Raw genomic sequence first — 49959 nt, 5'->3', positions numbered from 1 at the left:
GTCACTCCGAAGCCCTCGTGCCATGAGTCCTCCGCAAGGAGCAAGGCACGCGACAGCTCGGCAAGGTCGCCCTTGCTTGCCAGCTCCCCTATGTAGTCAACTCGCGCAGCTGACTCCCACGGTGACGTCACCAATTCCATGGCTGGAGCGTAAGGGCAGCCACCGACAACGCAAGGGAACGCGATTCGAAGGACTTCCCTCCCCCGCGCCTACCGATGATCTCTGGGCGGAGTGGTTGGCGAGATCAAAGCATTGATGCTGTTCCGGCAGCTGAGAAGGGCGACATCACGCGAAGAATCTCAGTCGAACCAGTCCCGCTTTGCGTGATGCTAATGGCCAAGTCCCGGCACAAGAAGCCGGAGAACGTCCGCCGGTACTTCAAGCCGTCCCCCGAGGCGATCTCTGAGCTGACCAGCCTGCTCGCCCCCGGCGACGCGCGCCGCTGACCCTGCTGTGCATGAAGTCGGCGTGCGGCTGTACGCCTGATTGTGCCGACGCAACCCTTGAATTGCATCCTTGGATTCATTCCTTGACTTCAATCCAAGGATCGTACCTTGGGTTCATGTCAAGCAGTGAGAAGCCTCGCCTCATCCCGACCGGCAAGTGCTGGTGCGGCTGTGGGAAGGACGTCGGCCTGGGCAAGTTCTTCGCCGCCGGCCACGACAAAATCGCCGAAGCAGCGCTCATGGCCCTCAAGTACGACGGGTCCGTCGCTCAACTGCTCCACGCCCACGGCTTCGGCTCGCACCATTCCGTCCGCCACGCCGCCGTCACCGATCCGGACTGCTCGTGGGAGAAGTGCGCCGACTGCAACTACAGCGGTGCCCCTGCCAGCATCGCTAACCACCGCAAGAAGGATCATCCCGACCGGCATGTCCTCGCCCAGGCGATTCGCGCCCTGGGCGGCACCTGGGATCCGCAGCGCGCCATCAAGACTCTCGGCGCCCACGGTCACACGTGGGAAGATCAACGGGCAGCGGAGAAACGGGTTCGGCAGATCCTGCGCGACCTGTGCGCGGACGGCCTCATCGTCAAAACCGACCCTCAACGGGCTGTCTACGACCTCGTTCAGGAGTAGAGCCGAGGACGGTTCAGCCCTCGGGGACGGGGGTGCCCTGGTGGTAGTAGAGCCGCCATCCGGCGTCGCCGTCGCCCCTGCGCCACAGGGAGCTGCGGCGGGCCCGGCGGCCGGCGATGACGCTCTCGTACGTCAGGTGCACGAGGTCCGGGGCGAGGAGCACCCCGCGCATGCCGGAGGCCTCGATGTGCGGCCTGTCCGCTTCGCCGTGCAGGGTGGGCAGGGCCGCCACCATCTCCTCGTACGTCCAGCGCCGCCCGGAGGCACCGACCTCGACGAAATCTGGGTCGAACAGCCGGACACCGACTGCGGAGGCGCGGACGGCGGGGTCATGCAGGCGCAGTTCACCGTCCTTCGCCGCAGCGATTGCGACCTGTTCCTCGGGGTTCTCATCCGTGTCGATCATCGACGCATCCTCTCTCGCCCCGGAGCCCTCGGCAAAGGTTCTTCGGGTCCTTGTCCGTTGACCAAAGTGGAGAACATGGCATTCCGGGGCCGCGGCGTGCCTGGTCGCCTCTACAGTTGCGTCATGGAGTTCAACCGGGGTGACTGGGTCTGGGAACTGATGCTGACGAGGCGTCCCTCCGACACACGCTTCTCGAAGTCAAGCACTCCGGGCGGAGAGAGCCCGCTTGCGCGGGATGACGACAACACGCTCGTCACGCACGCCGTGCTGTTCGACGGGACCAAGACGGCCTTGGTGATCCTCGGCACGGGCGCCGCACTGGGGGCCGCCGCGATGAAGGCCGCGCCGCACGTCAAGAGCGGGCTGATCAGCCTTAAGTCAAAGCTGCGCCGCCGGGCGGAGGACACTGCCGACGCCGAGACCCCCGTTCCTCTCACGGTTGTTGCGGAGGTCGAGCCGGAGCAGCCTGACCCCCCTCGACTGCGCGCTGTCTGACCGTCAGACCAGGCGTCGGCGCGGGCCCGGATAGATCCGCATCACGGACTATCCAGCACCCTTGCCGCGGGTGCTCAGCCGAGACCGGGCGCTCACCCCAGCCCCGGCAGGCTCCGCAGCTCGCTGATCTTCAAGATTCGTGCGAGCAGCACGAACACCAGGAGCATCGTGAGGCCTCCCGCGGTGAGGCCCAGAGCGGGTGCCCAGGTGGTCGAGGTGACGGTGCTGGAGCATGAGCGGGCCACGAACCAGCCCAGCGTTCCCGCCGCGAGGGCAGAAGCCGTCAGCTTGCCGTAGGTGCGGCACAGCCTCTTGCCGTCCAGGCGGCCTTCGAGGCGTCGTCGCAACAGCATCGCGGTGATGAGCAGGCCGATGGCGTACGAGGCGGCGTAGGCGCCGGCCAGGCCGGTGACGGCCCATCGCGGGGGCATCAGCAGATGGCAGGCGGTGGCCAGCGCGATGTTTGCGGTACTGATCCACACGGCCATCCAGAACGGCGTCCGGGTGTCCTCGAAGGCGTAGAAGCCGCGCAGCAGCATGTACTGCGCCGAGAATGGGATCAGGCCGAGTCCGAAAGCCTGGAGCATCTGGCCCAGCGGCACGATGGATGCCGGGTGGGCTGCTCCGTGAGCGAAGACTACCTGCGCCATTTGCGGGCCGAGGGCGACGAAGAAGAATGCGGCGGGAACGATGACGACGCCGCTGATCCGCAGGGCTCGGGAGAGGTCGCCGCGCATGTCGTCGAGGCGGTGTTCGGCGACGGCCTGGCTCATTCGCGGCAGCAGGGCGGTGACCAGCGAGACGGTGATGACGGACTGCGGCAGTGACCAGATGGTCTGCGCGTAGGTGTAGGCGGAAAAGCCCACGCCGCCATTGGGCAGTGCCGTGTCTGCGGCGGAGGCGTAACGGGTCACCACCGTGCTGGCCACGAGGTTGGTGAGGACGAACAGCAGAGTCCAACGGGCCGCGCTGATGCTCTTGCCGAGCCCTGCGCCGCGCCAGTCGAAACGTGGGCGGAAGCGGAAGTCGGCGGCCCTGGCGAAGGGGATCAGGGCGAGCGCCTGGATCGCGAGGGCGAGTGTGGTGCCCGCGCCGAGGAGCGTGACCTGGGTCTGGGTGATGTCCTGGACTGAGTCCGGGACGGTCACCATGCCGAGGTATACGCCGAACATGGTGATCAGGACGACGTTGTTGAGGACGGGAGTCCACATCATCGCGCCGAACTTGTTCCGGGCGTTGAGCACTTGGCCCAGGATGCTGAACAGTCCGTAGAAGAAGATCTGCGGGAGCAGGAACCGCGCGAAGACCACCGTCAGCTGAAACGCTTCGTGGTTGGCCGGTGAGTCGCTCTGATAGAGGCTGATGATCTGCGGCGCCGCCCAGACGGCCAGCAGCGTGCCGATTCCCAGCACGGACATCGTGAGGGTGACCAGACGCTGCTCGAAGGCACGTCCGCCATCGGGCTGCTCCATCCTGGCTCTCACGAGCTGCGGAACCAGTACGGAGTTCAGCGCGCCTCCGATGAGCAGGAAGTACAGGCTCGCCGGCACCACGTTGGCCTGGTTGTACGTCGTAGCGAGCAGTCCCGTTCCGAGTGCCCCGGCCTGTAGGACTGTTCTCAGCAGGCCCGTTGCCCGGGACACCACCGTCCCTGCTGCCATCAGCATGGACGAGCGCATCAGCCCGCTCTTTGACGCGCCGGACTTCGTGGCGGCGTGCCGCCCTCGTTTCTGCTTCCCCGGTAACCGCGTTCTCGCCGTGCCCGGCGTCCCCTCCACCATGTGCCTAATCTACGGTGTAGAGATCATCATCATGGGCACTGCCCCGGGTTCGCCGGTCGGCCCGCAGTCCCCAGTCGATGCATTGCGGCGAATGGAAACTCCGGGCCGTGGGGTCATGCAGTACGCAGGTGCGTCAGGCCGGGACGGTCCTCACTGCTCGCTGGCATCCGGATCGCGTAGGGGCCGCAGTCCGCCGGGCAGGTCAGGAAGCTGGAAGGAGTACCGGCCCAGCATGTTGATGTGCTGCCGTACAAACGGCGAGAGGCGGGCCACGTCCTCGTCGCGGACGTCGAAGCCTTCTGCGCGGAGCTGGTTCACCGCGGCATCCATGTACCGCGTGTTGAAAAGGACGACGGCATGGAGGACCAGGCCGAGGGCGCCGAGCTGGTCCTCCATGCCGTCCTGATAGCGCTGGTAGAGCTGCCCGGAACGGCCGTGGAAGATCTTCCGGGCGAGTGCGTGGCGGCCCTCCTGGAGGTTGGCCTGCGCCTTGATCTGGCGGCGGTAGCCGGGCTCGTCGGCGAGGCGCAGGATGTGCAGGGACTTGGCGATCCGTCCGTAGTGCGCGATCGCGTCCCCAAGCGGGGTGGGCCGACCGTCCCGCGACAGCATCCGGATCACGTCGTACGCGCGCACGGCGCCGGTATGGATGGAGCCGATGATGCGCAGGATGTCCTCCCACTGGCGTTCGATCCGGGCGAGGTCGACACGGCCGCGGGCCGCTTCCTGGAAGGCGCCGTAGTCGGCGGTGCGGTCGATGCGCCACATCTTCTGGTCCGGCAGGTCCGCGAGCTGCGGCGCGTACGCGAACCCTGCCAGGGTGAGGAGTCCGAAGACGATGTCGCTGTACGAGGCGGTGTCCGTGACGATCGTCTCCGGGCGCTTGCCGCCGTCGCGGTCGTAGAGGACATCGAGCACGTACAGGGAGTCGCGCGGGGTGCCGGCCACCACCTTCCCACCGAGCCCCGCCGCCTGGTCGTTGATCATGTTCAGCCACGTCGCGCCGCCCCGGCGCCCGAAGTACTTCGGGTTCGGCCGGGCGTACACGCTGGGGACGGGGAGGACGAACCGCATACCGTCGACCGAGGCGACCAGCCCGCCGCCCCACGATTGCGCGAGGGGATTGACGCTTGATGCTCGATGAGCGTGGCGTTCGCAGCCCGGTAGGTGGCCAGCCTCAGATACGTCTGGTCGACGTGCGACAGCGTGCCGTACTTCAGCGCGTCGATCCCGCCGATGACCGGCGTGTAGCCGACGTTGCAGCCGTGCGCGACCAGCAGGGCGGCGACCGTCACGTGCAGGTCCCGCAAGCGGGCCTAACCGCCGGTGATCGAGGTGAACGCCTGATCGGCGCCGGTCCAGGAGAACACCTCCAGCAGCACCTCCGGCAGGTCCACGCGGGGCATCATCGCCTCCACCGCCTTCCGCAGGTCGAGCAGCGAGGCCGGTTCGGGCTCCGGCTGAAGGGCGGCGAAGTGCAGGCGGCCGTCGTCGTCGAAGACGATCTGGGAGTTCGCCGGCACCCGCCCGGCGACCTCCCGGTACGTGCCGTCAAGCAGCGCGGCCCGCGCCGCCAGGTGCTCGCCCGGCTCGCTGGGCAGGTTCAGCGAGGCCAGCACGTCGGGCGGACCTGCTCCCATAACTCGCCGTCCAGCAGCTTCGCCCGCGGGTCACCCCACTTCGAGGAGTTCTTCGCGAACGCCTCCCGCCGGCGCAGCATCCGGTGGAAGGACTCCAGCACGCAGAACGCGTACGCCTTCCAGTCCACCGTGCCTGGCTCCAGGTGCGGCGCGCTCAGTACCAGCCGCCGCCACGAGCCCACCAGCAGCGACGTGTCAATCTCGTCGTGCCCGACCTTCTTGCGCCCCATCAGGTCGGGCAGTGACTTCAATGCCTTCAGGACCGGCAGCCCCTCCGGGGTCGCCCCGAAGTCGACGACCTGGACGAGCAGAGCCAGGAACGGCCGCACGGTGGGGAACCGGGTGACCAGCATCGTCCGCCATGCCTCGTCCGCGTCCGAGTCGATCGGCGGCGCCAGCTCGAACAGCGCGGCGATCGCGGCGGCCAGCTCCTCGCGCGGCACCACCTCCTCGATCCGCTCCCACATCGCCGTCAGTGTCGCCACCTCCGGCGGACTGATCTTCCCGGACTCGGTGTCGACCTGCTCCCTCGTGGTGTCGAACACGACCCGGAACGCGGTCGCCAGCCTGATCCCGGCCCGCTCCATCCTCGGCAGCGTCTTCAGCTTCTGTTTCGCCGTCTCCCGCTCCGCTCGCGCGAGCAGCTTCGTCGCGATCAGCACCTCCAGCAGGTCCAGCGCGTCGTCGACCGCCCTGCTCGTCAGGTAGACCGCGGTGGCCGGCAGCGTCGCCAGCCTGCGGGAGTCACCGTGACGGCGCAGCAGGGACGCCTGTCGTCCACGCCGTAGCGAGACAGCTCCGCCAGTCGCCGCGGCGGTATCCCGGACACGTCCAGCTCACCCATCCCGAACGCGTCGATCTCCGCCGCCCGCTCAGGCGCCCACTTCATCTGCGGCCCGGAAATCCGCACCGGGCCGCGCCGCAGACGGTCCAGCTCCGACACCCGCGCACCGGGCGGCACGGTCGGCAGCGAGTCGAGCACCGCGCGCTGATCGGTGCTCAGCAGCCCGTAGAGGCTGTCCCACAGCCGCTGGTTCGCCGCCTCCCGCACCGACGCAACCAGCCGGGCGAGCGTCGTCACGCCGGGCAGCAGTACCCGCCGCTCACGCAACCACCCCACCGCCGCGTCGAACAACGCCTTCGGGCCCTCCCCGGTCGTCCACGCTCGCGCGTCCACCCACACCCGCAACTCGGCTTCCGCCTCGGCGAACTCCGTGTACTCCAGGAGTTTCCGCAGCTCACGGACGTGGGACAGCCGGGTGTTCTCCCGTTCCCCATACGCCTTCAGTGCCGACGCGTCCGCGATGCCGAGCTGCTCGGCGAGGTAGTCGACGACCTCCGGCGGAACGTCGGTCGGGTCGTCCAGGAACACCCCGAGATAGCGCGCGGTCGTGAGCTGGGCCGCGAAGCCCAGCCGGTTGTGGGACCGCCGCTTGCCCTCGATCAGCTCCCGGTCCGCGTCGTCCAGGAAGAAGAACCGCTCCAACTCCGTACGGGACGGCGCCCCGTCGTACGCCGCGTACGCGGCAGCTTGCGCATCCGTCAGAAACTCGACCGGCACCCCGGACCTCCACACAGTCAGTGATCAACACGACTGCTGAAGGCTCCGTCCTCGAAGAAGTCCAGGTCAAAGCGCTCCCAGGTGCACGGGAGGCCTAGCGCCGGTTTTCGTTCCGATGTTCCTCAACCCCCTGTTCGGGGACGATGTGATTGTGGGATCCAAGTGCGGCTGGTCGCTGCCGCCCCAGCCGGTACAGCTGTTTCACTGCATCGGGCAGCGACTGTGACGGCTGCGGCAGGGGCGATGGGCGTGGGACGTCGCCCGCGGCGGAGTACCAGCCCGTGACGAACTCCTCCAGCGCCACAGCCCGGTTGCCGTTCACATGTCGGAGCCATCCCAGGCCGGGCAAGCTCAGTGCTGGCGGTGGTGGCGCAATACCGGATGGCCACCACTGAGCAGATGCACCTGGTGATCGCGCCGGGGGTGCGGATCGAGCAGACGAGCGATCGGCGCGAAAGATCTCTGTTGGACGCGACGGAAGACCCGTACTGACCTGGCGGCCCGCGAATTTACTTAAGGATGAAGTAGTGAGCGGACCGCGTGATGAACGAGTAGGTAGCCCCATAGTTCCTGTTCCACGCCGCCGGGCCATCGCGATCTCAAGATGAGCTGGCAGCCGTCCCGCAGCGGCCCGAATGTCTGCAAGGAGGCCCCAAGGTCCCATCGATGGCGGAAGAGGGAGACGAGGCTGTGGGCAGGAGCGGTCTCGTGATCGAGAATGGTGGTGACGAACGTATGTGCTGCCAAACGGGTCGGCGCCCCGGCGTCCTTGCGGGGCTGCGCCGCGGTCTGGATGACCCGAAGCATCCCCGCGCGTATCCGGCGGTGCCCGCTCTGTTCGATGACGTCGCAGAGGTAGGAACCGTCTGGCAATACGCTGTGCATCACCATCCGGGGACAGCCGTCGAGCCGTAATAGCGCATCCGCCCCACACGCCCGCACTACGGGCAGCAGGCTCAAGTCACTGAACTTCTGATCAGCCAGGAGCAGGTCATCACTAGCTAGGCTCTTGCACACATCGCGTGCGAGCGCAGAGCGGGCACGCCGGGGGTGACCGAGAGCGGCACGGGCGATGAAGTGGCTGCCGCATTCGGCCAGCGCGATGACGTCTGCTTGAGCGACGGTGGACCGGCTCCGCTCCGCCGCCGGCGACGGACCATATTGCTCCCTGTTCTCAGCGCTATTCGGCACACCGAGTGTGACGCCGTCGAGACCCACGAGCCTCCATCTCCCGTAGCGGATAGCCACTCGCCCGCATGCGGTGGCTGACGTCGACTCGGTGAATAGAGACGCTAGGGGTTCCGCGCCCAGACGTGCCCGCGCCTTGAAGATCGCCGCTCCGGTGGGGAGGTGTGAGGGCCCATGTGCCTGTGTGGCCCAGGCGAGCCCATCGGCCAGGGCGTGGGCGACCTGGCCGTAGCTGGCCTGCGGAAACATGCACATGGTCAGCACGAGGTAGACCGTCGTGCGCGGGGGCAGCAGTCGGTTGCGCTGACCGGCCCTGCCGCATTCCACAATGACCCGATCTACCAGGTCAGGAGGAAAGGAACGAATAAGCAGCCCGATGGCAATACGATCGGAAAACCCGTCATTGATTGGTTTCATCAGTTGGCCCGGGCGTGGCATCGTCGTCCTCCCTGCCGTCATGCCCTCTTAAGTTAAGGGTGGCTACTCTGCTCTGGTTGCTGCCGCTGAGGGCGCAGAAGAGCATGGAAGAAGCTCAGGGAGAGGCCGCACAACCATTACTCCATTGGTGCTTGCGGACCCTCGTGACATACACCAGAAACAGGCCAGAGTTGCTTCGTCGAGGACGAACGATTCTGCGCCAAAAGGGCCGGGGATGGCCTCTTCGTGGGTCCACGGCCGCGTCCGGCTGGGATCGTTCGAAGAGCGACAGGAAACATTTCACGACGGTCCCACCGTGCAGTGCGCGCTCATCGAAACGCGCGGGGACCCGTTTCCGGATCGGCGATCAGCTGAGACATCTATTGATTGCTTCCCTGATCGTGGCATCCGGTGAGGGTGGTTCGACACGACGAGCCGACTCCAGGCCTTGCGGCGGAAAGCACCTTGCACGACAACTGGAGTTCACATGGCTCGATACGACGACCTCTGTGTGCTGGAGACCACGACCGAACCACGGCAATTCAAGCAACCGTCAGCGCCGGAACGGTCGAACGTGGAGAAGGCCATCTGGGAGGGCTTCGCCGTTCGTTCGGCCTGATCCCCGTCTGTCTAAGTGGCGTCTCGACGCAGTCGCGCCGCGGGGCTGCCCACACAGGATGACGAAGCCACACCGATGCCCTGGTATGCGCAGGATCCACGAAATCGAGAATGAGGAGGTTTCTGAGCATGGTTACCTACGGAGCGATACGACAGGGCCTGGATCGAGCCCAGGCCAGATGGCAAGCGAACCCTGCTATCTCCGATGACGCGGAGGTACCGGTGTATGCACTGGGGGTTCCAAGCGAGGAGCAATTGGTGCCGGCAGCCGAGGTGCCGCAGGTCGACCTGGCCGCGCTCCTGGAGCGCCACCCGACCTCCAACCACCTGCTCGCGGCGCGCCGCGCCGCCCTTGGGCTTCCGAGCGGCCCGCTCCCGGTGGACGAGGCGCTGATCGCCCGGGCGGCTCCGCAGACAGGAGTCGACGAGGCGGGGCTGAGTAGCCAGGTGGACTGGCGTAACCGTTGGGGCACGAACTGGGTCACTCAGGTTAGGGACCAGAATCCGTGCCAATCGTGCGTGGCGTTCGGTACCGCCGCAGTGATCGAGAGCCGGGTACGCATCGAGCACCACGTGTGGTGCGTGCGCTCAGAGGGCGACTCGCACGATGGCCTCGGGCTGCACTGCCCCGACGGATCGTGGCCGAACACCTATTTCGACTGGATCAAGGCCAACGGCATTGCGGACCCCGACTGCTGGCCCTACCGGACGGACAACCCGACCTACCGCCCGACGCCCGACCGCTCCGGGCGGACCGTCAAGATCGACGGTTACACCCAACTGGGAACAACCGATGACCAGAAGCGGTGGCTGGACACCGTGGGCCCGATCACCTGCTGCATCGAGGTGCCCGACGACTTCTTCGCGTACCGCACCGGCGTGTACCACAAGACCGTTTCGCACATTGCAGGTCTGCACTGCATCGCCATCGTCGGATACGACGACGTCGGCCGCTACTGGATCGCCAAGAACTCCTGGGGCACAGCGTGGGGCGAAGGCGGCTACGTGCTCATCGGATACGGAGAAGTCAGGATCGACGAGTTCGCCAAGTACGGGGTACTCGGCACCAACCCCGACCCGTGGACCAAGCGCCGGCTGCACAACGGCAATCTGTACGAGAGCGGCGATGGGGCGGCGCACCGCAACTTCGAGATGGTCGCCCCCGCCAACGGCTCGCATATCCAGCACTGGTGGCGAGACGGAACTGCAAGCGGATTCCCATGGTCGAAGGCAACGACCTTCGGGTTGGACGCTGCCGCCTGCCCGACGCTGACCAGTACGACCTTCAACCGGAACTTCGAGTGCGTCTACCTCACCGGCTCGGGGCGGCTGCACCACTGGTGGATGGACCAGAACACCGGCAAGTGGAACGACGGCGGTATCTTCGGCCCGGCCAACACGGCTGGCATCCCCGGCTTCATCCAGGCCAACTACGGCGCCCCCGGCAACTTCGAGGTCGTAGTGCGGCTCGCGACTGGACAGCTGCAGCACTGGTGGCGGGATGGTGCGGGTTGGCACGGCGGCGCGGTCTTTGCGGGCAACGTCGCCCACAGCGGCCCGTCTTTGGTCCAGAGCAACTACGGAGTCCAGGGCAACTTCGAGCTGGTCTGCACCCTGGGAACCGGCCAGATGCAGCACTGGTGGCGCGACAACGACCACGGGGGAACCTGGAACCCGGGCCCCCTGTTCGGCTCCGGCATCGACAGCCCACCGGTGATGATCCAGGGCCAGTACGGCATGGCGACCGAGAAGTCGCTGGGCAACTTCGAACTGTGTGTCGAGGCCGGTGGTCGAGTGCAACACTGGTGGCGCAACCAGACCAACGGCGTCTGGCAGTGCAGCGCGGTCTTCGGACACGACGTGGCCGCGGTCACCGGCCTGGTCGAAGGCAGTTTCGGCTTCAACCTCGAAATCGTGGTGCTCCGCACCGACCGCCAACTGCAGCACTACTGGCGCGACGGTGCGGGCTGGCACGAAGGAGTGCTCATCGGTCCCGCATAATCAGGAGGGGTGTCCCTGGCCGCCCGTTGGGGCGGCCAGGGACACCCCTTCCCCTTGCCGAACGGACACCGCCCATGAGCGACTCCGACCACGAGGCCGTCACCCTCAGACCCGGTGAACACTGGCAGCTCCGCCTGCCCGCACTCGGCGCTGCCGGCTATACCTGGACCTGGCGCACCGAAGGGGATGCTGGCGCCGTGAAGATCGACCAAGGCCGCCCGCCCGCCGAGGAGCTCGAGGGACGCCCCTTCGGTACCTCAGCCGACGCACTGTTCACGGTGACCGCTGTACGGCCGGGCCGGATCGCCCTGCAACTCGAACACCACCGAGTGTGGGAACAGGACAAGCCACCCATCGAGCGGCGCCGTTACGACATCGTGGTCACATGACGGCTCTTTCCGCGACGGCGACTCGAGGGACGAGAAGCGACGGCGCAGGGCGCGGAGCACGCTGGGACCATCTGCCGCATCCCGTAGCGCGTGAGAGCGCGGAGCGGCTGCCCGACACCCGACCAGGCGGTGCGCAGCGCGGAACGTGCCGCAGCACCGACCGGCCCGCTTCAGATGGGTCTCCCGGCCGGCACACACGGCGGCGCGCCCTGGCCGGGCGAGCCTGCCGCTCCTGGACGACTGACACGCCTCAATTCCGGCTGACTTTTGGGAGGCCGTTAGGTCGGCGCCTGTGGCCTCCTCGGGGCGCTGCGAGGGTTTCCTGCGCCCCGGGCGTGTGCGGTCATGCCCGGGACGACGTGTGGGAATCAGCCGACCACCTCAACCTCTGGTGTCCCGCCGCCAGAGGAGCCTGGAATCCGGCGGTCGCACCCCGGCTGGGCGGCGGCCACAGGTTCCGATACGCCTCGACATCGACCGACCAGCGCTGCTTCGCACCGTCGCTGCTGTCGTCGACCGGCGCAGCGATCATGTCCTGACGTCCGACCACTCTTCAGGCCCCCCTCAGCAATCCCGAACAACCCCCGCCAAGCCCACCGACCGAGCGAACCCCATAAACCCCAGCTCACGACAGACAACCACCTCCCGGCCCACCCCACGAACCCGATGCCTTGTACCTCGCGGGCATGGGTGACGTCCGGAAACCACACCGTGCAGACCCGGCGTTGCACGGCAGTACTGGCGCCGTTATTGCCGAGGGGGCGAAGGCGGGGCGGGTCAGCGCCGACGGCCTCCGGGACGCCGTAGAGGAAACGACGGGCGACGATGCGTCCGGTCCCTCCACCGAGCGGGCCCGGAACGCCTGGACAACGGGCAGTATTTCGGGAAGTAACGCCACCCCGGGTGGCTACTACATCTCCCGCACCGCGGCCTTTGTCAACCTCCGCGCCGTCCGTACGGCGCTGGCGACGGCCTCGTCCGGTCCGAGCCCGCACAGATCGGTGAGCGTGAAGAGCGCCTCCGCGCTGACGACAACGGCGAGGTCGCGCTTGAGTTGGGCGAACGCCTCGGGATCCGTCCGCACGAGCGTGCCCTCCAGGGGGAGCAGGGCGTGGTCGATGAGCCCGAAACGGACCCCGGGGCGGTTGGTCACCGTCTCGGGCCGGGTGATGGTCGCCGAGATCATCGCGCGCACCGCTCCCTGTCGGGCGAGTATGCCGCGGAGCAGGAATTCGCAGGCGAAGGCGATGCGTTCGACGGGGTCAGCCGAGTCCGCGACCGGTGCGAGGGCGTCGGCGGGGGGCGGCCATACGCCGGCCAGGGCCTCGCTGATCAGCGAGGGGAGATCGGGGAAGTACCGGTAGGCGGTGGCCTCCGACACCAGGGCCGCGCGTGCGATCGCGGGCATGGTCACTTCGCCACCGGTGCCGATGAGTTGGCGGGCCGCATCGACGATCGCGGTCCGCGTACGCATCTTCTGGTTGCTGCGGCCGGTGCTCACGCCCGCGCTGGGTCCGGTCCGTGTCGCCATTGGTGCGCCCCCATTCGTGCCCGTAGGTCCCGGGCCCAGACTATATCACTGCCAACCCTCCTTATGAGAGTTCACTTGCATGAAGAGAGACAACCCTCTAATGTTCCATTTCGCGAGAGCCCGCTCTCACGAGAGTCGAGCACCGAGGCGTGAAGGAGAAAAAGATGAACGACGTCTCCCTGGTAGGGCCGGACGACGGCGAGACCATCCACCTGGGACCGGCACGGATCCGCATCCTCGAGGACGGCAGCACCACCGGGCACCGCCTCGGAATCGGCGAGATCACCATCGCCCCGCTCACCCAGGGCCCACCGCAGCACCGGCACGCCCAGCACGACGAGGGCTTCTACGTCGTCTCCGGCACCGTCCACTTCACCATCGGTCAGACCACCCACGCCGCCCCGGCCGGCACCCTCGCGATGATCCCGCCCGGCGCCCCGCACACCTTCGCCAACCTCGGCGACGAACCGGCGGTGATGCTCAACACCTTCACGCCGGACCTGTACGTGCAGTACTTCCGCGACCTGCGCGACATGATCGCAGGCGGCCGGGAGATGACCCCGGAGTCGACGATCGAGGTGATGAGCCGGTACGCCACGGTCCCGGCCACCGACTTCGCGTAAGGCCCACCGACCCACCCCCCTTGCAGAACCACCTACTTGAGGAGTACCTCCATGACCGGCACCACCACCCATACCCTCTCCCTCGCACAGGGCGACGTCGACCTCACCATCGACGTCCAGGGCAGGCCGCAGGGCGAGGGACACCCCTTCCTGCTCCTGCACGGCGGCGGCGGCCCCCAGACCGTCGCCCTCTTCTCCGGGCTCCTCGCCGAGCAGCGGCCGGCCAGGGTCATCACCCCCGTCCACCCCGGCTTCGGCGGCACCACCCGCCCCACCTGGCTGACGGACGTCCCCACCCTGGCCCAGCTCTACGCACAGCTGCTCGACACCCTCGGCCTGGAAGACGTCACCGTCGTCGGCAACTCCATCGGCGGATGGATCGCCGCAGAACTGGCCGCACTCGGCAGCGACCGGATCAGCAGTATCGTCCTCGTCAACGCCGTGGGCATCCAGGTCCCCGGCCACCCCGTGGCCGACACCTTCCCCCTCTCCCCCGCCGAACTGGCCCAGCTCTCCTTCCACGACCCCTCGAAGTTCCGCTTCGACCCCAGCACCCTCTCCGACGCCCAGCGGGCGGTCATGGTCGCCAACCGGGCCGCACTGGAGGTCTACTCCGGCCCGAACGCCATGGCCGACCCCACCCTGCTCGAGCGTCTGGCCAAGGTCACCCACCCGACGCTCGTCGCCTGGGGCGAAAGTGACCAGGTCGTCGACGCCGACTACGGCCGGGCCTGGGCGAACGCCGTCCCGGGCGCCCGGTTCGAACTGCTGCCCGGCACCGGTCACATGCCGCAGGTCGAGACGCCGGCCGAATTCCTGCCCGTGGTCTGGGACTTCGCGGACGCGCACGCCACCAACCGGCCGACCCACTGAACAGGGAACCTGCCATGCCCGAACCCGGGAGCAGACGGCACCAGTTGCTCGTCCTGACCATCTGCTGCATGAGCGTCCTGCTGGTCAGTCTCGACGCCACCATCCTCAACGTCGCACTGCCCTCGATGCAGGACGCCCTCGCCTCCCCCATCTCCGGCCTGCAATGGACCCTCGACGCCTACACCATCGTGCTCGCCTCGTTCCTGACGCTGGCCGGTTCCACGGCCGACCGCGTCGGACGGCGGCGGATCTTCCAACTCGGCCTGGCACTGTTCACCGCCGCGTCCGCGCTGTGCAGCCTGGCGCCGACACTCGAGTGGCTGGTGGCCTTCCGGATGGTGCAGGCGGTGGGTGGCTGCATGCTCACCCCGGTCGCGATGGCCATCCTGGCCAACACCTTCACCGAGCCGCGGGAGCGGGCACGGGCCATCGGCGTGTGGGGCGGGGTGGTGGGGATCAGCATGGCGACGGGACCGATCCTCGGCGGCCTCCTGGTGCAGTCGGCGGGCTGGCGCTCCGTGTTCTGGCTGAACATCCCGATCGGCCTGGCCGCCCTCGCGCTCACTGTGCGGTACGTCCCCGAGTCCCGCGCGCCCCGGGCCCGCCGGCCCGACCCGGTGGGACAGCTCCTCGTCATCACCCTGCTCGGCACCCTGACGTACGCCATCATCGAAGCCCCTGACGAGGGCTGGACCTCACCACCGATCTTGGCCTGCCTGATTGCCGCAGCAGGCGCGCTGGCCTGGTTCGTCCCGTACGAGAACCGACGTACCGAACCCCTCGTCGACCCGCGTCTCTTCCGCAGCGCCTCCTTCAGCGCGGCCACAGCGACGGCGGTCTTCGCCTTCGCGGCACTGGGCGGCTTCCTGTTTGCCAACACCCTCTACCTGCAACGGCAGTTGGGGCTCAGCGCGCTATCCACCGGGCTGCACCTGCTCCCGATGGCGGTGCTCTCTCTGATCTGCCCGCCGCTGTCTGGGCGGATCGTCGGCAGCCGAGGCCCCCGCATCCCGCTCCTCCTCGCGGGCACGGGCATCTCGGCGAGCGGGCTGCTGGCCGTCCTGGTCACCCGCTCCACCCACCCCTCGCACGCCCTGCTGTCCCTCACCTACGCCCTGTTCGGGCTCGGCTTCGGCTTCGTCAACGCACCAATCACGAACACGGCCGTCTCCGGCCTGCCGCGCGCCCAGGCCGGGGTCGCCGCAGCGGTCGCCGCAACCAGCCGCCAGATCGGCTCCTCCCTCGGCATCGCGGTCGTCGGCGCCGCGATCGCCGCCGACGTCCGCCCCGCACCCTGGTGGATCATCACCGGCTGCGGGCTGGCCGTCCTGATCCTGAGCACGTTCAGCGCGCACGCTTCCGGCATCCCCGAAGATCACGGCTCGTTGCGCGCGCGCAGCGGGCGGCGGATCTCGAAGGCAACGCCGCTCGTTGCGCGCGCGCAGCGGGCGGCGGATCTCGAAGGCAACGCCGCTCGTTGCGCGCGCGCAGCGGGCGGCGGATCTCGAAGGCAACGCGATAAACGCGTGGGCCGAAGCGCCGGTGAGGAGGGTCACGGCTTCGGCGCGGACACCCTGGAAGAGCTGAGCAATGGGGACCAAGGCACGACGGTAGTCGCTCTTTGAACCACAACAGGGCGCGGGCCGCCCCGCTGCAGGCCGACGGCACAGCAGCAGACCCAGCCGGACCACAAGCTCGAGCAGAGCGGAACGGACGTCAGCGCCGTCCAGGACATGCCAGTCGAAGGCGCGGCCGACGGCGGCCGCGGCGGGCAGCACGCGGGGCACGACGCGGCGGGGTGCGACGGCGGCGGGTGAGTTGGCAGCGAGCAGCCACAAAATGTCCAGAATGCACTTCGCTTCTCAGGATTGTCTATCACCTGCTGGACGGTGTCACAGTGTGCCTCATGCGAGCGCGGAGAACGCGGCCGCGCCGGGCCCCCGGTTGGGTCCCACCGTGACGGACGTGCCCAAGAGGACGATGACGCTCGCGGAGTGCAAGGCGCATACCGCGGCTGACGCGAGTATGTGGATCCCGTCCCGCTTTGCGATGTGCGAGTCTCAGTGCTTCGCTGCCACCTGGCACGTCAACGGCAGGGAGGTCGGCTTCTCGCAGATGACGGTCAGTGCTATTGCGACGGTGCCGGCGAACTCGCGAGAGGTTCATTTCGACTACTACTTCTCGGACTTCTACGCAGCGGGCGCCAACGCGATCGATGAGACGCTCGTGGGTACCTCGGTCAACCATCCCACGGTTCCCGATGGCGTGTCCCTGGGGCAGGGCGGCCTTAACCCGACTCCGACGACGGTGGCCCAGCTCAAGGCGAACCCGCATTTCATGATCTCCACTAATGCCTCGCCCGGGCAAGGGCTCGCACCCGACGACGGCATATGGGCAGTGTGGAACATGAAGTTCGTGCCTGAGTGGCCGCCCGGCTGGGTCGAGACCAACCCGCTGGCGGAGTGGAAGTTCTCTTCGTTCGGGCTGCGCTGGGACAACTCTCCCTACCTGCCCAACTACAAGCCTGCGGATGCGTTGCACTCCGGGGGCGCTGCACTCAGTTACGACGTATCCCCGCTGCGGTACAGCACCGCTGCCGCGGCGCCGGAACGGGCAGTGGCCTCCCATATAGAGACGGCTTTCACGCAGCCGCAGAACACGATGCCGACCAACCGTTCCAAGCATGTGGCTGGTCAGAGCGCCAGCGATCCCCTTCACCGACTGCAGAAGAGCATCGGCCAGACGAATCTCAACAGGTACAACGCCAATCGGCGTGAGGCTGTGAAGGTGTGTCTCGCCGTCGACCCCAGTTAGAGCTCCTAACAGAAGTTGTTGATCATGTGACTTTCGGTGTGGATGGTCGTTGGTGTGGTCGTGGGGAAACGACAGTCGCGGCCGTGGATCGTGTCGGATGAACTATGGTCGCTCATCGAGCCGTTGCTGCCCGAGCCGGGGCCGAAGCTGGTGGAGGGCCGGCCTCGGGTGCCGGATCGGCAGGCGTTGTGCGGGATCTTGTTCGTGCTGCACACCGGCATCCAGTGGGAGTACCTGCCGCAGGAGCTGGGCTTCGGCTCGGGGATGACGTGCTGGCGGCGGCTGGCCGCGTAGAACGAGGCCGGGGTGTGGGACGAGCTGCATCTGGTGCTGCTGAGGAAGCTGCGGTCGGCGAGGAAGCTGGACTGGTCGCGGGCGGTGATCGACTCCTCCCACGTGCGGGCGGCTCGCCGGGGCCCAAAAGCGGTCCCAGCCCGGTCGACCGCGCACGCCCGGGCAGCAAGCACCACGTCCTCACCGACGGCCAGGGCATCCCGCTCGCGGTGTCGCTGACCGGCGGCAACCGCAACGACGTCACCCAGCTGCTGCCGCTGCTGGACAAGGTCCCGGCTGTTGCCGGAGTGGTCGGCCGGCCTCGCAGACGGCCGGACATGCTGTTCGCCGACCGCGGCTACGACCACGACAAGTACCGGCGGCTGCTGTGGCAGCGCGGCATCCGCCCGGTCATCGCCGAACGCGGCCAGCCCCACGGCTCCGGCCTGGGCATCTTCCGCTATGTCGTGGAGAGAACGATCGCCTGGCTGCACGGCTTTCGCCGCCTGCGCATCCGCTGGGAACGGCGCGACGACATCCACGAGGCCTTCCTCGGACTCGCCACCTGTCTGATCACCTACCGCCACGTCCAACGCCTTTCTTAGGACCTCTTATGCCTCGAAGGGGCTGGAGTGCGACGAGTACCCGTTTGCCTCGACCTATGAAGGATCGGCCCAGTCGATCTACGACGAGACCAAGCCGAAGAAGAACTTCTCGGCGCGGGCCATCGACGGAACAGAGAACGGCGCAGGCGGCAGCCAGCTTGCGTCCTACTACTCGGACAACCGGATCATCGACGGACCCAACGACGAGTTCCATGTGGTGATCATTCCCTGAAGCCGGATCGTGCGTCCCCGGCTGACAGCGGCCGGGGACACACTCGCCCCGCTAGAACTCCCACTCGAGAATTCCGTCAGCGGTGAACACTGCAGCACACCCGTTGCGCGTCAAGTGTGGATCACCGTCGTCTGCCGTGCCCCGAGCGGAGCCGGTTTCCAGCGCGCTCGCCACATCAGCCCACATCTCCGTCACACTGCGCCAGGTGGGCGTGCCGAAGAGGCCGTCGTCCCTGCTCCAGGTCAGCACACTCCCTTGCAGCTCGCCCGGCCGATTGTCCACCACAAGGAGGTCCCCGGTGGTGTCATCTCCGATCGGCACCAGGAGCGGATGGAAGCCGCGACACGGCTCTCCGGCCACGGCTGAGTCTCCCCCGGCCGGGACCGGCGAGGTGGAGCGCTTACGTTGCCACAGCATCTGCATGCGCTGGAGTCCGACAGGGATGTACAAGGGGGGCAGCAAAACACTGGTAACAGGGTTCGGCTCCGCCCCGTCGAACAGCAGTAGTTGCTCCCTCACCGCTTCGGGGAATGTCTGCCTCATCACGGACTGAGCCTCAGCTATATCGTCCATCCCGGCCGGTGCCCGCACCGCGCGTGCTGTCGAAGGGGCGTGCGTGTCCAGAGCAGCCCGCACTCGCGCCCAGGCCTCGGTGAGTGTCGTCGTCATGGTGCCATCCTGCTACCTCAGGATGATCATGTACGCTGTTTCCCGCCAGCGGCGGCTGCTCGAAGGGCCCACTCAGTCGCTCTTCAGTCCCGATGCTCCTGGAAGTCGCTCCACGCGATCTGTTGGATGCCGACACCGATGATCTCCTTCATGGAAGCGCTCCGCAGGGCGTCCATGCTGACCTAGCCCCAGGCCGCCACGCCCTGACGGTAGCTCTGCAGAGCCGGAGACCTCAACGGCGACGCCATCGGTGACCGGCTCGCCCAGGACACGTCGCACAACCTGTACCGGCATTACGGCAAGGGCAACGGCAGCTTCACGGCGCGGGTGAAGCTGTAGAAGGGTGTTGCAGTTTCGAATCCTGCTGGGGCGGATAGGCCGCTCCCACACGCCAAGTCCCCGCCTGCGCTGCCGCAGATGGGGGCTTCGACCTGTGCGTTACTGACCTTGCTGGCGTGATGTCGTGAGCTTGAGGCCGGTTTCCTTGAGGCATCCGTCGACGAGGTTGCTGCGGTACTGGATCTGCCGGAGGCCCTGCCGAAGGGTGCGCATCAGGTGGTCGGGGTCGGTGAATGCGGTGTTGGCCTGGCTGCTGCGTCGCAACAGTGACCAGATGCCCTCGACGGGGTTGAGGTCTGGTGCATAGGCCGGCAGGAAGTAGCACCTGATCCAGTCATGGCTGTCGACGAACTCCCGCAGCCGGGCGTCCTTATGGGCGTTCAAATTATCCCAGATGACCACGATCGGTGCGCTGAGTTGTTGGTGGGCGTCGGTCAGCAGCTCGCGGTAATCGGTCCAGGTGCAACTGCGTCTGCCGCCCCGTTTGTGATCAGCGTGCCGCTTGGGCCGATAGATCAGGCGTGAGCGTTCAACCTGCTTGTAGCAGGCCAGGGCAGCGATGGAGAAGCGGCGCTGAGAGCGTCCCCGCACCCGGATGACGGGGGTGCGTCCGCGCCGGGACCAGGTGCGGGCGGTGGGCGGCGTCATCGAGAACCCGGCTTCGTCCTCGAAGCAGAGCCAGGCCCCGAGCGCCGTCACGGCGCCGAAAGACGGGGCCCGGGTCGGTTCGCCGGTACCTGGGTGACATGTGTCCGTCTGCGCGCCACGTGAGCAGCGCGGATCGGAGCGCTGGTGGGCGGCAGCCGACAACGGCCGGGGACCGGGTCATCCGCCAGCGGACTGCTCGTTCTGGGTGCGGAAGCCGCACCCCGGATGAGGGAGCGCGCCCCCTCCAGCCCGATGACGGCCGCTCACTCGCGTTCCTGGGCAGGGCTCTCCCGGAACCTGGTCCCTGGGCGGCGCCGGATCACGAGTGCTGTGCGTGCGACGGTGTGCTACAGCGCCGCACGCGGGGCCTGCGGCTGCGCCTCAGCCGGTTCGCTCCAGGACTTCGTAGACGTGCCTGAGGTAGCTGTGCGTGCGCTCCGAGCCGAGGAGCCCTTCGCCCACCCGGTTCATCGTGTACGAGAACGTGACGCGCCGGTCGAGGTCCATGATGACGATCGAACCGCCCCGACCGACCCAGAAGCAGATCCTCCCGGTGGGCATGTGCGGCATCGTCCTCGGATCGGCGAGTGCGTAGCCCATGCCCCAACGGACGGGAACGCCGACGTACAGGTCGACTCCGTCGACCTGTACGTCGAACACCTTGTCCACCGTCTCCTCGGAGAGAAGCCGGCGGCCGTTGACCTGGCCGCGCCGCGAGATGACGGAGAGCGCTCGGGCCAGGCCACGGGCGTTGCCGTGCCCGTTGACGGCTCCGAGTTCGGCGGAGCGCCACTGCGGGGTGTCGACGTGCTCGTCACGTGCGGGGCTTCCGAGCAGCGTCCTGGTGAAGATCCCCTCGGGATCGAGGCCCGTGGGTATGCCGACTGGCTGCGAGGGGGCCACCAGATCGGCGATACGGTGTCTTGTGGTTCTGGCGGCCGCGGTCGGCGGGCTGCCGCTGCTGCTGGCCTGGGCCACCCCCGTCATCTGGGCCGCCACCCACGACGACGTGGCGCACCTGCTGGATAGGCAGGACACCGGCAGCGTCTTTGTGCTGCTGCTCGCCTGCCTGGGCTGGATCGGGTGGGCCCAGTTCACGTTCTGCGCCGTACGGGAGCTGATCGCACAGCTGCGGGGCCACACCTGGCACGCCCCGCGCGGGATGAGCACCGCCCAGCGCGCCGCGGCCTTGCTGATCGGCAGCATCCTCATCCTGCTGCCCGCCAACTCCGCTCTGGCCTCCGACGCCCACGCCGCCCCCGCCCCCACCGCGGCCCGCCATCCCGGGCAGACGACCCAGCACACCGCGCAGGCCGGCGTGCAGAGCGGCCGGGCCCGCCTGGCCGCACCCGCATCCTCGGCGGGCACACCGGCCTCGCCTGCGTACACGGTCCGTGAGAGTCGTCCTGCGGAGAGTCTGTGGGCCATCGCCGAGCACGAACTGGGAGACGGCGAACGCTGGCAGGAGATAGCCGAGTTGAACGAGGGCCGCACCATGACCGACGGCACGGTCTTCCACGCGAACAGCTTTCTACAACCCGGCTGGCAGCTGAAGTTGCCCGACACCGCCACGGACCCGTCCGCGGCCGCGACAGCGGGGGGTATCCGCGCAGAGCTGGAGGACCTTACTCCGGCCGAGGGCCAGAGCAGCGGGCACGTCGTCGCGGTCCACTCCGGCGACTACTTGTCGAAGATCGCCCAGGAGGAGCTCGGCGACGGCGACGCCTGGCCGCAGTTGTTCGAGGCCAGCCGGGGCAAGCCGCAGCCGCACGGGCTGCCCGAGATCACCGACCCGGACGTCATCTACGCCGGGCAGCAGGTCACCGTGCCCAGCTCCCGGAGCGGCCGGCCATCATCGCCAGACCACGACCGCGAGGAGAACCCGGAGCCGCACGACCCGGATACGAATTCCCCGGGCCCTCACTACCCCGCCACCACCCCCACGCCCGGCGCGGGCACGGGAAACACGCCGGCGCCGACACCCAGCCAGACGCGGACACCGGCTCCGCAGTCATCGGAGCCCGGCACACCGTCGACGGATCCAGCCGAGCAGCCCGGGCAGCACCCGTCTTCGTCCTCTTCCGCTCCCCCGTCGGCGCCGGCTCAGTCGTCCCCTGCTGCTGGCCCCTCTCCCACGTCTGAGGGCCCGAGGACCGCTCCGGTGGGCAGCCCGGTGAACCTGCGCATCGTGCTCGGCGCCGGTGCGCTGCTCGCCGCGGCCATCACCGCTGCGCTCGCCCTGCGCCGCACCCTGCAGCGTCGGCGCCGCAAGCCCGGCGAGAAGATCGCCGTCACGCCGGAAACCTCTGCTGCGGAAGCCCAGTTGGCGGCGGCCGCCGAATCCGACGGTGCCGCCCCTCTGGACGGAGCGCTGCGCACCCTGGCCCATCACGTGCTCCAGCAAGCCGACAATGCCGTCCTGCCGCCGTTGCGGGCCGCCCGGATCGGCACCCGCACCGTGGAGGTGCTGCCCGAGGACCTCGTCCAGGAACCGCTCGCACCCTTCACCGCCGGGCCAAGAGCCTGGTGGGTCGCGTCCAGGACTCCACCGCCGGCCTCACCCTCCTGGAGCCGGCGGCCACCGACCACCCCACTCTGCGCAAGGTCTGGGTCGACGGCGGCTACCGCAAGCACGTCGCCGAGCACGCCGCCACCCTCGGCATCGACCTCGACATCGCCCAACGCACTCCCGGGCCAAGGGATTCACCCCGATCCCGAAAAGCTGGGCGGTGGAGCGGACCTATGGCCGGCTCATGCTGCACCGGCGCCTGGCGCGCGACTACGAAACCCACCCGCACCGCTCCGAAGCCATGATCCATCTCGCCATGACCGACCTGATGCCCCGCCGCCCCACCGGCGAGACCACCATCTCTTGGCGTGAACAGCATAACCGGATCAAATTCGCAGCCAGCTGCGCTCGAAGAACCAGTTGGTCTGGTCGAGGGCGGGATTGTGAAGCGCTACCCAACCTGGAAAGCGCGTAAGGAATGCAGAACGCGGTCGAACGCGATCCGCTGTTCCAGGCCAGGAGCGACGTCGCCGGGGAACATTAGGCACGGAAAGCGGCTTCCGGCCGTCCCGCGGCGCGCCATTGCCGCCCTGCCCCCCCACCACCATCACCAGACCCAAAACTTACGTCCGTTAATTTACTCGAGACGCGTCCCATTCATTTCTCCACGAACCCATCCGAGGCAATTGGGACGATCACCAGTTCCAGCGCGACAGAACTCCTCTAGCGCAAGACGAACAAGCGATACAGGGATAGTGCTACGACGATCATGAAAAAGAGGGAAGCCCGGATCGGCGACGACGCGTGGATCAAATTCGGGAGGCGTAGGATTATTGGAGATCCAGATGCTATTTGAAATCTCATCATCCATGCGTTCAGCGGCAGCGCCAGTGACAAACCAGATAAGCCCACCATAGCCGGTAGAAGTATTCACGGCGACCTGCAAGTGATTGTCCGGCCATTCCGATTCGCCGAGCCGCTTATCAGCCCACATAAACCATGCGTCTTCCCCTGGGTCAACCCACGGTCCGTCAGCCTTCTCGAAAGAGAGGTTGTGCATGACCTCTTCAATGAGGTCGGCGACCTCTTTCGGCGTCTCCGCGTATACGCGTTCACCATGGACAATTGCATTGAGGATCATTACGGAAGCTCTGCCTTCCCTTCGAGACGTACGGGTTGTTTGCCGCCAGGATAGTGGACCGTCATGGTGGACCCACGGGGCAGGATGGCTTCAACGGATGCCCTGCAACTGTACATACCCGGACACGGTCCGGTCGCATTGTTGATGACTACATCTGCGTTTCGTATACCCTTCTCTCTCATCACTACAGCATATTTTGTCTAAACATGCGCAATGGAGGCATACTTCCCGTTCGAACGAGGTTTCCCCATGGTCTGCTCTAGCAGCTCTTGAGCTGTATCAGAAATTCCCTCGTCGGTGCCGCTGGTCATCTCCGGAGCAAGAGGCTTTCCATCACCATCCGGCATGTGTCCCGTCGTTACCCGCTTGCCAGCGAGCCCCCTGAAAGCATCAGAGATGGCGCCTCTCAGGCCACCGGGGCCTTCCGACCCTCCGGTCATCGCGATCATAGCGACCGCGCTCACTGGCCCAAATTTGCCTCCGCAGCCGCTTTCGTGCCCAAGGCGCATACAAGTGAGAAACTTGATATGGGACAGGATGGTTTGTGCGACTTGCTCATTCTCTGCAGGTTGAGTCAGGCAGTTGGATCCTGCCTCTTGGCACCAGTTCGCGGCCTCTTGCCAGAACTTCTGCGCGTACTTTTCCTTGTACTTCCAGCTTCGGTTGACGAAGACGCCCGGGTAGATCTCGTAGTGCGTCTTGATGAAGGAGGGCGAGTAGACGTTTCCGGCGTTGACCGCCGCGATGTAGTTCGCCGTGTACCTCGGCGGGCCTGATGAGGGAGCCTGGGTTGGAGTCCTGTTCTCGTGGTTGGGGGTCGCGCGAGTGGGGCAGTCGATGTCCGCGCACAGGCCGGTGGGGTCGCTGTTGCTGACGGGACTGTTGCTGCTGTACGCGTATCCGTTCATCTGGAGCGGGTCCGCGAGGTCGACCACCGGGTCTGCCGAGAGGAAGTGCCCTGAGTTCTGGTCGTACTCGCGGGCTCCGATGTGCGTCAGGCCGGTGCCGGCGTCGTCAATGCCTACGCCCAAGTAGCTGCGCTTATTCGGCCATGCCGTCGGCTTCGCGCCCCGCACCTCTCCGTACGGCTTGAAGGCCCGGCGCGTGACGGTCTGGCCGGAGGCAATGTCCACCGTGGTGTTTGCCGTGCCGAGGTGGTCGGCGAGCAGCACGCTCAGCTTGTGACCGGTTGTGGCGCCGTTAGTTGTGGTGCGCACTACGGTCGGGGCGCCGGCCTGGGTGTACGAGCGGGACGCCTTCGTGATGGTGCCCGAGGCGTTGGTCGTCAGTTCGGTGTCGCCCAGGTACAGCGTCGAGCCCGAAGAGGAGTTCTCCAGCAGCCGGTTGCCGTCGGCGTCGTACACGTACGTGGTCTTCTTGCCGTCGTCCGTAATGGAGTCGAGCTTGTTCTCCGGTGTCCAGACCAGCCGCTGGGTGGTGCTGGCCAGGTCGCGGACTGTGGCGTTGCCCGTGGCGTCGTAGGTGTAGGCGCTGCCCTTGCCGGACGGGGTAGAGCTGATGCCCGTCATGGTGTGGGGCTGCGTCGTGGTCGCCGGGGTGGTGCCGCTCGCGGCGACCGTCTTGCCGTAGCCGTAGGTGAAGGTGACGTTCTTCGTGGCGTCGGCGGTGTCGTGCTCGGTCATCGTCGAGCGGTTGCCGAGCCAGTCGAAGGTATACGACTGGCGGTAGGCCGACCCGCTGGTGGAGACGGTGGACGTGTTCGGGGCTCCGGCGGCGAGGGCGGCGGTCAGCGAGGAGTCAGGGGTCGAGGTGTCCGTCGCCTCATCCGGGGCGTCGGCGACCGGGCCCGAGGAGGGGGCGTAGGTGGTGTTGTGGCCCCACGTTGTGCCGTTTGCCGCCTTGCAGCCGGTGCCCTTGCCGTCCGGGGTGATGCTTGAGGTCCAGGCATGGACCAGCTCGCCCATCACGTCGTAGGTGAAGCACTGGGTGTCCCAAGTGTCTCCCGCTGCCCACAAGCCCGGCGATCCCAAAGGGAACCATCACCCCTGCCCGTTGGGGGCTCATCCGCATGGCGCCCTACCCGACCATGGCTGCAGAACACGCCCGGGTCGAGCTCGACCCGAGCACTCAGACCGCCGTGTTCTTCGACCGCTCGGGCCAGGTGATGGAGGTGCCCGGCCACGGCACCAGCACCGGCACCTCGCCGGCCACCGGGACCAGCCCTGACGGCAACGGATCCACTCAGGAAAGCGACACGGGAAGTGACAGCGACCAGTGAATGATCTGCGCCCGGTGCTGGTCGTCACGAGCCTGTACGACCCCACCGCCGACGTAGTGATAGCCGAGCTGCACGACCGGGGCATCCCGGTCGTGCGGTTCGACTCAGGGGACTTCCCCGCATCACTGTCGGTGGAGGCCGAGATCACTCAGGACGGCGTCCGGGGGCGCCTTGAAACCCCCTCGCGCACTGCTGACCTCGGCCATGTCCGCGCTCTGTACTACCGACGTCCGAGCGGCTTCGTTTTCCCGCACCTCGACCAGCAGGACGCACGGTTCGCCATCACCCAGGCCCGCTACGGCCTCGGGGGCGTGATCGCATCGCTCCCGAACTGCCTGTATGTGAATCATCCGCACTACACGGGCGACGCCGAATTCAAGCCGTCCGGTCTGGCCGCCGCCGCCAAGGCCGGCCTGCGGGTGCCGCGCACGCTCATCACGTCGAATCCTGACGCTGCCAGAGCGTTCATCAAGCAGCACGGCCCCACGATCTACAAACCCCTGTGGAACCCCGTGTATCGGATCGGCGACGTCTCCTCCGTAGTCAAGATCGCCGAGGTGACCGCGGAGGACATCGACGACCGGATTGCCGGCACCGCCCACCTGTTCCAACAGCGCATACCCAAGACGGCCGACATCCGCGTGACCGTGATGGGACGACACACGTTCAGCGTCCGGATCGACTCCGATCTCCTGGACTGGCGAACCGACTACAGCCGCCTGCGCTACACCCCCGTAGCGACGCCCACAGACATCGAGCTGCCACTCCACGAGTACCTGGACCACTTCGGGCTCCACTTCGGCGCTTTCGACTTCGCCCTGGACGCCGGCGGGCAATGGTGGTTCCTGGAATGCAACCCCTCCGGCCAGTGGCACTGGCTGGAACACGAGACCGGCCTGCCCATGTGCGCGGCCCTGTCCGACCTCCTGGAAAGGAAGCCGTGAGCGACCACGAACAGCACCTGAGGCAGCTCATCAACACCATGACCGCCAGTGGTTCGCTGCGATCACAACCGTGGAAGGACGCCGCAGCGGCCGTACCAAGGCACGAGTTCCTCCGCAACGGCTTCTTCCGCATGATGCCCGGCACGTCACCGACCGCCTGGACCCCCATCTGCGAGGATAGCGACGGGTGGCTCGAAGCGTGTTATGCCGATGAATCCCTGGTCACGCAGATCGCGGGCACGATCAAGCCGGCCGACATCCGCGGCGAGATCATGCGGGAACCGACCAGCTCGAGCACACTCCCCTCTCTCGTCCTGCGCATGCTCGAAGACCTCCAAGTCCAGCCCGGAATGAAGGTCTTGGAGATCGGCACCGGCACCGGCTACTCCACCGCGGTGCTCTGCGCGCGCCTGGGCGACAGCAATGTCACCTCGATCGAGTACGACGAGGAAGTCGCCTCGCGGGCCCGGGAGGCTCTTGGCCGACTCGGTATGTATCCGCACCTGTTGACCGGCGACGGACTCCAAGGAGGAGACCAGGGCGCACTGTACGACCGGATCATCGCCACGTGCGCCGTACGCTCCGTGCCCGCAGCCTGGCTTCAGCAGATGCGGCCAGGCGGGCAGATCCTGACCACCATCGGCGGCTGGCTGAACGCCTCCGAACTGGTGCGTCTGACCGTCCACGAAGACGGCACAGCCTCCGGGCCCGCGCTGGGCGGGCAGGTCAGTTTCATGCTCGCCCGACCTCACCAGGCGCCCTCACTTGGCCTGCTTCCGGACCTCAGCGTGGGCAAGCAGCGCGAGGCCATCATCGGCGCCGATGTCCTGCATGACTGGACGAGCCGGTTCGTCGCGCAGTTCGCCGTGCCGAGCGCACAGCGTTTGAAACTGGGCGACGGCCAGCACAACGCCGACGTCCTCATCGACACCAAGACCGGATCGTTCGCCGCGCTCCACAAGGAGGATGGCCGCTGGATCGTCCGGCAGGGCGGCCCCGAACTGCTCTGGGACGCCGTCGAGGATCAACTCAGCCGCTGGCATGCGGCCGGCACACCAGCAGTGGAAGAGGCCACCATCCGCGTCACATCAACAGGCCAGAGCATTCACTGGTAGACCGCGCCACCGCGCACTGCGTGCTCCGGGGGGATCCCCGGCCGGTCCTTCGGCAGCAGCACACGCAGGGCGCCCGGCCGGATTCCGCACACGACGGGGAGCGGGAGCCGCACCGCTTCGCCGTCGACGCCCGCGTCCAGGTGCCGCACGTCACCGTGCAGCGTGATGCCGGGAGCCGACCAGACGACCAACCCATCATCTGACGGGCTCGCACCGCGCTTGTGCTGTCGTAGTTCGGCGCGCAGGTGCCGCAGGAGGTCCGGGGGCGCCTGTGCCGGGCGCTTGAGGACGATGGCGCCCAGCTCTCCCGTGGTGAGGGAGAAGCGGCGCCCCAGCCAGCGCGGTGTGGCCAGGTGGTAGGGGTTGTTGGAGATCAGTACCACCTGCGGGTACTCGACGGTCCCCCATGGCGTGTCCATACGGGCCTCGACCCACTGCTCGCCCTTGAGATAGCCGGGGGCCACCGTGGCGAACGCGCGCGGTTTGTCGTCCCGGTATCCGGGTTCCAGCAGGGCGTCGGCGTACATGCCGAAAGAGACGTTGTTGACGAAGACACGCGAGCCGAGCACCCCCAGGTCCACCTGTGTGGGTTCACCGTCGATCAGGGCGTCCAGTGCCCGCCCCGGATCCCGGAGGTCGAGGCCGAGGTCCCGGGCGAAGTGGTTGCGGGTGCCCGCGGGGACCACGACCAGTGGCCGGTCCTCGTCGGCGGCCACTGCGGCGACGGCCGACACGGTGCCGTCGCCGCCCGCTACCCCCAACACCTGCGCCCCCTCCCGGCAGGCGCTTCTCGCAAGCGACGCCGCGTCCCGTTCCGCGCTGGTCATCCAGACCCGGGCTCCCATGTCCTCGGCCCGCTGCATCAGGCTGTAACGAGCAGCCTTGCCACCGCCCGAGTGTGGGTTCGTCACGATCACCACCCGGGCACCCATCCGGGGACCAGTCATCAGCGCACCCACTCTCGCCGTTCTGGGTAGTCTGCAACCAACCAACCAACCGACTGACGTAAGGCATCGCTGCCTCCTGACGGCGCGGCGGCGGTAAAGAACAGCGCCGGTCGGCAGCACCTCCGTGCCGCTGCTCTGGATCAGGATTCAAAGGCCGCCCGTATATGCGGTCGTGGGCGCAGGAGCGGCCGGTGTACTGGACGAATGCCTATGCGGTCAGTGCTGGGGATGCGGCTGAGAACGGAACAGATGCCGTCGCTCGCCAGCACGACCGGGAGCCAGGTGGCCGACTTCGATGCGCATCCTGATTGCGTGGACCACTTCGACCACCCCGAGCACGATGGCCATGATGGCCGCGGTCCAAGTGAGCACCGCGATCGAGGTGAATGGCGAGACGATGAGCGCGGTGCCCGCCAGCATGCCGATGATTCCGGAAAACAACATCCAGCCTCGCGCCGGCATGGCTGGGGCAGAGGCCGCCGTGGCCGTCGTCAAAATGCCCCGCAGGAGCCAGCCGAAGCCGATCCACAGGGCAAGGAGCAGGATCGACTCCAGGGAACCCCTGAAGCAGATCAGCCCGAGCATGACGCAGAGCGCTCCCGTGATGAAATTCAAGGCCCGAAGATGTCCCGGGACGTGTGCGCCGAAGGCAGCGGCCAGTTGAAAGACCCCCGTGACCAACAGGTAGGTACCGAACAGCACACCGACGACCCGGAGCGTTTCCCCCGGCCAAGCGAGGAACACGACACCTAGGGCGATGGCGGCCAGACCTGTAGTGAGCAGGATCTGCCAACCGAGGTTCGCCCATGTACCCAGGAATTCGGTTTCGGGGTCTTCTTGCGCCTCTGCACCGCGCTGGGCACCGGTGGCCGATGCATCGGAGGGCAATGTCATGACGTCTTCTCCTCCCAGAAGAATGCGGTCGGATCGGTCCCCTCCATCCTCCTCCGCCCGTACCTGGGCCGCTCGCCAGAAGCCAGGGCTGTTGGGATGAGGTCATGAAACCCCCGTGACCGGCGAGGATCCCGGACAAGGATCAGATCGTGAGAGCCCTTTGCTCGATGCCCATCTGGACGGCGCCGTAGAAGCCTAGATACCGAATGGGGACTGCAGCTCCTTAACGATGCGGGCAGCGCCGGCGCGCAGGTCCACCCCCGATCCGACGCTGCCGGTCGTCCCGTCGCCCGCTCTACGGCACAGGCCCCGGCGGTGCGGGGTACGCCGAGCCGTCTCCGCGCATCGGTCAGTGTCGGTTGCACACCGACAGGTCGGGACGGCCCGAGCCGTGGGGTTGAAGCCGTAGCGGCCGGACGCACGCACCCGGTGCTGTTCGTGCCGGGATCCCCGTGCCGGTGATGAGCCTGCGTCGTCATCAGGAACCTGCGGGCCGCGCCTGTGCTCGGAGTGCTGTTGAGGGAGTTGGTCAGCGCGGTGCGCACAGCCCCCCGGGCCGCCGTAACCTGACGGCGGTTCCTCGTCGGAGACCGGGCAGGGAGAGGCCATGGGCGCTGCGCCGAAGCGGCCGGGTGTACGGATCGTCAATGAACAGGACGTTCTCGCGCGGATGCGCGGCACCCAGGACAAGATCGCGGATGGCATCACCGCCTTCGCCGGGACCATGACGTTCGTGTATCTGCACGCCACCTGGTTCACGGTGTGGATCGTGTGCAACGAAGGTGTCTTCGGCCACAGCGCGATCTGGGACCCGTTTCCCTTCGGACTGCTCACCATGATCGTCAGCCTGGAGGCGATCTTCCTGTCCACCTTCGTCATGGTGAGCCAGAACCGCCAGGCCGCCCGCGAGAACGTCCGCGCCGACCTGGACTTCGAGACCAACGTGCGCTCGGAGGTGTGGTCCATCCACATGGGTCGCGCCCTCGGCGTCGACCCTGTGGAGGTCGAGCGGCGCGTCCAGGAGCTGCTCGCACAGAGTCGCGCCCGCCTGGACGGCACCGCCCGGCCGTCTGCGGGAAAGTGAGGGCCGCGGATCCTACGGTCGTCCCCCTTCCCCGACCGCGGCGGCGTGGAAGCATGGGCCTAGAAGCGTGAAGGCATGTCCGGTCGAGCCGGACATGCCGCGAGGGAGTGAGCGCATGAGCCGTTCTCGCACCTCAACCGGCGGCCGGACATGACCGACCGGAACAACTCACTGCTCTCCCCCGATTTCGTGGGCACGGCGCAGGGTGGGTCCGAGCCCGACATCGACGTCGCCGCGCCGCACGATGTGCGCCGGGCAGCCGACGTGCTGCGCCTGCTGGCCTCCCTGGCCGCGCTCGGGCTGACGGTGCTGTTGGCGGTCGCCACCCGCGACTTCGCCCGCAAGGCCCAGCAGGGTCTGCTCGCCGCGGCCGCGGCGCTGTCACCGGGACTGCGGGACGGCCTCATCGGGACGCTCCAGGTGATCGCCATGCTGGCGCCGACAGCCGCCCTGACGGTTCTCGTTGTACGGCATCGCGTGGACGCGGTGTTGCGCGTGCTGCCCGCTATAGCCCTGGGCGCGGTGATCGCCTGGGCACTCATCCGGTTCGTGTTGGCCGACAGCCGCCCCGGCTTGTGGCCGGAGGTCTTGGTGGGCCGCGGCGGGCTGGTGCACGCGGGCTGGCCGCCCGCGGTGTATCTGGCGGCCTGTGCCTCTGCGGTCGTCGCCGCAGGACCTTGGCTGGTGCGGCCGTGGCGGCGGGCCCTGTGGGCCCTGACCGTCAGCTGTGCCGCACTCGGCGTGCTGGCCGCCTCTCTCGTCCCGCTGGACGCCTTCGGCTCCCTCGCCGTGGGCGGCACCGCGGGATCGGCGGTCCTGCTCGTGGCCGGCGGGCCGACCGACCGTCCGCCGCCCCAGGCCGTCGCGCATGCGCTCATCGCCTGTGGCATCCCGCTCGCCGCCCTGCGCCTGCTGGCCGCTCAGCGGCAGCTCGGGGGTGAGGGGCTGCTCTACAGCGCCGAGACCACCGAGGGCGTGCCGCTCACTGTCCGCGTCCTGGCCGGCGAGGACCGCAACCGCGAGCTGTTTCACCGGCTCGCCCGGCGCCTGTTGCTGAGGCATCCCGCCGACCCCGGCGAGCAGACACCGCTCGGCGCGTCCGAGCACGAACTGCTCATGCTGGTCTTCGCCGACCGCACCGGCGCCCGGGTCGTCGAGCCCGTCATCGCCTACCCCGTGACCGGCTCGAGCGCGTTGTTGGTGACCGTCGGGCAAGACGCCCCCCTCCCCGACGACCAATGGACCGACGCGCTGCTCGGCATGGTGTGGACGTCGGTGGCCCGCCTGCAGGAACACCGGCTGGCGCACCGGGCGTTGCGCCCCGAGCACATTGTGATCGCCCCGGACGGCAAGCCGCGGCTGACCGCCTTCACACGGGCACAGCTCAACGCGCCGCCCGATATCCTTGGCGCCGACTTGGCCGAACTTCTCGCCACGACCGCCATACGGATGGGCCCGAGCCGCGCGACGGCCTGCGCGCTGGCCGGCCTCGGCCCAAAAGTGCTGGCGACCGCCCTGCCCTATCTGCAGCCACTCGCCCTGATCGGCCCCGCAAGACGCGAGGTGGCGCGCTACGACCAGGCCCGCACCCGCGAAGCCGCGCAGGGCAGCCGCCGGCGCACTCTGCGCCCCGGTGGCCGGCCGAACCTCATGCACGACCTCGCCCACGAGGTGCGCGCGGTGTGCGACGCCCCGGCGGCCAAGTCGGCCCCGCTCGCCCGGTTCACCTGGAGAAGCGTCCTGGGGCTGCTGGGCGCATTTCTGGTGCTCCATCTGGTGCTGCCACAGCTCGCCAATGCCCCGGCCGCCCTTGACGCACTGCGCGACGCCGATTGGTGGTGGCTGCTCGCGATCGTGCCCGTCACGTTCATCTCGCAGGCGTTCTCGACCTGTTTGCAGCTGGGCAGCGTCACCGGACGGCTGCCCTTCTGGCCTACGTACCAGGTGCAGTTCGCGAGCTCCTTCCTGAACCGGATCACCCCGAGCAATGTGGGCGGCATGGCGCTGAACCTGCGCTATCTGCAAAGAACGGGGATCGAGACAGGGGCTGCCACGGCCTCCGTCGGGATGCAGAGCCTGGCAGGGGCGGTCTCCAACACGGTGGTCGCCGCCGTGTTCTTTGCCGCAGCCGGACAGCACCACGGTCGGGTGCGCCTTGAGGTGCCCGCCGGCAAATACGTTCTGCCAGTGATCGCGCTCGTCCTGGCCGCCGGAGGACTCCTCGGGCTCACCCCGCCGGGCCGCCGCTTCCTGCGCGAGAAGGTCTGGCCGTTCCTGCAGGCGGCCAGTTCCACACTGACCGGCATCGCCTCCGACCCCGCCAAGCTCGCCGTCGGTGTCGTCGGCGCGCTCGGCCTGCCGTTCATCCAGATCGTCGGCCTCGCACTGAGCCTCCACGCGCTCGGCGGCGACCTGCCCTTCGTGCAGGTGGGCGCCGTCTATATGGCGGCCCGTCTGCTCGCCAACGCAGCCCCCGTCCCCGGTGGCCTGGGTGCCTTCGAGGCCGGCCTCATCGCCGCCCTGACCGCCCTCGGCGTCCCGGCCGGACAGGCCACCTCCGCGGTCCTGGTCTACCGACTGCTCACCTTCTGGCTGAATGTCCCGCTCGGTGCGATCGCCCTGAACTTCGTACAACGGCGCGGATACGTGTGAGACGTACGGGAGCCGGCCTCTCCCCCGCCGATGTCGAGCGTGCTCGCCCGGCACGAACAGCACCTATGCCCGTCGGCTGACTCAAGGGAGAGCCACAGTCAACCGCGTTTGCCGGGCAGTTCAACCTGGTCAGCCCGATCTGCGGCGAGGGCCTGACCCTCTCGCCCCGGTCAGCTCCGGGGCAGCGAGGGCAGGGGCCGACCGGCGATCTCCTCGGCTTCGGCGCGAGTCATTCCGAACATGCGCAAAAGACGAGCAGCCAGTTGATCTGAGACATGCGCGGCATCGAGGTCCGGGCGGGTCTCCAGCAGGTGGAGTACTCCTAGCAGGGCGCCCCCGACCATGGCCACCGCGCTCTGCGGGTCGTCGATGTCCAGCCGTCCGTTTTCGGCGGCGCTCCGCAGGTCCCGCATCGCCCGCGGGGCCAAGCCGCTCGCGGAGGTCAGATACGGCATGCCGGTGCGGACGAGGATTCTGGCGATCTGTGTGTGGGTGCGCTGCAGTCGGCCGGTCAGGCGGACGCTGGCGGCGAAGACCTCCGCCGGGTCCTCAAGGTCGCCCACGGTGGATTCCAGGAGGACGCCGTGTTCCTCCAGGGTGAGGGCGACGGCGGCGTCGAACAGCTCGTCCTTGCTGGTGAAGTGGTTGTAAAAGGAGCCGAAGCCGACGTCCGCCGACTCGGTGATCTCCTGGATGCTCACGTCGGTCCGCCCGTACTCGGCGAGGAACCGCTGAGCGGCGGCGATCAGCGCAGCCCGGGTACGTGCCTTGCGCCGGTCCAGGCGGTTGAGGGCACGACCGGGCGTCCCGATGTTGCCCTTGCCCTCAAAATCGGTGCTCATCCTTTCACCTTATCCACCGACAACAGTCTTGATAAATATATCAGGACTGACAGCCATTGACGTCGCTGCCATCTGGACTGATTCTCTCATCACTACTGACTGGACTGCTCCTCAGGGGCGGCCGGGTCGGCGCCTGTCGAGGACTCAGGAGAGCCAATGAGCATGCAGGTCGTCCGCACCACTGAGGGCTGGTGGGTCGAGGGCCGCGCAGGACGGCTGCACCGCGTCATGACCGACGCGGACACCACCGCGGGCCTGCTCGCCGACCGTGCGGCCGTGCAGGAGGCAGCCGAACGCGCCAGGACCGACCCCGACGCCGGGTCGTCCACCGCAGAAGCGGAGCTCCTGTCGCCCGTCACGACCCCGTGCCGGGTGGTGGCGCAGATGGTCAACTACCGGTCCCACGCGCTGGATTCCGGATTCGACCCGGACACCGTCCCGCCCGCGTTCTTCCGCAAGGCGTCCGGATCCTTGAGCGGCCCGTACCAGGACATCGTGCGTCCCCAGCACGTGCGCTTCTTGGACTACGAGGTGGAGCTCGGGCTGGTGATGGGTGCGCACCTGCCGGTCGGCACCGAGGTCACCGACGCCGCCCTGTCCCAGTACGTCGCCGCGCTGGTCGTCGCCAACGACGTCAGCGCCCGCGACCTGCAGCTGCCCAAGACGCAGTTCTACGAGTCCAAGTCGTACCCGACCTTCACTCCGCTCGGGCCCCGGCTGCTGCTGGTCGATGCCGGCGATCTGGCCCGCCTGCCGGACCTGCGGCTCACGCTGAAGGTCAACGGGACCACCCGGCAGGACCGCACCACCACCGACATGATCGTCCGACCCGCGCGCGCCCTCAGCCTGCTGGCCCGCTTTCAGACGCTGCAACCCGGTGACGTCCTGCTCACCGGAACGCCCGGCGGCACCGCCCTGAAATCCCCCGGCAGGCTCCTGACCACGCTTGCCGCCCTGCTGCCCCCGCACAAGCGCTGGCAGAAGTTCTTCGCCCGCCAGCAGGCCAACCCCGACTACCTCAAGGACGGCGACGCGGTCACGGCTCGCATCGCGACCGACGACGGCGTACTCGATCTCGGCGAGCAGCGCACGGTGGTACGCGCCCGCTGACGACTCCCGGGACCCCCGCCCGGGACCGGCCGGCCCGGCACATCACCGTACCGGGCCGGCCACTTGACCCCCTCCCTCACCTTGCAAAGGCGCACCGGTGAACCTCACCCCTGTTGATCTGCTGTGGCCCGCACCCGAGCACATCGCGGACCCGTCCGCGATCGAGGCCGTTCCACTGCATGAGCGCGGCCTGCCCGCCACCACGTACGACACCCTGCTCCGGGCCGCCCGTCTGTGGCCCGACCGGCCGGCCCTGACGGTGCTGCCCGATGCCGAGCACTTCCTGCACCCCGCCACCGCCACCTTCGCGCAGCTGCGCGACCAGGTGCACCGCACCGCCAACCTGCTGCGCTCCCTCGGCGTCACCCGCCGCGACGCCGTAGGGCTGCTCTCCCCCAATACATCCGAGCTTCCCTCCGCCCTGCTCGCCGCGCAGGCCGCGGGTGTCGCCGCCCCGGTCAACCCGGGCCTGGCGGCCGAGCACGTCGAACAGCTGCTGCGGCGCGGCGGCGCCCGGGTGCTCATCGCCGCCGGTCCGCAACTGGACGCCCAGGTGTGGGCCACGGCCCGGCAGGTCGCCGCGGCCCTGCGGCTGGACACTCTGCTGGCCCTGGCCCCCACCCTGGCCGAGGGTCCCGCCCTCCCTCTGGAGCCCCTCGAGGGCGTACGCGTCGGCTACCTCAGGGAACTGGCCGCGTCCCATCCCGCCGACCGGCTGGTGGGCATCGAGCCCCCGGCCGCCGATGATCTGGCCGCCTACTTCCACACCGGGGGCACCACAGGCACTCCCAAGCTCGCCGCACACACGCACACCAACGAGGTCGTCGACGCCTGGACGGTAGCGGCGAGCATTCCTCTCCAAGCGGACGCGGTGATGTTCGCGGCGCTGCCGTTGTTCCACGTCAACGCCCTGATCGTCACTCTGATCGGCCCGCTGCTGCGCGGCCGGGAAGTGGTGTGGGCCGGGCCGCTGGGCTACCGCGATCCCGAGCTGTACCCGCTGTTCTGGAAGCTGGTGGAGCACTATCGCATCGCCGCCATGTCCGGCGTGCCGACCGTGTACTCCGTCCTCGCCCATATCCCCGTCGACGCGGACATCTCCAGCATGCGGTTCGCCGCCGTCGGCGCCTCGCCTCTGCCGCCCGCCGTACGGGAGTCCTTCGAGGAGCACACCGGCGTCCCGCTGTGCGAGGGCTACGGGCTGACCGAGGCGACCTGCGCCTCCGCTCTCGGCCTGCCCGGTCACACCCGTCCCGGAAGCGTCGGGCGGCGCCTGCCCTACCAGCAGGTCAAGACCGTACGCATCGACCCGGACACCGACGAGTGGCACGACCTGCCGCCGGGTGCCACCGGAGTGCTCGCCATCAGCGGCCCGGTCCTCTTCGCCGGGTACGTCGGCGAGCACACCGCCCAGGGGCCCCGCCTGGAAACCGCCGGGAAGATCCGCGACGGCTGGCTGGACACGGGCGACCTGGCCCGCATCGACGCCGACGGCTTCATCCACCTCGCCGGCCGCGCCAAGGACCTGATCATCCGCGGCGGCCACAACATCGACCCCGCCGCCATCGAGGACGCCCTCCTCACCCACCCCGGCGTCACCGCCGCCGCAGCGGTCGGCCGTCCCGACCCGCATGCCGGCGAGGTACCCGTCGCCTACGTCACCCTCGCCCCCGGCGCCCAGGTCGACCCCGCCGAACTGCTCACCTGGGCCACCGAACGGGTCCCCGAGCGCGCCGCAGTCCCGCGCGAGGTGCTTGTGATCGACGCTATCCCGCTCACCGCCGTCGGCAAGCCCTACAAGCTCGGCCTTCGCCTGGACGCCACCCGCCGCGCGGTCCACGCCGAACTGGTCGCCCAGGGCGCGGACTGCGACCCGCAGCGCATCCTGTGCCGGCCGCACGACGGCGCTGTCCGCGTCACGGTGCCCGTACCTGTCGACGAGGCGGTACGCCGCAGGGTCACCGCGGCCCTCGACCGGTACGTCCTGCACTGGCAGTACGCCCCCACCCAGCCACCTGAGAGAGAAACCCCGTGAGCACCACCGCCATCGTCCTCGCCGTCCTCCTCGCAGCAATCTTCCTCGTGCTCGGATCGGCCAAGCTCGCAGCCGTCCCCGCGATGCGCCAGGCCGCGGCCCACGTCGGCATGACCACCGCCCACTACCGTCTGCTGGGTGCTCTGGAGGTGGCGGCAGCAGCCGGTCTGCTGCTCGGCCTACGGATCACCGCGCTCGGTGCCGCCGCCTCGACGGGCCTGGTGCTGCTCATGGCCGGAGCCGTCGTCGTCCACCTGCGCAGCGGCGATCCGGCGGCCCGCTGCCTGCCGGCCGTCATCGTGGGCGCCCTGGCCGGAGCCCATCTCGTACTGCTGGCCGGCGGCTAGCCGACCACACACCCTGTTGCCGGTCGGCATGTCCGTGACCGCCCAGCTTCCACTCTCAGCACCGCCGCAGGCCGCCTTGGCCGCCCAGGCCCGCAGGGCCCCTCACTCGGCACGGCCGGCCTCCATCAGCCTCACCGTGCTGTCCGGACCGTACGCGCCGTATCTCGCTCGATCCGCCGCGAACGGGACCGGCACCCCGCCTCGATCAATCGATCGGGAAACGCTCTTGGCGCTGTTCCCCGCCGCTCCCTGAGCCCTCCCCCACCCCATGGCCCCGAGCCGCGACACCCCATGGAGTACCCAATGAACGACCTCGACGTCCCCGTCCTCATCGTCGGCGGAGGCGGTGCAGGGCTCACCGCCTCCATGCTGCTCAGCCGCATGGGTATCGAGTCCTTGCTGGTCACCGCCTGGCCCAGCACCTCCGTCCTGCCCAAGGCCCACGTCCTGAACCAACGCGCCATGGAAGTCATGCGCGACGCCGGCGTGGCCGACACCATCTACGCCGCCTCCACTCCGGCCGAGCAGATGTCCCACACCGCCTGGTACGCCGGCCTGGCCGGCGACCACGAGGACTACGGCCGCAGGGTCGCCAGGATGGAGGCCTGGGGAGCCGGCGGCCGCTCCCCCGAGTGGCTCGCGGCGAGCCCCGAGCGGCAAGCCAACCTGCCCCAGATCCGCCTGGAGCCGGTCCTGCGCGCCCGCGCCGAGGAACTCGCGCCCGGCCGGGTCCGCTTCCACCACGAGCTGACCGGACTCGCCCAGGACGACGAGGGCGTCACCGCCACCGTCGCCGACCGCGACACGGGCGAGACCTACCGGGTGCGCTCCCGCTACCTGCTGGGCTGCGACGGCGGCCGCACCGTCGGACCCGCCCTGGGCATCGTCCAGGAGGGCATGCGCGACCTCGCCCGCGTGGTCTCCTTCCACATCTCCGCCGACCTGTCCCGCTGGGCGCGCGACCCGGAGGTGCTGATCCGCTGGCTGTGGCTGCCCGACCTCGGCATCCCCGGCGTTCTCGTACCCATGGGCCCCGACCATTGGGGGCCCGAGTCCGAGGAGTGGGTCTTCCACCTCAACTACGGGCCCGATGACGGCCGCGCGCTGGACGACGAGTCCGTCCTGGCCGACCTGCGCACGGGACTGGGCTTGAGAGAGGAGGACCTGACGGTCCACATGATCTCCCGCTGGACTCTGGAAGGCGTGGTCGCCGACCGCTACCGCGCCGGCCGCGTCCTGATCGCCGGCGACGCCGCCCACCGCCACCCGCCCACCGGCGGCCTCGGCCTGACCTCCGCCATGCACGACGTACAGAACCTCACCTGGAAACTCGCCGCCGTCCTCAACGGCCACGCCGGCGACGCCCTGCTGAACACCTACGAGGCCGAACGGCGCCCGGCGGACGCCACCAACGTCCAGCGCTCGCTGGAGAACGCCATGAACCACATCGCCATCAACGCCCTCTTCGGCGGCGGGCCCCAGGCCGGCGAGGAGGAGAACTGGCGGCAGGCCCGCCGCCTGTGGAGCGGAAACCCCGCCGACACCGACTTCCGCCGCACCTTCCTTGCCGCCGTGGCCGCCCAGTCCATGGAGTTCAACGAACTGGGCGTCGAGTTCGGCTACACCTACGACTCCGCAGCCGTCGTCCCCGACACCACTCCCGCACCCGAGAACCCCGACCCCGTCCGCATCTACCAGCCCGCCGCCCGCCCCGGACACCCGCTGCCCCACGCCTGGCTGGAGGACCTCGACGGCCATCGCGTGGCCCTGGCCCGCCTGGTGCGCCCCGGCCGCCTGCTGCTGATCGCCGGAGAGGACGGTCAGGCCTGGTGCGAAGCCGCCGAGAAGATCGCCGCCGAGTGCGGGCTGCCGCTGGATGCGATCCGGATCGGCCATCTCGACGGCGACTACCGCGACCTGCGCTCCACCTGGACCGCCGCCCGCGGTCACACACCGCACGGCGCCGTCCTGGTGCGCCCGGACCGCTTCATCGGCTGGCGCGCCCACGGCCAGGCCACCGACCCGGTCGCCGAACTCACCACCGCACTGAACACCCTGCTCGCACGGTAGGAACCGCTCACCCGCCGTGCCACCCGGCCTGCCGATCACCGCCGCATCGGCGGGCCGGGCCCCCATCCTCACCCTCGCCTCGCCTCCGGCACAACGCGGCACCCGCCCCGCCAGCGCGCCAAGTCTTGGAGGCCACAGGAAGGAATCCCCCGTGAACGACCCGACATCCACCCCCGCCCCTACGGCCGACCCCCATCGGGGCCTGCACAGCGAGCAGGGCGCCCTGCGCGGAGAGCACACCGGCCGAGCCGCTCAGCCCGTCATCAAGGTGGTCGACCTGGCCTGGCTGGAGTTCACCAAGCCCGACCTGGACCGGGCCGAGACCTTCGCCCACGACTTCGGCTTCACCACCGCTGCGCGTACCGATGACACCCTCTACCTGCGAGGTGCCATGGCCGGACCGCACTGCCTGGTCATCCGCCGCGCCCCTGCTTCCCGGTTCATCGGCCCCGCCTTCCAGGCCGCCGACGCCGCCGACCTCGACCGGCTGGCCCGCGCCACCGGCCACAAGGTCCGCACCCTGACCGAGTACGGCGGGGGCCGCGCTGTGGACCTGCTCGACCCCTCCGGCATCCCGGTCCGCGTCGTGCACGGCGTCACCGAGCAGCCCGCACGACCGCTACGACAGCCCCTGATCCTCAACACGGGCACCACCACCGCGGCCGCCCGCATCAACGCCACCCAGCGCCCGCCCCGCAAACCCTCCCAAGTGCAGCGCCTGGGCCACGTGGTGCTGTCCACCCGCGTCTTCCAGCGCGCCCTGGACTGGTACCTGCAGCACCTCGGCCTGATCGTCAGTGACTTCCTCTACCTGGACGGGCAGCGTGATCGCGGCCCCACCATGGCCTTCATCCGCTGCGACCGCGGCAGCGAACCCGCCGACCACCACACCCTGGCCATGCACCTCGGCCCCGACACCGGCTACGTCCACTCCGCCTACCAAGTCGCCGACCTCGACACGCTCGCCGCCGGAGGCGAGTACCTGCGCGAGCGCGGCTACCAGCACTCCTGGGGCATCGGCCGGCACATCCAGGGCAGCCAGATCTTCGACTACTGGCGCGACCCCGACCGCTTCATGCTGGAGCACTACGCCGACGGCGACGTCTTCGACCACAGGCTGGAACCCGGCTGGGCTGCCATGTCCGCCTCCGGCCTGGCCCAGTGGGGGCCGCCCGCCACCCGCGACTTCCTCGGCACCACCCCCTCGCCCAGGGCGCTCCTGGCGGCGATCTCCGCGCTGCGCGAGGAGAACGAAATCGACCGAGCCCGGCTGATGGGCCTGATGAAAGCCTTGAGCAAGTGATCGCCACCGTCCCCGAGCAAGGGCGTTAGCTCCCGATAGCTGCGGGCCGAGTACACCGGCCGGATCAACCGCATCGGCATGGGTTCCGTCTTCTGGTCCCGCTCCTACTTCGCCGGCTCGTGCGGCGGCGCACCGCTCACGGTGATCCGTCACTACATCGAGCAGCAAAAACGTCCACTGTGACCTGCGGGTCAAAGCAGTCCTGAGATGCGTTTCCCTCCCCGGCTGAAGCCGGGGATACCCACGCAAGATCAGGGATGGCGGAGGAGCGTTCTTGGGAGCCACGGCACGGTGATGGCACGGCGCTGAACGTCTCGCCGTTCTCGTCGATCAGCGTGCTCACCCACGCCCAGGCTCGCTCAAGCGACGCCCATGAAGTCACCCGACTTCTGCTGCCCGGTCTTTTCGGGCAACCTGCCCCACCTGAAGTGCGGCCGTCTGGGGTGCGACGCCGGCGGCGATGAGGAAGGCTGTGGCCGCACTCTCACCGGTGGGATCCGCCCACGGGCATGCAGCGTTCTCCTCGGCGAGTGCCAGCATCAGCGCCTCCAGCGCTTGGGCGAGGAGTGGTGCTGGAAGGTGATCCGCGAAAACGCCTTCGCGCTGACCGCGCCCTAGGGTTGCGATGGCTTCCGCGCGGATCGGTGCCAGGGTCGCGCGGATCATGTCCTGGCCCGGATGACAGCGTCCCAAGGCGATGAGCATGCCGTAGTGGTCGCCCACTTCCCAGGCCGCCAGGACCATCCGTGTCATCGCCTCGATCGGGTCGGCGTCCGGATCACGGGCTTGGGCGAATGCCTGCCGGAGCTCATCGCCGGCTTCCTGTATCAAGGCGACGATCAGCGCACGACGGCTGGAGAAGTGCCCGTAAAGGGTGCGCCGGGCCACGCCGGCTGCCTTGGAGATGCTGTCGAGACTCGCGTGCGGGTCGTCCCGCAGCTTTTGCCGGGCGGTCGAAAGGATGCGTCTGCGGTTGCAGTGAGCATCTTTGCACTGCAAAAGACAGCCCGGTACGTCGGTCGTGTGCATAGTCGTGTCTCTCACGGTCGCCAGCGAAAGGCCGTGGGCGCCGGTGCTCCCTCAAGCACCGGCGCCCACTCACCCCTGCCCAGGGTGGCTTGTTGTCCCGCTGACGGTGGTCAGGGGACGAGGATGAGGCGGATCGGGTCGCCGATCTTGTTCTCCAGTCGGTGGACGGCGTCGGCGGCCTCCGCGAGCGGGATGTGGTCGGTGATGGAGGGGGCCAGGTCGAGGCGGCCGGCCGCGGTCAACTGCACCAGCTCGGAGACGGACTCGGGGAAGCCGCCATAGTGGCCGCGCACCTGCTTTTGCAGGTAGTTGAAGGTCAGGCCCTCGGTGATGGTCAGTGGTCGGGGCGTGATGCCCACCAGGATCAGGCAGCCGCCCAGGCCGAGTACGGAGGCGGCCTGGTCGCGGACAGCGGGCACACCGGCGCAGTCGAAGGCGAAGTCCAGGCCGCGTCCGCCGGTGGCCGCGCGGACCTGGTCGGCGAAGTCGGGGGCCGCCGGATCGAGCGCGAGGTCGGCACCGAAGGCCAGGGCGCGCTCGCGGGCGTGGGGCAGCGGGTCGACGGCGATGATCGGCGCGGCGCCGACCAGGCGGGCGAGGCGTACGTTGTGCGCGCCGACTCCGCCCACGCCCCAGACGCCGACGGACTGGGCGGCGCGAACGCCTGCGGTGGCGACGACGGCGGCGTAGGGGGTGGAGACCGCGTCGGGGATGATCGCGGCCTGGTCGAAGGGGAGGCTGTCGGGGATGGGGATGAGCGTGTCCTCGCGGGCGATCACGTATTCGGCCCAGCCGCCGTCGTAGTCGATGCCGGCGGTGAGCATCTGGGTGCAGGGCCTGCGGCGTACGCAACCGGCGCATGTGCCGCAGGTCTTGCCGGCCTCCAGGGTGACGCGGGTGCCGGCCGTCAGGCCGCGCTTGAGGCCGGGGCCGAGGGTGTGGATGACTCCGGAGACCTCGTGGCCGACGGTGATCGTGTCGGCGGTGGCGAACAGCGGGACGAGGGAGCCGTCGAGCAGGTGGACGTCGGAGAGGCAGACGCCGGCGGCCTTGACTTCGATGAGGACCTCGCCCGGGCCGGGTACGGGGACGGGGACCTCTTCCACGGCGAATTTCTTGCTGTCGAGGTGGAAGCGTCCGGCGAGCATGGTGTCCATGAGGATCTGCTTTCTGTGAGCGGCGCCGCCCTGCGGCGGGGCCGGAGTGCCAGGGGTGTCGAAGGGGTTTGTGGTGGCCGGGAGGCGCGCGGCCGGCAGCGGGGGTGCCGCGCGCCTCCCGGCGGCCGAGGGGTCGTACGCCTGGACGGCATGCGACGCTCAGGCGAAGACGTCCTGCTGGTAGCGCTCGTCGGCTTCGAGCTGGGCGAGCCATTCCTGGGCGGTCTGGTCGTCGCTGCCGGTCTTGTGCCGGTGAATGGCGGCCAGTGCCTCGCGGACGGCGGGTGCCATACGGCGGCCGTCACCGCAGACGTAGATGTAGGCGCCGTCCTGGATGGACTGCCAGACCGTGTCGGCGGCGTTGGCGAGGGCGTGCTGCACGAACCGGGCCGGGTGGCCGGTCACCGCGGAGAAGGCGGTGTGGACGCGGGCGATGCCGGACAGCTCCCACAGCTCCATTTCGTCGCGGTAGAAGTAGTCGTGCTCGGGGTGGCGGCAGCCGACGAAGACCTGTGACAGGCCGACCTGCGTGCCGTTCGCGTGCTGCTGGGCGCGTTCCTCCAGGAAGCCGCGCAGGGGTGCGATGCCGGTGCCGGGGCCGATGAGGATCAGCGGTGTGGCGGGGTCGGTGGGCGGGGCGAATGTCGGGGAGGGCACGCGGACGTAGCCGTAGACGACATCCCCGACTTCCAGCCCCGAGATGTAGGAGGAGCAGGTGCCGCGGTACTGGCCGTCGCCGGACAGGGCAGGGCCCTCCAGCAGGCCGACGGTCAAGCGCACATGGCGCGGGTGGGCCGACGGGGCGGAGGAGAGGGAATAGAAGCGAGGACGAATGGGACCCGTCATCTCCAGGAACACCGCCAGCGGCAGCTCGATGGCCTCGAAGCGCTCCAGCAGGCCCAGCACCGAGACCCGCTTGCCGAGGATCTCCGTCTGATAGCGCTCCTCGGCCTCCTCCGTGTCGGCGGTGTACGCCAGGAGCTGCGGCCGGGTCCACGGGCACTGGGTGTACTCCGCCAGCGTCCGTATCTGGGAGCGGGTGGCCACGTCCTGCAGTTCCAGGAACTCGGTGAGCAGGATGCCGGCGGTGACCGGGGTGCCGACCGGCAGGTGGGTGCGGCCGCCGGCCGGCCGGTCGAGCCGGAGCACCTGGTCGTAGTCGACGCCGAGCCGCCTCAGCGCGCGCTCCACCAAGGCGAGTTCGTTCTTGGCGAAGACGGCCAGGTGGTTGCCGGTGTCGTAGGTGACGCCCTCGGGCAGTTCGAAGGTGATGGACTTCGCCGACGGGCGCGGCGGCTCGATCTGGAAGTCCCACAGTCCGGTCGCGTCGGCCACGAGCTCGTCGTTGGCCACCACGGTGAGCGGGTATGCCTGCTCGGAGACGATGGCGGGACGCACGTCGGACTCGGAGAGCAGCTGCACCTGGTAGCGCGGGCCGCTCGCCTGCGAGGTGTCGGCGGCGTACTCCTCGGCCAGGGTGGCCCACAGGTTGTCCATCCACCGTGTGGCCATGCCGTCGAAGTCACCGGCGGCGTCCGCGATGCCTCGCTGGATGACCGGGGTGGCGCCGGCGGCCAGCAGACCTTCCTCGATCCGCTTGGGGAATGCCTGGTAGGTGGCCACCCACTGGGTGTTGCCGGCGCCCAGCAGCGCGTACCGCACGTTCGCCAGCGAGCCCTCGGGCAGCCCGGCGGCGAGCAGATCGTCGAAGCGCTGGGCGTTGTCGGGAGCCTTGCCGTTGTAGCTGGCGGCCACGACGGCGAGCAGGCCCTCGGAGGGCAGGTGTTCACCCAGCTCGTCCAGGCTCACCAGCGTGGTGCCGAAGCCGGAGCGCTCACCTCGGTCGGCGATGGTGCGCGCCAGGTCCTCGCACGAACCCAGGCTGGAGCCGTAGGCGACGGTCAGGTTCACCCCGACACCGCTGACCGCCGCCGACGCCTGTGTGTCCTCGGTCTGCACGTCCGCGGCGCCGAAGACGGTCCGCTCGTGCTCCTGACGACGGCGGACGATCAGCTCGAAGTTGCCGGGCTTGCGCGTCAGCGCCTCCCGGGGGTCCATCTTGTAGTCGTGGGTGTCGGAGAACTTGAACTTCTGCAGCACCAGCGCGAGGGCCAGGCGGGCCTCGGTGAGCGCGAACTGGCGGCCGATGCAGGCACGTACGCCGTTGCCGAACGGCTTGTAGGCGTGCGGGTGGTGCTGGACGCGGTTCTCCGGCAGCCAGCGGTCGATGTCGAACTCGTCGGGGCGCTCCCACGCCTTGGGGTGTGTGTGCAGCGGGCCTTCCAGGATGAGGACCTTCGCACCCTTCTTCAGCTCGTAGTGGCCGCCGATGACGGTGTCCTCCCGTGCCGTCTTGCCGAACGACGGGATGGGAGCCCACAGGCGCAGGGTCTCGTCCAGGATCCGCGGAATGACGTCCAGCTGCATGATCGTGTCGTAGTCCGGAATCGTGTCGCCGGGCATCAGCCGGTCCACCTCGGCGTAGGCCTGGGCCAGCACGTGCGGGTTGCGCATCAGCGAGTACGTGGCGAAGGACAGCAGGCCGCTGGTGGTCTCGTGGCCGGCGATCAGGAACGTCAGCACCTGGTCGCGGACGTTGTCGTCGTACAGCCGCTTGCCGGTCTCCGGGTCGGTGGCCTCCAGCATCAGGCCCAGCAGGTCCTCCTCACCGCCGCCCTTTCCCTCGCGGCGCTCCTTGATCACGCTCTCGACCAGCTCCTGCATCAGCTGGACGTTCTCGCCGTACTTCTTGGCATCGGCCTTGCGGAACTTGGTCATCATCGGCAGCTCCTGCGAGCGCCGCAGCGACTCCACCAGCGCGCCCAGCAGCGCGTTGAGGAAGGGGTGCAGCTCCTCCTTCTCGAAGGAGTCGAACCGGTAGCCGAACCCCGACAGGGCGATCGTGTCCAGCGTCAGCCGGGTGTAGTCGTCGGTGATGTTGACCGACTGACCCTCCTTGCGCTCCCACTTGCCCGCCAGGTTCTGGGCGATCTCCAGCATCTGCCCGAAGTAGCTCCTCATGGCCCGCTGGCTGAACGCCGGCAGGAGGATCCGGTGTGCCATGCCCCATTCCTCCTCGTGCTGGTGGGCCGTGAACAGGCCCGCGCCCGCGAAGTCCCGGACATGCTGCAGCGGCGTCTTCTCGATCTGCTTGAAGAACCGCGTCTCGTCGGAGACCTCGGCCACCAGGTCCGGGTCGTAGACGAAGATCTGCTCGATACCGGCGATGTCCAGGCCGTAGATGCCCTCGGGGAACTGCTTGGACAGCTCGGCGAAGTACTCGACCGGGTTGGTGTCGGGGATCTGCGGCGTGTTCCCGAGCAGGGGGATCCCACGCGGGGACCGGATGGGGCGAAGGCCGTTCGCGGAGTGCGTGGTCATGGCGGTGCTCCTCTGGGGTTGAGGGGATGGGCAAGGGCGCGCAGCGCAGATCGGTGCGGAAGCGCCGAACAGAAACATACGCCGTATGGAAAAAGTACCGTACGGCGTATGGAAACGGGAGGCAAGCCCGTTCGCACTGGCGGGAACGTGATTCAAGTCATTTCCATACGACGTATGGAACTGGTACCGTACGTGGTATGGAAAATAAGGTGAGGCGTCCTGCGCGGGGTACGAGAAAGAGGGACGTCCCTCTGACCGAGTCCGGTATCTACGCCGCCGCCCTGCGGCTCATCGACGAGGACGGGGTCGAAGCGCTCACCATGCGCAAGCTCGCCACCGCACTCGACGCCAACCCGATGTCGCTGTATCACCACGTGCCGAACAAGGAAGCCGTCCTACGCGGCGTGGCGAGAACGATCGGCGCTCAGTTCCGCACCGTGACGCTTCAGGAGGCACCGTGGCAGGAGCGCATCCGTCTGCTTGCCACGGACTTCCGCAGCCTGGCGCACCGTCACCCGGAGCTGATGGCCTACTCGTTCAGCCATCAACCGGACTTCATCCAGCCCGACGACCCGTTCTGGAGTGAACTCACCGCGATCGTGGCCGCCGCGGGAGTGCCACAGCCGAAGGTCTCGGAGGCCGCGGCTGTGATGGTCGCGGTCGTCATCGGTGTCCTCAGCGCCGAACTCAACGGCTCCCTCGAGCAGTGGTCGAACCTCAAGCCTCCCGTTTCAGTCTCCGACGGGGCCGCGGCCGTGGAGGCTGGCACAGGAGCGGTCATACAGGGCGCCGGCCCAGATCCGGACCACATGTTCCGACTGGTGATCGACACGCTCGTCACAGGGCTGGAGGCGCGGCTGGCTGACGGTCACCATGGCGAGCCCAACGGGCGCTGACCCGCTACACCCCGACCTGTGTCCCAGGGGCGGGCAAGGCTCTTCGTGGTCAGCTGGAAGCCGCAGCCTCCGAGGAGGATCCCGCACCAGAACGTGTCGCCTTCGTGCCGGCGTCGGAAGGCGTCCAGCTCGATGGCCTCCAGCGGCAGCATCAACGGCTCATCGGAGTCCGCGCTGCCCAGGGCCGCCGTCTGAATCTGCCGCCTGTCCTCACCGCGCACGAAACCCCCACCTTTCGTTCCAACTCATCCTGCCATCAGCGGCATTGAGCTGACAGCCGGTCGACCTGGCGAGCTGTTGGCAGCAGCGGGCCGGTTGGACGGCCACGGTCGATCCGGCCCCACCCCTATGCGTGTCCCTCGGCGCCATCGTGTACTTCAGCCACGCGACGTTCTTCGGCGGCAACGTGTTCTTTAACGACGTGACGGTCTCCCGCGGCAACGTGTTCCTCGACAACGTGACGTTCTCCGGCGGCAACGTGACCTTCGAGGGCGCGGCGTTCTCCGGCGGCAACGTGTTCTTCAACGACGTGACGGTCTCCGGCGGCAACGTGACCTTCAACAACGCGAGGTTCTCCGGCGGCAACGTGATGTTCGACGGCGCGACGTTCTCCGGCGGCGACGTGACCTTCGGCGGTGCGAGCTTCTTCGGCGGCAGCGTGACCTTCGGCCGCGCGGCGTTCTCCCGCGGCAGTGTGAACTTCGAGGCGACGGCTGGCCCTGTTCTGGTGGGGCTCCTCGCGGCAGTCGGTACCCCGGTGCCATCCCAGGTCCGTCTGCCCGCCGGCTGGCTTCCTCCCGGTCCATAACGTAAGGGGGCGAAACCGACTGCTTCCGGCGCGAACTACCGACCGTTCGATCTGTTCGATTCTTCGTCAAGAGCCATTCTCCGCAGCGGTCTTCGCCGAGGCGTTCCGCTGCTTCCGCTCCAGTCGGCTCTTCCTGAGGGACATCATTCGCGCCGGCTGCTGGTAGACCTCCTCCAGGATCTCGTCCATGAGCGCAACGATCGCTCGCTGAGGGTGAACTGGATGCCGGTCAGGACGGGAATGGCACCGTCACCTCGGCGACCGGACCGGCGGCAGGTCGTCACCAAGCCGAACCTAACGCCGGAGACGCCGTCGAGGTTGGAGCCAGTGATCGCGTCATCAATCGCGGGCTCGGGCGCTGCGGTCACAACGCTTACGGGGAAGGGCTGATTGCCGACAGGAAAGTAAAGCCAGCCTCAGCAGGTGAGATTGCGCGAAGCGTCCGGTCCAGAGCCATGTGGCGGACACCCTTGTTGTCCGCGGGCAACAAGACGGGCGGCCCCCGTCCACAAATCCTTGTTGTCCACGGACAACATCCTCACGGCGTCGACAGCCGGAACGCCTGAGCTGGCCGTTGTACATGCCCGGTCATGCTTCGTTGCTCAGAACACATCTTGAGGCTGAGTAGCTGGACTGAACGGGAGATGAGTCCAGCACTCTTGGCGCGATTCATCTCGTGCAGCACGTCATGCTTCTTGATCGGGGTCGAGCTCCACCCTGAACCTGTTGCCTTCCGGATCCGTCATCAGGGCTTCCAGGGGTTCATGGAGTTCCACCAGAGAGGCACCCTTGGCGATCAGTGTCTGAACCTGCTCGGCGACCGTTCCGACAAGGACGGTGACGACCGGCAGCACAGCTGGAGATTCCGCTTCGCCGACGCTGTACGCACCAAAACCCGGAACACTGCCCCAGAATCTGATCATTTTCTCTGGGTCTACGGCTTCAAAATGAACAGGCATGCTCAACTGTCTCACTTTCATATGTGCGACCGAAGTCGAGAACGGCCTACCGAAGCAATCCGGCGGGTGTGTCAATTTAACGGCTGATCTTGGTTGTTGGGTTATCGCTGGTCGGTGGGGGTCAGGCGGCCATCGAAGGCGATCTGGAAGGCGTTCAGGGGTGCCTTCCAGCGCATTGTCCAGCGGCGGCGGCCCTTGCCGGTCGGGTCCAGGCTCATCAGTGAGCGTTTTCAGCGTTGCCTCTCCAGGGTGAGGACGGCTGCGGCGATGACCGTCATGCGGTTGGGGCTGCAGCGGGCCCGGCGGAAGATGCGCC

General features: G+C 68.2%; 38 protein-coding genes and 7 pseudogenes. 25 read left to right on the top strand and 20 right to left on the bottom strand.

From position 1 onward, the window contains the following. Positions 1 to 323 precede the first annotated feature (323 nt). Positions 324 to 446 (top strand): annotated as a pseudogene (locus ACIGDI_RS43150) (site-specific integrase); the annotation flags it as partial. A 116-nt stretch (positions 447 to 562) separates the two neighbouring features. Next, entirely contained in the window at positions 563 to 1078 is a 516-nt protein-coding gene (locus ACIGDI_RS43145; protein ID WP_399908457.1) for a hypothetical protein, read from the top strand. Positions 1079 to 1091: 13 nt separating this feature from the next. On the opposite strand, the gene ACIGDI_RS43140 is transcribed toward ACIGDI_RS43145, so the two are convergent. Then, entirely contained in the window at positions 1092 to 1484 is a 393-nt protein-coding gene (locus ACIGDI_RS43140) for a DUF4440 domain-containing protein (protein WP_399908454.1), read from the bottom strand. A 123-nt stretch (positions 1485 to 1607) separates the two neighbouring features. Between ACIGDI_RS43140 and ACIGDI_RS43135 the strand changes: the two genes are divergently transcribed. Beyond that, positions 1608 to 1979: a hypothetical protein gene (locus tag ACIGDI_RS43135; protein WP_399908452.1), complete on the top strand. Its 372-nt coding sequence runs from the start codon at positions 1608 to 1610 to the stop codon at positions 1977 to 1979. A 92-nt stretch (positions 1980 to 2071) separates the two neighbouring features. Here ACIGDI_RS43135 and murJ read toward each other — a convergent pair whose 3' ends face one another. The 3 genes and pseudogenes from murJ to ACIGDI_RS43120 all read right to left on the bottom strand — a co-directional run bounded on the left by murJ (position 2072) and on the right by ACIGDI_RS43120 (position 8566). Further along, positions 2072 to 3760 (bottom strand): murein biosynthesis integral membrane protein MurJ, encoded by a 1689-nt coding sequence (murJ, locus tag ACIGDI_RS43130; protein ID WP_399908449.1) that lies wholly within the window; start codon positions 3758 to 3760, stop codon positions 2072 to 2074. Between the two features lie 150 nt (positions 3761 to 3910). Continuing rightward, positions 3911 to 6961 (bottom strand): annotated as a pseudogene (locus ACIGDI_RS43125) (Tn3 family transposase). Between the two features lie 513 nt (positions 6962 to 7474). Further along, entirely contained in the window at positions 7475 to 8566 is a 1092-nt protein-coding gene (locus tag ACIGDI_RS43120) for an IS4 family transposase (protein WP_399908446.1), read from the bottom strand. 876 nt (positions 8567 to 9442) lie between these two features. On the opposite strand from ACIGDI_RS43120, the gene ACIGDI_RS43115 reads away from it, so the two are divergent. Then, on the top strand, positions 9443 to 11185 hold the full coding sequence (locus ACIGDI_RS43115) for a C1 family peptidase (protein ID WP_399908443.1): 1743 nt from the start codon (positions 9443 to 9445) through the stop codon (positions 11183 to 11185). A 74-nt stretch (positions 11186 to 11259) separates the two neighbouring features. Further along, on the top strand, positions 11260 to 11574 hold the full coding sequence (locus ACIGDI_RS43110; RefSeq protein ID WP_399908440.1) for a protease inhibitor I42 family protein: 315 nt from the start codon (positions 11260 to 11262) through the stop codon (positions 11572 to 11574). A gap of 910 nt (positions 11575 to 12484) precedes the next feature. Here ACIGDI_RS43110 and ACIGDI_RS43105 read toward each other — a convergent pair. Further along, positions 12485 to 13105, bottom strand: coding sequence for a TetR/AcrR family transcriptional regulator (locus ACIGDI_RS43105; RefSeq protein ID WP_399908438.1), 621 nt, complete (start codon positions 13103 to 13105; stop codon positions 12485 to 12487). 164 nt (positions 13106 to 13269) lie between these two features. Here ACIGDI_RS43105 and ACIGDI_RS43100 point away from each other — a divergent pair, with 164 nt between their 5' ends. From ACIGDI_RS43100 to ACIGDI_RS43075, 6 genes and pseudogenes are all read left to right on the top strand, one after another. After that, complete coding sequence (locus ACIGDI_RS43100) at positions 13270 to 13728, top strand: cupin domain-containing protein (RefSeq protein WP_399908435.1); 459 nt, start codon at positions 13270 to 13272, stop codon at positions 13726 to 13728. A 51-nt stretch (positions 13729 to 13779) separates the two neighbouring features. Beyond that, positions 13780 to 14601: an alpha/beta fold hydrolase gene (locus tag ACIGDI_RS43095; RefSeq protein WP_399908432.1), complete on the top strand. Its 822-nt coding sequence runs from the start codon at positions 13780 to 13782 to the stop codon at positions 14599 to 14601. A gap of 14 nt (positions 14602 to 14615) precedes the next feature. Next, positions 14616 to 16226, top strand: a complete 1611-nt coding sequence (locus ACIGDI_RS43090; RefSeq protein WP_399908429.1) for an MFS transporter — start codon at positions 14616 to 14618, stop codon at positions 16224 to 16226. 340 nt (positions 16227 to 16566) lie between these two features. After that, positions 16567 to 17415, top strand: coding sequence for a hypothetical protein (locus ACIGDI_RS43085; protein ID WP_399908426.1), 849 nt, complete (start codon positions 16567 to 16569; stop codon positions 17413 to 17415). 42 nt (positions 17416 to 17457) lie between these two features. Further along, positions 17458 to 18293 (top strand): annotated as a pseudogene (locus ACIGDI_RS43080) (IS5 family transposase). Positions 18294 to 18315: 22 nt separating this feature from the next. Beyond that, complete coding sequence (locus ACIGDI_RS43075; protein ID WP_399908469.1) at positions 18316 to 18525, top strand: NucA/NucB deoxyribonuclease domain-containing protein; 210 nt, start codon at positions 18316 to 18318, stop codon at positions 18523 to 18525. A gap of 51 nt (positions 18526 to 18576) precedes the next feature. Here the strand turns inward: ACIGDI_RS43075 and ACIGDI_RS43070 are convergent, their stop codons facing one another. The 3 genes from ACIGDI_RS43070 to ACIGDI_RS43060 all read right to left on the bottom strand — a co-directional run bounded on the left by ACIGDI_RS43070 (position 18577) and on the right by ACIGDI_RS43060 (position 21084). Continuing rightward, a complete protein-coding gene (locus ACIGDI_RS43070; protein ID WP_399908423.1) occupies positions 18577 to 19194 on the bottom strand; it encodes an SMI1/KNR4 family protein in 618 nt (205 codons plus the stop codon). A 438-nt stretch (positions 19195 to 19632) separates the two neighbouring features. After that, entirely contained in the window at positions 19633 to 20181 is a 549-nt protein-coding gene (locus tag ACIGDI_RS43065; protein ID WP_399908467.1) for a transposase, read from the bottom strand. 381 nt (positions 20182 to 20562) lie between these two features. Then, a complete protein-coding gene (locus ACIGDI_RS43060) occupies positions 20563 to 21084 on the bottom strand; it encodes a serine hydrolase (protein WP_399908464.1) in 522 nt (173 codons plus the stop codon). A 1632-nt stretch (positions 21085 to 22716) separates the two neighbouring features. On the opposite strand from ACIGDI_RS43060, the pseudogene ACIGDI_RS43055 reads away from it, so the two are divergent. Continuing rightward, a pseudogene (locus tag ACIGDI_RS43055) lies at positions 22717 to 23063 on the top strand (transposase); the annotation flags it as partial. Between the two features lie 264 nt (positions 23064 to 23327). Here ACIGDI_RS43055 and ACIGDI_RS43050 read toward each other — a convergent pair. The 3 genes and pseudogenes from ACIGDI_RS43050 to ACIGDI_RS43040 form a co-directional block, all read right to left on the bottom strand. Then, on the bottom strand, positions 23328 to 23831 hold the full coding sequence (locus tag ACIGDI_RS43050) for an Imm1 family immunity protein (RefSeq protein WP_399908420.1): 504 nt from the start codon (positions 23829 to 23831) through the stop codon (positions 23328 to 23330). Further along, a pseudogene (locus ACIGDI_RS43045) lies at positions 23831 to 24019 on the bottom strand (DddA-like double-stranded DNA deaminase toxin); the annotation flags it as partial. The pseudogene ACIGDI_RS43045 and the gene ACIGDI_RS43050, both read right to left, overlap by 1 nt. Positions 24020 to 24669: 650 nt before the next feature. Next, positions 24670 to 25801 (bottom strand): annotated as a pseudogene (locus ACIGDI_RS43040) (RHS repeat-associated core domain-containing protein); the annotation flags it as partial. On the opposite strand from ACIGDI_RS43040, the gene tgmA reads away from it, so the two are divergent. Genes tgmA through tgmC form a run of 3 tightly spaced genes read left to right on the top strand, consistent with a single transcriptional unit; the run spans position 25798 to position 28129 of the window. After that, entirely contained in the window at positions 25798 to 26070 is a 273-nt protein-coding gene (gene tgmA, locus ACIGDI_RS43035; RefSeq protein WP_399908461.1) for a putative ATP-grasp-modified RiPP, read from the top strand. The pseudogene ACIGDI_RS43040 and the gene tgmA sit on opposite strands and share 4 nt — an antisense overlap. Continuing rightward, the gene (gene tgmB, locus ACIGDI_RS43030) at positions 26067 to 27014 is read left to right on the top strand and encodes an ATP-grasp ribosomal peptide maturase (protein WP_399908417.1); all 948 of its coding nucleotides are present in this window, start codon (positions 26067 to 26069) and stop codon (positions 27012 to 27014) included. The genes tgmA and tgmB overlap by 4 nt, the downstream gene beginning before the upstream one ends. Continuing rightward, entirely contained in the window at positions 27011 to 28129 is a 1119-nt protein-coding gene (gene tgmC, locus ACIGDI_RS43025) for an ATP-grasp peptide maturase system methyltransferase (RefSeq protein WP_399908414.1), read from the top strand. The genes tgmB and tgmC overlap by 4 nt, the downstream gene beginning before the upstream one ends. Here the strand turns inward: tgmC and ACIGDI_RS43020 are convergent. Both ACIGDI_RS43020 and ACIGDI_RS43015 read right to left on the bottom strand, forming a co-directional pair. Then, positions 28120 to 29040, bottom strand: coding sequence for a diacylglycerol/lipid kinase family protein (locus ACIGDI_RS43020; protein WP_399908411.1), 921 nt, complete (start codon positions 29038 to 29040; stop codon positions 28120 to 28122). The genes tgmC and ACIGDI_RS43020 overlap by 10 nt on opposite strands. Before the next feature lie 252 nt (positions 29041 to 29292). After that, a complete protein-coding gene (locus ACIGDI_RS43015) occupies positions 29293 to 29970 on the bottom strand; it encodes an HdeD family acid-resistance protein (RefSeq protein ID WP_399908408.1) in 678 nt (225 codons plus the stop codon). A 607-nt stretch (positions 29971 to 30577) separates the two neighbouring features. On the opposite strand from ACIGDI_RS43015, the gene ACIGDI_RS43010 reads away from it, so the two are divergent. Together ACIGDI_RS43010 and ACIGDI_RS43005 are read left to right on the top strand one after the other, a co-directional pair. Next, positions 30578 to 31054, top strand: coding sequence for a DUF1003 domain-containing protein (locus tag ACIGDI_RS43010; RefSeq protein WP_399908405.1), 477 nt, complete (start codon positions 30578 to 30580; stop codon positions 31052 to 31054). 150 nt (positions 31055 to 31204) lie between these two features. Then, the gene (locus ACIGDI_RS43005) at positions 31205 to 33706 is read left to right on the top strand and encodes a flippase-like domain-containing protein (RefSeq protein WP_399908402.1); all 2502 of its coding nucleotides are present in this window, start codon (positions 31205 to 31207) and stop codon (positions 33704 to 33706) included. 170 nt (positions 33707 to 33876) lie between these two features. Here ACIGDI_RS43005 and ACIGDI_RS43000 read toward each other — a convergent pair whose 3' ends face one another. Continuing rightward, a complete protein-coding gene (locus ACIGDI_RS43000) occupies positions 33877 to 34548 on the bottom strand; it encodes a TetR/AcrR family transcriptional regulator (protein WP_399908400.1) in 672 nt (223 codons plus the stop codon). Positions 34549 to 34704: 156 nt separating this feature from the next. On the opposite strand from ACIGDI_RS43000, the gene ACIGDI_RS42995 reads away from it, so the two are divergent. From ACIGDI_RS42995 to ACIGDI_RS42970, 6 genes are all read left to right on the top strand, one after another. Beyond that, positions 34705 to 35658, top strand: a complete 954-nt coding sequence (locus ACIGDI_RS42995; RefSeq protein WP_399908397.1) for a fumarylacetoacetate hydrolase family protein — start codon at positions 34705 to 34707, stop codon at positions 35656 to 35658. Between the two features lie 97 nt (positions 35659 to 35755). Beyond that, positions 35756 to 37693, top strand: a complete 1938-nt coding sequence (locus ACIGDI_RS42990; RefSeq protein ID WP_399908394.1) for an acyl-CoA synthetase — start codon at positions 35756 to 35758, stop codon at positions 37691 to 37693. Further along, positions 37690 to 38040 carry a DoxX family protein gene (locus ACIGDI_RS42985; RefSeq protein WP_399908392.1) on the top strand — a complete coding sequence of 117 codons (351 nt, stop codon included), beginning with the start codon at positions 37690 to 37692 and terminating at the stop codon, positions 38038 to 38040. Before ACIGDI_RS42990 ends, ACIGDI_RS42985 begins: the two co-directional genes overlap by 4 nt. Positions 38041 to 38343: 303 nt before the next feature. After that, positions 38344 to 40110: an FAD-dependent monooxygenase gene (locus tag ACIGDI_RS42980; RefSeq protein ID WP_399908389.1), complete on the top strand. Its 1767-nt coding sequence runs from the start codon at positions 38344 to 38346 to the stop codon at positions 40108 to 40110. Positions 40111 to 40261: 151 nt separating this feature from the next. Continuing rightward, the gene (locus ACIGDI_RS42975) at positions 40262 to 41413 is read left to right on the top strand and encodes a VOC family protein (RefSeq protein WP_399908387.1); all 1152 of its coding nucleotides are present in this window, start codon (positions 40262 to 40264) and stop codon (positions 41411 to 41413) included. 39 nt (positions 41414 to 41452) lie between these two features. Further along, positions 41453 to 41596, top strand: coding sequence for a transposase (locus tag ACIGDI_RS42970; protein WP_399908460.1), 144 nt, complete (start codon positions 41453 to 41455; stop codon positions 41594 to 41596). Between the two features lie 195 nt (positions 41597 to 41791). On the opposite strand, the gene ACIGDI_RS42965 is transcribed toward ACIGDI_RS42970, so the two are convergent. The 3 genes from ACIGDI_RS42965 to ACIGDI_RS42955 form a co-directional block, all read right to left on the bottom strand. Then, positions 41792 to 42442, bottom strand: a complete 651-nt coding sequence (locus tag ACIGDI_RS42965; protein WP_399908384.1) for a TetR/AcrR family transcriptional regulator — start codon at positions 42440 to 42442, stop codon at positions 41792 to 41794. A 110-nt stretch (positions 42443 to 42552) separates the two neighbouring features. After that, on the bottom strand, positions 42553 to 43599 hold the full coding sequence (locus ACIGDI_RS42960; RefSeq protein WP_399908381.1) for a zinc-binding dehydrogenase: 1047 nt from the start codon (positions 43597 to 43599) through the stop codon (positions 42553 to 42555). Between the two features lie 159 nt (positions 43600 to 43758). Next, the gene (locus ACIGDI_RS42955) at positions 43759 to 46980 is read right to left on the bottom strand and encodes a bifunctional cytochrome P450/NADPH--P450 reductase (protein ID WP_399908379.1); all 3222 of its coding nucleotides are present in this window, start codon (positions 46978 to 46980) and stop codon (positions 43759 to 43761) included. Positions 46981 to 47300: 320 nt separating this feature from the next. Between ACIGDI_RS42955 and ACIGDI_RS42950 the strand changes: the two genes are divergently transcribed. Both ACIGDI_RS42950 and ACIGDI_RS42945 read left to right on the top strand, forming a co-directional pair. Further along, a complete protein-coding gene (locus ACIGDI_RS42950; protein WP_399908376.1) occupies positions 47301 to 47876 on the top strand; it encodes a TetR/AcrR family transcriptional regulator in 576 nt (191 codons plus the stop codon). 352 nt (positions 47877 to 48228) lie between these two features. Further along, positions 48229 to 48684, top strand: coding sequence for a hypothetical protein (locus ACIGDI_RS42945; protein ID WP_399908374.1), 456 nt, complete (start codon positions 48229 to 48231; stop codon positions 48682 to 48684). Positions 48685 to 48750: 66 nt separating this feature from the next. On the opposite strand, the gene ACIGDI_RS42940 is transcribed toward ACIGDI_RS42945, so the two are convergent. From ACIGDI_RS42940 to ACIGDI_RS42930, 3 genes and pseudogenes are all read right to left on the bottom strand, one after another. Next, a complete protein-coding gene (locus ACIGDI_RS42940; RefSeq protein ID WP_399908371.1) occupies positions 48751 to 48873 on the bottom strand; it encodes a hypothetical protein in 123 nt (40 codons plus the stop codon). A 497-nt stretch (positions 48874 to 49370) separates the two neighbouring features. Further along, positions 49371 to 49664: a VOC family protein gene (locus tag ACIGDI_RS42935; protein ID WP_399908368.1), complete on the bottom strand. Its 294-nt coding sequence runs from the start codon at positions 49662 to 49664 to the stop codon at positions 49371 to 49373. A 209-nt stretch (positions 49665 to 49873) separates the two neighbouring features. Next, positions 49874 to 49959: pseudogene (locus ACIGDI_RS42930) on the bottom strand (IS5/IS1182 family transposase); the annotation flags it as partial.

Origin of the sequence: Streptomyces sp. NPDC085900, from assembly GCF_044540925.1 — a bacterium.
GTDB lineage: Bacteria > Actinomycetota > Actinomycetes > Streptomycetales > Streptomycetaceae > Streptomyces > Streptomyces gilvifuscus.
This window is presented reverse-complemented; position numbering and strand designations above follow the sequence as displayed.

Excerpts from the sequence above, each read along its gene's own strand:
- ACIGDI_RS42960 (WP_399908381.1), bottom strand. The coding sequence starts at position 43,599 with ATGGACACCATGCTCGCCGGACGCTTCCACCTCGACAGCAAGAAATTC.
- ACIGDI_RS42940 (WP_399908371.1), bottom strand. The coding sequence starts at position 48,873 with ATGGACGAGATCCTGGAGGAGGTCTACCAGCAGCCGGCGCGAATGATG.
- ACIGDI_RS43065 (WP_399908467.1), bottom strand. The coding sequence starts at position 20,181 with ATGACGCCGCCCACCGCCCGCACCTGGTCCCGGCGCGGACGCACCCCC.
- ACIGDI_RS42980 (WP_399908389.1), top strand. The coding sequence starts at position 38,344 with ATGAACGACCTCGACGTCCCCGTCCTCATCGTCGGCGGAGGCGGTGCA.
- ACIGDI_RS43110 (WP_399908440.1), top strand. The coding sequence starts at position 11,260 with ATGAGCGACTCCGACCACGAGGCCGTCACCCTCAGACCCGGTGAACAC.
- ACIGDI_RS42955 (WP_399908379.1), bottom strand. The coding sequence starts at position 46,980 with ATGACCACGCACTCCGCGAACGGCCTTCGCCCCATCCGGTCCCCGCGT.
- ACIGDI_RS43000 (WP_399908400.1), bottom strand. The coding sequence starts at position 34,548 with ATGAGCACCGATTTTGAGGGCAAGGGCAACATCGGGACGCCCGGTCGT.
- ACIGDI_RS43015 (WP_399908408.1), bottom strand. The coding sequence starts at position 29,970 with ATGACATTGCCCTCCGATGCATCGGCCACCGGTGCCCAGCGCGGTGCA.
- ACIGDI_RS43100 (WP_399908435.1), top strand. The coding sequence starts at position 13,270 with ATGAACGACGTCTCCCTGGTAGGGCCGGACGACGGCGAGACCATCCAC.
- ACIGDI_RS43095 (WP_399908432.1), top strand. The coding sequence starts at position 13,780 with ATGACCGGCACCACCACCCATACCCTCTCCCTCGCACAGGGCGACGTC.
- ACIGDI_RS42950 (WP_399908376.1), top strand. The coding sequence starts at position 47,301 with ATGCGCAAGCTCGCCACCGCACTCGACGCCAACCCGATGTCGCTGTAT.
- ACIGDI_RS43010 (WP_399908405.1), top strand. The coding sequence starts at position 30,578 with ATGGGCGCTGCGCCGAAGCGGCCGGGTGTACGGATCGTCAATGAACAG.
- ACIGDI_RS42935 (WP_399908368.1), bottom strand. The coding sequence starts at position 49,664 with ATGAAAGTGAGACAGTTGAGCATGCCTGTTCATTTTGAAGCCGTAGAC.
- ACIGDI_RS42995 (WP_399908397.1), top strand. The coding sequence starts at position 34,705 with ATGAGCATGCAGGTCGTCCGCACCACTGAGGGCTGGTGGGTCGAGGGC.
- ACIGDI_RS43145 (WP_399908457.1), top strand. The coding sequence starts at position 563 with ATGTCAAGCAGTGAGAAGCCTCGCCTCATCCCGACCGGCAAGTGCTGG.
- murJ (WP_399908449.1), bottom strand. The coding sequence starts at position 3,760 with ATGGTGGAGGGGACGCCGGGCACGGCGAGAACGCGGTTACCGGGGAAG.
- ACIGDI_RS43005 (WP_399908402.1), top strand. The coding sequence starts at position 31,205 with ATGACCGACCGGAACAACTCACTGCTCTCCCCCGATTTCGTGGGCACG.
- ACIGDI_RS43135 (WP_399908452.1), top strand. The coding sequence starts at position 1,608 with ATGGAGTTCAACCGGGGTGACTGGGTCTGGGAACTGATGCTGACGAGG.
- ACIGDI_RS43105 (WP_399908438.1), bottom strand. The coding sequence starts at position 13,105 with ATGGCGACACGGACCGGACCCAGCGCGGGCGTGAGCACCGGCCGCAGC.
- ACIGDI_RS43140 (WP_399908454.1), bottom strand. The coding sequence starts at position 1,484 with ATGATCGACACGGATGAGAACCCCGAGGAACAGGTCGCAATCGCTGCG.
- ACIGDI_RS43090 (WP_399908429.1), top strand. The coding sequence starts at position 14,616 with ATGCCCGAACCCGGGAGCAGACGGCACCAGTTGCTCGTCCTGACCATC.
- ACIGDI_RS43120 (WP_399908446.1), bottom strand. The coding sequence starts at position 8,566 with ATGAAACCAATCAATGACGGGTTTTCCGATCGTATTGCCATCGGGCTG.
- ACIGDI_RS43050 (WP_399908420.1), bottom strand. The coding sequence starts at position 23,831 with ATGATCCTCAATGCAATTGTCCATGGTGAACGCGTATACGCGGAGACG.
- ACIGDI_RS43070 (WP_399908423.1), bottom strand. The coding sequence starts at position 19,194 with ATGACGACGACACTCACCGAGGCCTGGGCGCGAGTGCGGGCTGCTCTG.
- ACIGDI_RS42965 (WP_399908384.1), bottom strand. The coding sequence starts at position 42,442 with ATGCACACGACCGACGTACCGGGCTGTCTTTTGCAGTGCAAAGATGCT.